At 49.5% G+C, this 57671-nt stretch carries 55 protein-coding genes and 1 riboswitch (2 of these 56 cut by a window edge); of the genes, 13 read left to right on the forward strand and 42 right to left on the reverse strand.

Annotated features, from left to right (window positions below):
• Positions 1-33: riboswitch (Lysine riboswitch) on the forward strand; it begins 175 nt to the left of the window's first position.
• 181 nt (positions 34-214) lie between these two features.
• Complete coding sequence (locus L6442_RS29145; RefSeq protein WP_212979030.1) at positions 215-1675, forward strand: amino acid permease; 1461 nt, start codon at positions 215-217, stop codon at positions 1673-1675.
• A gap of 59 nt (positions 1676-1734) precedes the next feature.
• Here L6442_RS29145 and L6442_RS29150 read toward each other — a convergent pair whose 3' ends face one another.
• Entirely contained in the window at positions 1735-2877 is a 1143-nt protein-coding gene (locus L6442_RS29150) for a transglutaminase domain-containing protein (RefSeq protein WP_212979031.1), read from the reverse strand.
• 299 nt (positions 2878-3176) lie between these two features.
• Positions 3177-3818: a bifunctional 4-hydroxy-2-oxoglutarate aldolase/2-dehydro-3-deoxy-phosphogluconate aldolase gene (locus L6442_RS29155; protein ID WP_212979032.1), complete on the reverse strand. Its 642-nt coding sequence runs from the start codon at positions 3816-3818 to the stop codon at positions 3177-3179.
• A 230-nt stretch (positions 3819-4048) separates the two neighbouring features.
• Here L6442_RS29155 and L6442_RS29160 point away from each other — a divergent pair, with 230 nt between their 5' ends.
• The gene (locus tag L6442_RS29160; RefSeq protein ID WP_194232504.1) at positions 4049-4246 is read left to right on the forward strand and encodes a hypothetical protein; all 198 of its coding nucleotides are present in this window, start codon (positions 4049-4051) and stop codon (positions 4244-4246) included.
• Positions 4247-4399: 153 nt separating this feature from the next.
• Here the strand turns inward: L6442_RS29160 and L6442_RS29165 are convergent, their stop codons facing one another.
• The 4 genes from L6442_RS29165 to L6442_RS29180 form a co-directional block, all read right to left on the reverse strand.
• Positions 4400-4636 carry a glutaredoxin family protein gene (locus L6442_RS29165; protein WP_212979033.1) on the reverse strand — a complete coding sequence of 79 codons (237 nt, stop codon included), beginning with the start codon at positions 4634-4636 and terminating at the stop codon, positions 4400-4402.
• 54 nt (positions 4637-4690) lie between these two features.
• Entirely contained in the window at positions 4691-5632 is a 942-nt protein-coding gene (gene trxB / locus L6442_RS29170; protein ID WP_194232506.1) for a thioredoxin-disulfide reductase, read from the reverse strand.
• A gap of 296 nt (positions 5633-5928) precedes the next feature.
• A complete protein-coding gene (locus L6442_RS29175) occupies positions 5929-7896 on the reverse strand; it encodes a heavy metal translocating P-type ATPase (RefSeq protein WP_373871820.1) in 1968 nt (655 codons plus the stop codon).
• A gap of 942 nt (positions 7897-8838) precedes the next feature.
• Complete coding sequence (locus L6442_RS29180) at positions 8839-10014, reverse strand: aldolase/citrate lyase/malate synthase family protein (RefSeq protein WP_212979035.1); 1176 nt, start codon at positions 10012-10014, stop codon at positions 8839-8841.
• 186 nt (positions 10015-10200) lie between these two features.
• On the opposite strand from L6442_RS29180, the gene L6442_RS29185 reads away from it, so the two are divergent.
• Together L6442_RS29185 and L6442_RS29190 are read left to right on the forward strand one after the other, a co-directional pair.
• On the forward strand, positions 10201-10410 hold the full coding sequence (locus L6442_RS29185) for a helix-turn-helix transcriptional regulator (RefSeq protein WP_194232510.1): 210 nt from the start codon (positions 10201-10203) through the stop codon (positions 10408-10410).
• Positions 10403-10717 carry a DUF2178 domain-containing protein gene (locus tag L6442_RS29190; protein WP_212979036.1) on the forward strand — a complete coding sequence of 105 codons (315 nt, stop codon included), beginning with the start codon at positions 10403-10405 and terminating at the stop codon, positions 10715-10717. Before L6442_RS29185 ends, L6442_RS29190 begins: the two co-directional genes overlap by 8 nt.
• A 157-nt stretch (positions 10718-10874) precedes the next feature.
• Here the strand turns inward: L6442_RS29190 and L6442_RS29195 are convergent, their stop codons facing one another.
• Positions 10875-12167, reverse strand: coding sequence for a homocysteine synthase (locus L6442_RS29195; RefSeq protein ID WP_212979037.1), 1293 nt, complete (start codon positions 12165-12167; stop codon positions 10875-10877).
• 129 nt (positions 12168-12296) lie between these two features.
• A complete protein-coding gene (locus L6442_RS29200) occupies positions 12297-12590 on the reverse strand; it encodes a hypothetical protein (RefSeq protein WP_212979038.1) in 294 nt (97 codons plus the stop codon).
• Between the two features lie 474 nt (positions 12591-13064).
• Between L6442_RS29200 and L6442_RS29205 the strand changes: the two genes are divergently transcribed.
• Positions 13065-13514, forward strand: coding sequence for a MarR family winged helix-turn-helix transcriptional regulator (locus L6442_RS29205; protein ID WP_212979039.1), 450 nt, complete (start codon positions 13065-13067; stop codon positions 13512-13514).
• 145 nt (positions 13515-13659) lie between these two features.
• Here L6442_RS29205 and rocF read toward each other — a convergent pair whose 3' ends face one another.
• The 9 genes from rocF to L6442_RS29250 form a co-directional block, all read right to left on the reverse strand.
• Positions 13660-14559, reverse strand: coding sequence for an arginase (gene rocF / locus L6442_RS29210; RefSeq protein ID WP_194232515.1), 900 nt, complete (start codon positions 14557-14559; stop codon positions 13660-13662).
• A gap of 6 nt (positions 14560-14565) precedes the next feature.
• Positions 14566-15771 (reverse strand): ornithine--oxo-acid transaminase, encoded by a 1206-nt coding sequence (locus tag L6442_RS29215; protein WP_212979040.1) that lies wholly within the window; start codon positions 15769-15771, stop codon positions 14566-14568.
• 192 nt (positions 15772-15963) lie between these two features.
• Positions 15964-16290 (reverse strand): thioredoxin family protein, encoded by a 327-nt coding sequence (locus L6442_RS29220; protein ID WP_194232517.1) that lies wholly within the window; start codon positions 16288-16290, stop codon positions 15964-15966.
• 137 nt (positions 16291-16427) lie between these two features.
• The gene (locus L6442_RS29225) at positions 16428-17045 is read right to left on the reverse strand and encodes a hypothetical protein (RefSeq protein WP_212979041.1); all 618 of its coding nucleotides are present in this window, start codon (positions 17043-17045) and stop codon (positions 16428-16430) included.
• 241 nt (positions 17046-17286) lie between these two features.
• A complete protein-coding gene (locus tag L6442_RS29230) occupies positions 17287-17979 on the reverse strand; it encodes a YqeB family protein (RefSeq protein ID WP_212979042.1) in 693 nt (230 codons plus the stop codon).
• The gene (locus tag L6442_RS29235) at positions 17972-18571 is read right to left on the reverse strand and encodes a TetR/AcrR family transcriptional regulator (protein ID WP_212979043.1); all 600 of its coding nucleotides are present in this window, start codon (positions 18569-18571) and stop codon (positions 17972-17974) included. The genes L6442_RS29230 and L6442_RS29235 overlap by 8 nt, the downstream gene beginning before the upstream one ends.
• A gap of 144 nt (positions 18572-18715) precedes the next feature.
• A complete protein-coding gene (locus tag L6442_RS29240; RefSeq protein WP_212979044.1) occupies positions 18716-19306 on the reverse strand; it encodes a YdeI/OmpD-associated family protein in 591 nt (196 codons plus the stop codon).
• 60 nt (positions 19307-19366) lie between these two features.
• On the reverse strand, positions 19367-21127 hold the full coding sequence (locus tag L6442_RS29245) for a sensor histidine kinase (protein WP_212979045.1): 1761 nt from the start codon (positions 21125-21127) through the stop codon (positions 19367-19369).
• Complete coding sequence (locus L6442_RS29250; RefSeq protein ID WP_212979046.1) at positions 21124-21837, reverse strand: response regulator transcription factor; 714 nt, start codon at positions 21835-21837, stop codon at positions 21124-21126. The genes L6442_RS29245 and L6442_RS29250 overlap by 4 nt, the downstream gene beginning before the upstream one ends.
• A 130-nt stretch (positions 21838-21967) precedes the next feature.
• Between L6442_RS29250 and L6442_RS29255 the strand changes: the two genes are divergently transcribed.
• The gene (locus L6442_RS29255; protein ID WP_237100432.1) at positions 21968-23173 is read left to right on the forward strand and encodes a DUF418 domain-containing protein; all 1206 of its coding nucleotides are present in this window, start codon (positions 21968-21970) and stop codon (positions 23171-23173) included.
• Between the two features lie 341 nt (positions 23174-23514).
• On the opposite strand, the gene L6442_RS29260 is transcribed toward L6442_RS29255, so the two are convergent.
• From L6442_RS29260 to L6442_RS29270, 3 genes are all read right to left on the reverse strand, one after another.
• Complete coding sequence (locus tag L6442_RS29260; protein ID WP_194232524.1) at positions 23515-23679, reverse strand: DUF1328 domain-containing protein; 165 nt, start codon at positions 23677-23679, stop codon at positions 23515-23517.
• A 106-nt stretch (positions 23680-23785) separates the two neighbouring features.
• Positions 23786-24526 carry an SDR family NAD(P)-dependent oxidoreductase gene (locus tag L6442_RS29265; protein WP_212979112.1) on the reverse strand — a complete coding sequence of 247 codons (741 nt, stop codon included), beginning with the start codon at positions 24524-24526 and terminating at the stop codon, positions 23786-23788.
• Between the two features lie 53 nt (positions 24527-24579).
• Entirely contained in the window at positions 24580-24969 is a 390-nt protein-coding gene (locus L6442_RS29270; protein WP_212979047.1) for a tautomerase family protein, read from the reverse strand.
• 120 nt (positions 24970-25089) lie between these two features.
• Here L6442_RS29270 and L6442_RS29275 point away from each other — a divergent pair, with 120 nt between their 5' ends.
• Positions 25090-26004, forward strand: coding sequence for a LysR family transcriptional regulator (locus tag L6442_RS29275; protein ID WP_212979048.1), 915 nt, complete (start codon positions 25090-25092; stop codon positions 26002-26004).
• 83 nt (positions 26005-26087) lie between these two features.
• Here the strand turns inward: L6442_RS29275 and L6442_RS29280 are convergent, their stop codons facing one another.
• The gene (locus L6442_RS29280; RefSeq protein WP_212979049.1) at positions 26088-29540 is read right to left on the reverse strand and encodes a fibronectin type III domain-containing protein; all 3453 of its coding nucleotides are present in this window, start codon (positions 29538-29540) and stop codon (positions 26088-26090) included.
• A 460-nt stretch (positions 29541-30000) separates the two neighbouring features.
• Between L6442_RS29280 and L6442_RS29285 the strand changes: the two genes are divergently transcribed.
• Positions 30001-30939 (forward strand): DMT family transporter, encoded by a 939-nt coding sequence (locus L6442_RS29285; RefSeq protein WP_212979050.1) that lies wholly within the window; start codon positions 30001-30003, stop codon positions 30937-30939.
• A 515-nt stretch (positions 30940-31454) separates the two neighbouring features.
• Here L6442_RS29285 and L6442_RS29290 read toward each other — a convergent pair.
• From L6442_RS29290 to L6442_RS29345, 12 genes are all read right to left on the reverse strand, one after another.
• Positions 31455-34433 carry a DEAD/DEAH box helicase gene (locus L6442_RS29290; RefSeq protein WP_212979051.1) on the reverse strand — a complete coding sequence of 993 codons (2979 nt, stop codon included), beginning with the start codon at positions 34431-34433 and terminating at the stop codon, positions 31455-31457.
• The gene (locus tag L6442_RS29295) at positions 34430-36064 is read right to left on the reverse strand and encodes an SWIM zinc finger family protein (RefSeq protein WP_212979052.1); all 1635 of its coding nucleotides are present in this window, start codon (positions 36062-36064) and stop codon (positions 34430-34432) included. Before L6442_RS29295 ends, L6442_RS29290 begins: the two co-directional genes overlap by 4 nt.
• A 21-nt stretch (positions 36065-36085) precedes the next feature.
• Positions 36086-36514, reverse strand: coding sequence for a DnaJ family domain-containing protein (locus L6442_RS29300; protein ID WP_212979053.1), 429 nt, complete (start codon positions 36512-36514; stop codon positions 36086-36088).
• A 147-nt stretch (positions 36515-36661) separates the two neighbouring features.
• Positions 36662-37048, reverse strand: coding sequence for a VOC family protein (locus L6442_RS29305; RefSeq protein WP_212979054.1), 387 nt, complete (start codon positions 37046-37048; stop codon positions 36662-36664).
• A 163-nt stretch (positions 37049-37211) separates the two neighbouring features.
• Positions 37212-37877: a carboxylesterase family protein gene (locus L6442_RS29310; protein WP_212979055.1), complete on the reverse strand. Its 666-nt coding sequence runs from the start codon at positions 37875-37877 to the stop codon at positions 37212-37214.
• A 185-nt stretch (positions 37878-38062) separates the two neighbouring features.
• On the reverse strand, positions 38063-39808 hold the full coding sequence (locus L6442_RS29315; RefSeq protein WP_212979056.1) for a methyl-accepting chemotaxis protein: 1746 nt from the start codon (positions 39806-39808) through the stop codon (positions 38063-38065).
• Positions 39809-40030: 222 nt separating this feature from the next.
• Complete coding sequence (locus L6442_RS29320; RefSeq protein WP_212979057.1) at positions 40031-40579, reverse strand: GNAT family N-acetyltransferase; 549 nt, start codon at positions 40577-40579, stop codon at positions 40031-40033.
• A 257-nt stretch (positions 40580-40836) separates the two neighbouring features.
• Complete coding sequence (locus tag L6442_RS29325; protein WP_194232535.1) at positions 40837-41103, reverse strand: CD3324 family protein; 267 nt, start codon at positions 41101-41103, stop codon at positions 40837-40839.
• A gap of 540 nt (positions 41104-41643) precedes the next feature.
• Positions 41644-42030 carry a DUF5684 domain-containing protein gene (locus L6442_RS29330; RefSeq protein WP_212979058.1) on the reverse strand — a complete coding sequence of 129 codons (387 nt, stop codon included), beginning with the start codon at positions 42028-42030 and terminating at the stop codon, positions 41644-41646.
• A 202-nt stretch (positions 42031-42232) separates the two neighbouring features.
• A complete protein-coding gene (locus L6442_RS29335) occupies positions 42233-42793 on the reverse strand; it encodes an NADPH-dependent FMN reductase (protein ID WP_194232536.1) in 561 nt (186 codons plus the stop codon).
• Positions 42794-42817: 24 nt separating this feature from the next.
• Positions 42818-43282, reverse strand: coding sequence for a MarR family winged helix-turn-helix transcriptional regulator (locus L6442_RS29340; RefSeq protein ID WP_194232537.1), 465 nt, complete (start codon positions 43280-43282; stop codon positions 42818-42820).
• Between the two features lie 147 nt (positions 43283-43429).
• Positions 43430-43858, reverse strand: coding sequence for an Lrp/AsnC family transcriptional regulator (locus L6442_RS29345; RefSeq protein ID WP_373871819.1), 429 nt, complete (start codon positions 43856-43858; stop codon positions 43430-43432).
• Positions 43859-43986: 128 nt separating this feature from the next.
• Here L6442_RS29345 and L6442_RS29350 point away from each other — a divergent pair, with 128 nt between their 5' ends.
• On the forward strand, positions 43987-44733 hold the full coding sequence (locus tag L6442_RS29350) for an MBL fold metallo-hydrolase (protein WP_212979059.1): 747 nt from the start codon (positions 43987-43989) through the stop codon (positions 44731-44733).
• Positions 44734-44817: 84 nt separating this feature from the next.
• Here L6442_RS29350 and L6442_RS29355 read toward each other — a convergent pair whose 3' ends face one another.
• The 4 genes from L6442_RS29355 to L6442_RS29370 form a co-directional block, all read right to left on the reverse strand.
• Positions 44818-45300: a GNAT family N-acetyltransferase gene (locus L6442_RS29355; protein ID WP_237100126.1), complete on the reverse strand. Its 483-nt coding sequence runs from the start codon at positions 45298-45300 to the stop codon at positions 44818-44820.
• A 15-nt stretch (positions 45301-45315) separates the two neighbouring features.
• Positions 45316-45765: a DinB family protein gene (locus L6442_RS29360; protein ID WP_212979060.1), complete on the reverse strand. Its 450-nt coding sequence runs from the start codon at positions 45763-45765 to the stop codon at positions 45316-45318.
• 168 nt (positions 45766-45933) lie between these two features.
• Positions 45934-46770, reverse strand: a complete 837-nt coding sequence (gene mle / locus L6442_RS29365) for an alpha/beta fold macrolide esterase (protein ID WP_212979061.1) — start codon at positions 46768-46770, stop codon at positions 45934-45936.
• A 334-nt stretch (positions 46771-47104) separates the two neighbouring features.
• A complete protein-coding gene (locus L6442_RS29370; protein WP_212979062.1) occupies positions 47105-47884 on the reverse strand; it encodes a DeoR/GlpR family DNA-binding transcription regulator in 780 nt (259 codons plus the stop codon).
• A 273-nt stretch (positions 47885-48157) separates the two neighbouring features.
• Between L6442_RS29370 and L6442_RS29375 the strand changes: the two genes are divergently transcribed.
• Together L6442_RS29375 and L6442_RS29380 are read left to right on the forward strand one after the other, a co-directional pair.
• Complete coding sequence (locus tag L6442_RS29375; RefSeq protein ID WP_212979063.1) at positions 48158-49117, forward strand: metallophosphoesterase family protein; 960 nt, start codon at positions 48158-48160, stop codon at positions 49115-49117.
• A gap of 22 nt (positions 49118-49139) precedes the next feature.
• On the forward strand, positions 49140-49997 hold the full coding sequence (locus tag L6442_RS29380) for a DMT family transporter (RefSeq protein ID WP_212979064.1): 858 nt from the start codon (positions 49140-49142) through the stop codon (positions 49995-49997).
• A 155-nt stretch (positions 49998-50152) separates the two neighbouring features.
• Here L6442_RS29380 and L6442_RS29385 read toward each other — a convergent pair whose 3' ends face one another.
• The 5 genes from L6442_RS29385 to L6442_RS29405 form a co-directional block, all read right to left on the reverse strand.
• Positions 50153-51826, reverse strand: coding sequence for a glycoside hydrolase family 13 protein (locus L6442_RS29385; RefSeq protein ID WP_212979065.1), 1674 nt, complete (start codon positions 51824-51826; stop codon positions 50153-50155).
• Positions 51827-51883: 57 nt separating this feature from the next.
• Entirely contained in the window at positions 51884-52711 is an 828-nt protein-coding gene (locus L6442_RS29390) for a carbohydrate ABC transporter permease (protein ID WP_212979066.1), read from the reverse strand.
• Positions 52711-53577, reverse strand: coding sequence for a carbohydrate ABC transporter permease (locus tag L6442_RS29395; protein ID WP_212979067.1), 867 nt, complete (start codon positions 53575-53577; stop codon positions 52711-52713). Before L6442_RS29395 ends, L6442_RS29390 begins: the two co-directional genes overlap by 1 nt.
• Positions 53578-53783: 206 nt before the next feature.
• Positions 53784-55025, reverse strand: a complete 1242-nt coding sequence (locus L6442_RS29400) for an ABC transporter substrate-binding protein (RefSeq protein WP_212979068.1) — start codon at positions 55023-55025, stop codon at positions 53784-53786.
• A gap of 327 nt (positions 55026-55352) precedes the next feature.
• On the reverse strand, positions 55353-56360 hold the full coding sequence (locus L6442_RS29405; RefSeq protein WP_212979069.1) for a LacI family DNA-binding transcriptional regulator: 1008 nt from the start codon (positions 56358-56360) through the stop codon (positions 55353-55355).
• Positions 56361-56713: 353 nt separating this feature from the next.
• Here L6442_RS29405 and L6442_RS29410 point away from each other — a divergent pair, with 353 nt between their 5' ends.
• Positions 56714-57601, forward strand: a complete 888-nt coding sequence (locus tag L6442_RS29410; RefSeq protein ID WP_212979070.1) for a YwqG family protein — start codon at positions 56714-56716, stop codon at positions 57599-57601.
• Between the two features lie 61 nt (positions 57602-57662).
• Positions 57663-57671 carry the 5' portion of a DUF4261 domain-containing protein gene (locus L6442_RS29415; RefSeq protein WP_212979071.1) on the forward strand. 882 nt of this gene lie beyond the right edge of the window, so the window shows 9 of its 891 coding nt (coding positions 1-9); it begins with the start codon at positions 57663-57665; the stop codon falls past the right edge of the window.

The following is a 57671-nucleotide window of genomic DNA, read 5'->3' on the forward strand; positions in this document are numbered from 1 at the left end:
AAATTTGCCGAGCCGTGATGAGCTATCTTTCATGGATGCACGGATGCGGCTAACCAGAGGACTATAGATCAAGCCCGCAGGTACTCCATGCCTGCGGGCTTTTTTAGCTGGTAAATCCCCTTCCATGACAAGCTTTAAATCATTTAGAAGAGGTTGTTTCTCGGTGCTGAAAACCGACCTTTTTGAACACGACTTAGAAGGGAAGTTTTATAGTATGTCTAGCAAAACACCCGCGAACTCTTTGCGGCAAACTCTGAAAGCCCGTCACATGTCAATGATTGCCCTTGGCGGCTCTATCGGTACCGGGCTTTTCCTTGCAAGCGGGAGCGCGATATCCTCCGCGGGTCCGGGCGGGGCCATTCTGGCTTATTCCGCAATCGGACTTATGGTATATTTCCTCATGACGAGTCTGGGGGAACTCGCAACCTACCTGCCTGATTCCGGCTCGTTCAGCACGTACGGCAGCCGGTTCGTCAGTCCGGCTTTCGGTTTTGCGGTCGGCTGGAACTTCTGGTATAACTGGGCCATCACGATTGCCGCCGAACTGTCTGCCGCAACGGTGATCATTAAATATTGGTTCCCGGATTCCCCTTCGCTTTTGTGGAGCTTCCTGTTCCTGGCTTTGATGTTTGGCCTTAACGCACTTTCCGCCAAGGGATACGGCGAATCGGAATACTGGTTTGCGATTATCAAAATCGTAACGGTTATCATATTTTTGGTTCTTGGCACGCTGATGATTTTCGGTATTTTTAACGGTAAACCTGTCGGCTTCAGCAATTTCAATCTGGGTGGCAGTTCGTTCCACGGCGGCTTCTTCGCTTTCATCGGCGTATTTATGGCGGCCGGCTTCTCTTTCCAGGGAACCGAATTGATTGGTGTTGCTGCCGGGGAAAGCGAAAATCCGCGCGAAAACGTGCCGCGTGCCATCCGGCAGGTGTTCTGGCGGATTCTGCTTTTTTACATTTTGGCGATTGTAGTCATCGGCTTTTTGATCCCTTATACCAATCCGAATTTGCTTAAAACGGAACTGAACAACATCGGCGTCAGCCCTTTTACGCTTGTATTCGAAAAGGCCGGGCTCGCATTTTCCGCTTCCGTCATGAATGCGGTCATCCTAAGCTCCGTGCTGTCTGCCGGCAACTCCGGCATGTATTCATCGACTCGCGTGCTGTACGCCATGGCCAAAAACGGGCTTGCTCCCAAAATGCTCGGCAAGCTGAACAGCCGCGGCGTTCCGATCAATGCGCTGATCATGACGACCATGATCGGCATGCTGGCCTTCCTCGCCTCACTGTTCGGAGACGGCGTGGTCTACAATTGGCTGTTGAACGCTTCGGGAATGTGCGGTTTTATTAACTGGCTTGGCATCGCCGTCTGCCATTACCGGTTCCGCCGCGCATTTATCGCCCAAGGGCACTCGCTCGATGAGCTGCCGTACCGCGCCAAATGGTTCCCGTTCGGCCCGATATTTGCCTTTTTCTTATGTATGATCGCTATTGCCGGCCAAAATACCGGCGCCTTTACCGGAGCAAGCATCGACTGGTACGGCTTGATGGTATCTTACGCCAGCATCCCGCTTTTCCTTGTCATCTGGTTCGGTTATAAATGGGTCAAAGGCAGCAAGCTGATTCCGCTAGACCAATGCGACTTGACGACGCATAACCGGGAGAATTAAAAGAAGGTCCCTTCTGACTGCCAAGCAGTTTTTGAGGGGACCTTGCTTATTTCGCGGGATTATTTCCATGTAACGTAAACCCGCAAATCCTGCGTATCATCAAGCTCGCTTTCTACATAGGAGATGGAATTCACCCCAAGCCGGTATAAATCCTGCAGATCGTCCATCAGATCCTCATGGCTGCCATGGTAGCGCAGCAGCAAGGAATTGCCGCCCTGCTTGATCTCCGCCTTGACCTTGGCCCTTAGCTTCGAACTAGAACTCACGATCTCCGCCGGATCGTACAGCTGGTATTCCAGCACGCGCTCCAGCTTTTTGTAAAAGTTTTGCCGCCCGTCATTCTGGTTGATCAATTTCTTGAGCGTATCCCGGTAAGGCGTATGGGCAGCCGGGTAGCTTTTCGTCCAGCTATGGTCTTTTCTCATCTGCGCGTCGGTGCGGAGGTAATAGCCGATGCCGATTTCGCCGGCCTTGTCCGGAGCCGGGTCGTCCCAGGTTGTGTCAAGATGGTACCACTTGCCGTCCAAAAGCACCAGATTCCATGCATGAAGCTGGCTGATTTGCGTATCCCGCGGCGTTGCCGTTCCTTCTACGATCCGGTTCGTAATCCCTGCATCCGTGAGCATTTTATACGCCAGCAGCGAATATCCCTGGCACACGGCGCTGCCGGAGATTAAACCGTCATAAGCCGTATACTTTCGAAGCGTATCGTCATATTTCAAGTTGAGTACGATCCAGTCATGGATAGCCTTGACCTTCTCATGGTCATTCATTCCGGGTTTTATGATGTCGGCCAGAATGCTTTGAACACGCTTGGAGACGTAAGCCGTCTGCTCCACCGTTTCCCGGTAGCTAAGCTGAACGCTCACATTAGCCGACTTCGAGTTGCCGCTGTAGGAATATCCGTAACTTTCGATGATGTAGTTCATGTACGGGTCGCTTTCAAGCGCATGTTCCAGTGCATTTTTGAGCTGGGCCTTCAACTGACTCGTCTTTCCCTGGTAAGTGAACTGAACCTGACCGAGCCTTTTGCTCATGGCGTCCCGCAGCGTCGTTTGAAGTTCCTGTTCATTCTTGACCACATCCGCACCGGATGTCGCTGAAGCATAGACCATCTCCCAATCAATAGCTGGGGATATTGATGCCGTGATAAGCGTACCGGCGAGCATAACCTTGGCCACTGATCTGCGCCTCCATTTCATATCGTACCCTCCCCTCAACTTCAACATATCCGCTTTTGATAAGAAAAACGTTTATTGATGTACCTCACAGCAGCTATATAAGTTGAACCAATGATTTGCACGGATGTAGGCAGCCGGGTGAAATGTTCTTTCGATCGCTGCCCGCTCCCAGATTTCTTTGATTTATACTAAATTCATGGTTGAAATCCGATCACAAAATCTTGAATTAGACAAATGTTCTTTAAACAGCATGCAGCGCATTTACTCCTTCGTAAAGACTTTATTCCAGGGCTTCAACATCTATGACTTAATACGCAAAATCACCCAAAATGACTCGGGCAACCGGCCGCTTTTACAAAAGACGCCGCATATTCGGCAATTCTTTCCCGATTTCCGGCCTTAAGCGCCTCCTTTGGCAGCAGGCTGCTCCCAATCCCGACCGCGCATGCTCCTGCCTCGAAATATTGCCCGATGTTCCCAAGCGTCACCCCGCCGGTTGCCATCAACGGGATATGATTCAACGGTCCCCGAATTTCCCGCAAATACCCAAGCCCCAGGCTGGCCATAGGGAAAAGTTTGACGACCTCGGCACCGGCGTGAAACGCCATTGCGATTTCGGTCGGCGTCATCGCGCCCGGCCATATATCGATGCCACGCTCAAGGGCATATGAAATGACGTTCAAATCCACATTCGGGGAAATCAGAAATTGTGCACCGGCAGAAACCGCCTCCTCGGCCATTTTTACATTCAATACCGTCCCTGCTCCGACATAGGCCTGTCCATCAAACGCCAAGCGCCAGTCATGAATCATATCCGTGGCACCGGCCGTATTCATGGTTACTTCCATAAATTTGATGCCGCCCGCAACAAGTCCCGCTCCCGCAATGCGGGCCTCTTCCCGCGTAATCCCTCTTACGATGGCGACCAGGCGGGATTGAATCAGTTCGTTGGTTAATTTCATCGTTTTACATTCCCCCGTTCCGCTTTTCTATATAAAAATAATTCGTATGTGCTCAGTCTTTTCCCTGCTGTATCTCGCTAAAATTCTTCTTCATTCATTCTGTTATGGAAAAGGGAACTTTTTTTGAATTCTATATAATTTACGGAAATTATCAATGCATTGCGATATAATAAAAATACTTTGCATGTGATTTCCGTCATATCCATACTCATGAAATGGAGCGAATGTCCGTGACCTACGTGGATGTCAGCGATATATCTGCAGAAATGTTCATTACCGTGCTGTTGTTTCTGGTGATTATCGCTCCCCTTATCAGCCTGGCGATTCTCCGTTTTTTTCAAGGCAAGAAAAAAGCGGGACTCATGTTGATCTTGTCTGGCGTAGCTGCCTACGTCGTTTTTCAATTGATTATGAAACTGATTTTTTGATTCACAGCCAGTCATCGGCTGCCATGATTCGGCTGGATGACAGAAGAGGCAGCGTCCAATGGACGCTGCCTCTTCTTGATTGTCGCAGGCGGTATTCCACCGCTCCAGCCGATATTAATCCATGATAACGGCAAAGCATCTCTTCGGCAACACTTAAGCCTGCTCGCCCAAATATTTCTCGAATTGCAGCTTGTTCATGCCAAGAATGCGATGATCGCCAATGACGGTTACGGGAACAGCGCGCATTCCCATATTCCATACTTGCTGGGCATATTCATCGTTTTGCCCGATGTTGCGCTCTTCGAACGCTACGCCTTTTCCGGTCAAATATTCTTTAACTTGACGGCAATGAGGACAGTTGGTGTTGGTATATACAATGACTTTTTCCATACCGAATCCACCCCGGTTTAAAATGCTGAGTCATTTATGAATTAATTAATTGGATTAATGTACGGCTGCGTGATGCTCCAAGCTTTCAATGTATTTTTCGCAGTCCATCGCTGCCATACATCCGCTTCCTGCCGCCGTAATCGCTTGTCTGTAGCGGGTATCCTGAACGTCGCCGCAAGCAAAAACGCCTGGAATATTCGTCTCCGAAGTTCCCGGCTGCACCATAATATATCCGTTTGCATCCGTGGTGATTTGTCCACCCAGGAAGCTTGTGTTCGGATGATGGCCGATCGCTACGAATACGCCGCTGGCTTCGATCAATTCCTCTTCTCCGGTTTCGTTGTTGCGCACTTTCAGGCCTTTCACGCCGCGGTCATCGGCAACGACTTCAATCGGTGTGCGGTCAAGCGCCCATTCGACCTTCTCATTGCTGCGTACGCGGTCCTGCATAATTTTCGAGCCGCGCAATTCCGTACGGCGGTGCACCAATGTCACCTTCGATGCAAAGCGGGTCAAGAAACCTGCTTCCTCAAGCGCGGAATCGCCGCCGCCAACAACGACAATTTCCTTGCCGCGGAAAAAGAAGCCGTCGCAGGTAGCGCAAGTGCTGACCCCCCGTCCGACATTTTCCTGTTCGCCCGGAATGCCGAGGTATTTGGCAGTGGCGCCTGTGGAAATGATCAGGGTTTCAGTTTCAAACTCCCCAATGCCTTCCACGTCCAGTTTAAATGGACGGCCGCTCAATTCAACGCTGTTAACCCAGCCGGTACGGAATTCCGCACCAAAACGTTCCGCCTGTTTGCGCATATTATCCATCAATTCGGGTCCCATGATTCCTTCGGGAAAACCAGGGAAATTTTCTACCTCTGTCGTGGTCGTAAGTTGTCCGCCAGGCTGCGGCCCTTCGATCACGAGCGGATTCAAATTGGCGCGTGCCAAATAAATAGCTGCGGTCAAGCCCGCAGGACCAGTACCGATAATTACGGATTTATACATATGATTCCCTCCAAGCTTCCAGTGCCCGGAAAGTCGCCCATATAAGCCGGACATACCCAGGATCACTATATTATTTATACTAATTATTATTTGATAATAATTATCATATAAACTGACGCTTCTGTCAATAGAACCAGTATACATGGGATCAGGTCAATTGTGAACAATTAAATTTATATAAATTCGTGATTAAAGTCCATTTTGGCGCATCAATCCATTGCTTGATTTCCCGCATGTTGTCCTAAAAAAAGAGAATTCCCGGACACATGGTCCGAAAATCCTCTTGAGGCAGGCATTTATCTCAGCAGCCGCAGCGCGTTCAAAATAACCAGGATGGTGCTTCCTTCATGCCCTACCACGCCAAACGGCAAGGCAATTCCCGTCAGGAAGTTGCTGGTCATCAACAGAAGGATGACCGTAACCGCAAATGTCATATTTTGCTTGATAATCCGACGGGCGCGGCGGGCCAGCTTGATGGTGCCGGCGATTTCCTCGATATTGTCGTTCATCAGCACGACATCCGCGACTTCAAGCGCCGTACCGCTGCCGCTCATCCCCATGCCCATGCCGACGGTAGCGGTGGCAAGCGCAGGCGCATCATTGACCCCGTCGCCGACCATCACGACATGACCATGTTCATCGCGCAGCTGTTTCACATACTGCACTTTTTCTTCCGGAAGCAGGTCGGAATAGATATAATCGACACCAATCTGCCGTCCGATCACCTGTGCCGTTTCGCTCCGGTCCCCGGTCAGCATCGCTACCTTGACGCCAATGGCTTGCAGCTTTTGCACCGCCGCCGCAGCTTGCGGACGTATAACATCCTGCAGGCCGATAAGCCCGGCTACCCGCTCGCCTTCCAAAATCAACGATACGGTTTTTCCTTCTCCGCCCAGGCGGCTGCGCTGCTCTTTCCAATAAGCCGTATCCTCGCTTTCTTCCATCTGATCGAGCACATCCGTTTTACCGATCCGCCACTTTCTTGCGCCTACCGTACCTTCCATCCCCCAGCCGGTAACAGAAATGACCGATTCGGCGGGGAGCAGTTCCAGGTTCTCATCTTCGGCTTTACCGACAATCGCCTTTGCGAGCGGATGTTCCGACAACTGTTCGATAGAAGCGATGGTAGCAAGCAGTTCTTGGCGGTCGTAACCATCTGCAGCGATCAGATCCGTTACTACCGGTTCTCCGGCGGTCAGCGTCCCTGTTTTATCAAAAGCAACCACAGAGGTCAAGGCCATATTCTCCATATGGGCCCCGCCTTTAAACAGGATACCGTGGCGGGCGCGGTTGGAAATCGCCGACAGCAAAGCCGGCATAATCGAAGCCACAAGCGCACAAGGCGAAGCTACAACCAGAAATACCATCGCTTTATAAAAGGATGTGCCAAAGCTCCAGCCAAGCACAAACGGAGAAGCAAAAATGATCACCAAGGTGACCGCAACGACGATCAGGGCATAAATCGCTTCGAAACGCTTCATGAAGCGTTCGGACTGCGGAACCTCATTTTCCGCTTCTTCCACCAAGCGGATAATTTTCGCAAATACGGTGGCGTCCGAAGTTTGCGTCACTTCGATATACAGCACGCCTTCTCCATTCAGCGTACCGGCAAATACCTCATCGCCTTGGACTTTATCTACAGGAACGGACTCGCCGGTAATGGAGGCTTGGTTGACTGCCGAAAAGCCTTTTTGGATCACGCCGTCGGCAGGAATCAATTCGCCGGGTTTAACGAGGATCAGGTCCTTGATCTTCAGTTCATCAATGGAGACCAGCGTCATTTTGCCGTCATCGACCCGAAGCGCAAGCTCCGGCTTCAATGCCATCAATGAGGAGATATCTTTCTTGCTTCGCTCCATGGTGTAGCTTTCAAGCGCACCGCTCAAAGCGAAAATAAAGATCAGCATCGCACCTTCATTCCAGTATCCGATGCTTGCGGCACCCATTGCTGCCGCGACCATAAGCAGGTTGACGTCCAGCTCCCGCTCCTTTATCAGAGTCTCTACACCTTCCTTTGCCTTGAGCCAGCCCCCGGCTGCATAAGACAAAATGTACAAGATAATCGAGACTGTAGTCGATGCATAACCTACGGCCCACCCGCCAAGCATTAATACCCCGCTGAGAATTGCAGCCTGCATTTCGCGGTTCCGCAGCATACTTCGGAAATCCATCCGTCTCTTGCGGTGAGGGTTTGGTGTTTTTGAACTGCCGGATATAGAAGCTTCTTTTGCAATTTTTGCCGTCATCTTTTGAGCATTTTCCATCATGTACACCTTCCTTAATTGAGAATGAAAAACATTATTATTACCCTTAAAACAGCACATGCTGCTTCGGACTAAGCCGAAGCAGCATGTTTAACTCTTGGACGCGTAATGTCCAATTGAGAATGATAATCATTTTTGTATTAATGCAATTGTTTTTCCCTTGTGCAAATTTTACACTTTTATTATATGCCGAATCTAAAAAAATGTAAACCCGTTGCAAGCTAAAATATGTAAAATTGAATATAAAAAAATGAACTTTCCACGTTTCTTCATAACTCGGGGATTCTGAATCCTCTTTCACGAAGGCGCTATTAGTATCCATCCGAATTTATACGAAAATGAGCTTTTGCGTTTTTGAGATAAAACCCATAACATTTTCTTCATTGGTGGTGACCGTGAGGTTATGCGGGTTTCTAACGGACATAACAGCCGCTAAGAGGCTAAAAATAGCCATTATTAAATTATTAACGGACACCACGGCGCTTAATTGCTCCAAAACACTGCCCCAAAGGGACTTTTTGAATAAATAGCGGCGACTGTGTCCGTTAAAAATCAAAATGGTCGAAATTTTCCTCGATAGCGGCCGCTGTGTCCGTTAGAATCAAATATGGTGACAGCCACCGCTATATTTGATTCTAACAAAACTACGTATCGCTATTCAGCTCAACAAAGGTTCTTTTCGGCGTTTTTCCTCCAAATAACGTTCTGTAGTTTTGTTAGATTTTGATCGGTATCGTATTAGCGGCAATAACACTTCCCTGTTTCGTTAGATCATTCAGATCAACTAAACATCCGCATAGAATCCAGGGTGCTCTTCCGCCCTTCATTTTCATTAATAAAATGAAATAAAGCCACTCTAATGAGCGGCTCTATGATTGACTTTATGATTGGCTTCACGATTGACTTTATGATTGGCTTCACGATTTCCCGCATCTTTTCCTTTTAATATGCCTTCTCTTGTTTTCGCGCCTTCCTATTCAGTTCAAACTGCGCAGCCGCCAAGCGAAATGCGGGTATGAGGTTTGATGCAGCGCCGATCCCTTCGATCCCTGCCCGATATATGGCCGGCAAATCAGCCGTATTCCGCAAACCCGATACACGCAATGAAAGACGGGAATTGCTTTTTCTTATTTGTCTGGCCAGCGTTTCTATTCGACCGGAAACATTTTGCGACCATGTATGAGCGTTTTCACTGCTATCCATTACAATCAAATCGGCGCCTTTCGCCAGATCGGCGGCAAGCCGTACGTCAATGTCAACTTCAACCAAAGCGCCAATGCTGCATGATACAACGCGGCGCTGATAGCAATATGTTTCTTCCGCAACCCGCTCGATCAAGTCGTGGGCGAAATTCCATTCCTCTGTGCAAGTCGGGTACGGGACAAGAATCTCAAGTTTGTGCGCAAGTCCCTGACGCTCGCAGGCGAGCACGGCCCTGAATAACGCTTCAAGCTGAATATCCCGCAGATCGGAAAGACTTTCCGCCTCACGCGCGTGTCCACGCAGCCTGTCGATGCCGGTTACCAGAGCCACGCTCAGAACCCCATCGTCTAAATGATGAAGCACCGTTTCCAAGTGTCCCTTCCACCGATACAGCAGACGTTCTCTGAGTGTCATGTCCGGGCATTGTTGTCCGCCGGGGCGATCATCAGCATACTGCAAAGTCCACTCCTCAAAGAGCTCCTTCAAATGGCCACCCGCAAGCCAGTCAGCTTCACGCAGCAGCAGCAAACCTGCCATCCCCTCTGCCTGCTGCGGCAGATCGGCGGCGTCTTCGGCCAAGATCTCCAACTCGCGTACGTTATCGCACCATTCAAGCAGACATTTGGGTGCGGCGAGATCTTTATCTTTGGTTGAAAAAGGTTCGGCTTCACGCAAAATACTCCCGATCGAATCCGGATCAGCTGCGAGAATCGCCTCCTCTGTCGTCATCGATCCGATTCTTGCCAGTTCCACCAGCGAAGCAATTTCCGGCAATGAGCATGCCCGCGCCTGCCCCCGATCTTGTAAAAGCATACCGTCATTTCGCTTCTCCACCGGATAAACCGCTTCCACAAACGCAGACATGGAGCAAGAGCCTTTTTGGCAGCAGTTATTCTGACATCGATCACTCTTCATGATTGGACGTCCACCCTCTTTTCCGGATAAATGAGCCTGGTTGCAGCGGCCCTACCCTACAGAATATTAGTGGCAGCCGGCAAATATACGGTATTTGCGCATCTGTTACCTATATTGACAAACAACTCGCATGTAAAGTACACTTTACGTAAAGTTAACTTTACATTTAGATTGGCGGGGACGGATTTGAAAACGCGAATTCGGGAAAAACGGACAGCCTGGAACATGACACAGGAAGAGCTTGCCGCACGGCTGCATGTATCCAGACAAACTGTCATCTCATTGGAAAACAACAAGTATAAACCTTCTTTGGTACTGGCTCATAAGCTTGCCCAGATCTTCGAATGCCAAATGGAGGATATATTTATTTTTGAAGGAGATGAAAACATTGAGTAATCAGCTGTTAAATGTACTGTATGGATTAGGCGGGCTTTTCTTCGGTGTTGTAGTGCATATCATTTTGCAAATCGTATCAAAGCGGAAAGGAATAAAAGAGCATCGGTTCGATGAACGCCACCAATATATCACAAGCCATGCGAAAGCGGTGGCGTGGAACTCTACATCTATTGCTATCATTGTCGCCTGGGCGCTCATTATTGTGTTCGACGGAATTTCCCTGCCTTTCTTCCTGATGACCGGAGTGTACGTTCTGCATAATCTAACTTATCTTTGTTCCAGCGTTTATTATACCAATCGGAATTAGCCGTTTAATTGACGCTCTCTTTCTAAAAAGACATGTTCAATTCCCTGCGCGCGGTGTGGCGTTGCATGGCGGAGATCCACCACAATTTACTTTTCTGAATCTTCAAAAAGAAAGAAACCGCTCCATTCGGAACGGTTCCTTTTACATATATGAATAATTACTGCTGGCTGGCGGTAATCGCCTGTTCCAGATCATGCAAAATGTCCGCAATCGCTTCTGTGCCGATAGACAAACGCAGCATTTCCGGATTGACGCCTGCAGCAATTTGCTCTTCTTCGGACAATTGCTGATGCGTTGTGCTGGCAGGATGAATGATCAGCGACTTCGAATCGCCCACATTGGCCAGATGGGAGAACAACTTCACATTTTCGATTACTTTGCGTCCCGCCTCTTTTCCGCCTTTGATGCCAAACGTCAAAATCGCGCCCTGTCCTTTCGGCAGATATTTCTGCGCCAGCTCATACGAAGGATGGCTTGGAAGACCGGCATAGCTCACCCACTCTACCGCATCATGGTTTTCCAGGAACTGCGCTACTTTAAGCGCATTTTCACTGTGGCGTTCCATGCGCAAATGCAGTGTTTCAAGCCCCTGCAGCAGCATCCATGAATTGAACGGCGAAATCGTGGAGCCAAGGTCGCGGAGCAGCTGCACGCGCGCTTTGATAATATACGCAATCGGTCCGACGGCATCCGTGTATACCACGCCATGGTAACTTGGATCCGGTTCGGTCAGACCCGGGAATTTCCCGCTTGCCGCCCAGTCGAAATTACCGCTGTCTACGATGATGCCGCCGATGGAGGTTCCATGGCCGCCGATGAACTTCGTTGCCGAATGAACGACCACATCCGCATCATGCTCGATCGGACGCAGCAAATAGGGGCTTGGGAAGGTATTGTCCACAATGAGAGGAATGCCATTTTCGTGAGCGATCTGCGCAACGGCCTCGATGTCGAGCACATCCCCTTTCGGGTTGCCGATCGTTTCCGCATACAGCGCTTTGGTTTTATCCGTAATCGCTGCGCGGAAGTTTTCCGGATTGCTGGCATCGACAAAATGCACTTTAATGCCAAGCTTCGCCAGCGTCGTCGAAAACAGATTATACGTACCGCCATACAGCGTCGAGGAAGATACGATTTCATCCCCGGCTCCGGCAATATTCAATACGGAAAAAGTGATCGCCGCTTGCCCCGAGGAAGTCGCCAGCGCGCCCGCCCCGCCTTCCAGCGCAGCCACGCGCTGCTCGAACACATCGGTGGTCGGGTTCATCAGGCGTGTATAGATATTGCCAAATTCCTTCAGCGCAAACAGATTGGCCGCATGGTCGCTGTCTTTGAAGCCGTAGGAAGTGGTTTGATACAGCGGTACGGCACGCGAAAGCGTCGTAGGGTCAATCTCCTGGCCTGCATGAACTGCTAAAGTTTCAATAGATAACGGACGTTCGTTGGACATGGGTAAATCCTCCCTTTTCTCGCACGAAATAGTCGTTTCAGCGTGATTTTTTTCATATTCTCTCACACTTCACAGCGTTTGAAAAGGTAAAAAATGATAATTCCCATTAAAATAATGTGATTTATCGGATTATCCAATTCCCATCCAATCGGACACCAGCGCCAGAACCAGCAATCCTGCCATCATTATGCCAGTCCAGAGAGCCCGTCCCGAAAGGGATGGTACGGATTTTCTCTCCCCGCTTTGTGACATCTGCCGTGCCCGGGACCGCAGCGAAAGATAATACATGATCGAACCCACGGCAATCAGCGCAGCTTCAAGCAGCATGCTAATCCAAGGCTGGCTCCAGAGGCCGAAGCCCCTCTCGTTAAAATCAATGATCCCGATTGATCTTTTCTCGAAAGCCCAGCAGCAGAACTTCAATCACCTCGTTAAAAAGTTTCCGCAAGCCCCAGCAGCAGCTCTCTGCCGATTCGCCCGAATATTGATAAGTTCCGGCCATAGGTTTTTATCCTTCATTTTTACGCAAAAAAAAGCAGCCCGTTATACGGCTGCCACAAAAGAACCCTGAGAGTATTGAGAGAGTTGTCAAATCAGAATCATAGAATATGAATATATTTCCATAACTCTAACATTTGAAAAGTTGTAGCTTATTTTATATAAACTAACCTTTCATTAGTATAAAAAGCATAGCGCTTTTTTCCCGGGCTTGTCAAGGCGAGGCACGGTGCAGGTAAAACGTATGTCTTATTTTTCGCTAATCGCAACGAATCCGGAAGTTTAACGTATCTAATATTGACTGGTGGTTATTTAGGAACTACCATGACACTATACGGGGCTGCTCAGGGTCGGCTTCTGGTCTACAATTATTTCCTTATATGCAGGAGGGTGATTAGCTTGCATTCCTCATCTAAAGATTTGGCTGACCGATATTGTGAACTTATGGACAGGTTACCGCGTCTTATTGACTATACAGGGATCGTCCGGCAGATGAAGCTAAGCACCACGGAGGCATTTATTCTGCAATATCTCCATAGCAAAGGCAGCCAGCGCGGCACGGATATCGTCAAGGTGACAGGCCTGACGACAAGTGCCATTACTCAAATTTGCGACAAGCTGGTCCAGGAAGAACTGATCGAACGAAACCGGTCTGAAACAGACCGGCGTTACGTCAACATTACCATCACTGATAAGGGTTTGAAGGTGCTGCGGCAATTATCTGACATGAGCTCAGAACGTATTGTCGAGACGGTGAAGAACTTTACGAACGAAGAAACGGATGAGCTATTGAATATCATCCACCAGCTCGGGGAGTTGATTGAATATCAGCGGAGCGTTCGGAAGTAGCCGCATCCCGCTGCTGCGGCATGACGCCGCATTTTGTTCTTCGCTACGCCCCTCTGCAGTGGATCATGATCAAATTTACGAACCAAAGCACCATTGCACGAACCCCTAACGGGGAGGCGCAAATGGTGCTTTATCGTTGTTGCTGCTATAAAATCCGGCTGCCGAATAAGGAGCCGATGAATTCAACGGCCAGCTTCGATGTCTGATTGTTACGGTCAAGAAGCGGGTTGACCTCCACGAAATCGGCTGAAGTGATACGTCCCGATTCACTCATAAGCTCGAGCAAAAGATGCGCTTCGCGGTAGCTGAGTCCCCCGCGGACCGGCGTTCCGGTTCCGGGAGCCTCGATGGGATCTACGCTGTCGATGTCAAAACTGAGATGGACTCCATCCGTGCCATTCCCGGCAATGCGAAGCGCCTCCTGCACTACCTTCTCGATACCGAGGCGATCGATCTCATGCATCGTATAACAGGTCATTCCGGAGGAACGGATCATTGCTTTTTCATCGCGGTCGAGATCACGCGCTCCAATGATCACGCAGTTCTCCGCCTTTAAAGGTACAGCCCCTTCAGCGATCTGCTTTAGTTTGATATGGGAGAGCCCTAACCCGACCGCCAGCGATATGCCATGCATATTCCCTGAAGGGCTGGTCAATTCCGTATTCAGATCTGAATGTGCATCGACCCAGATCACGCCCATATTGCTGTAATGCCGGTTCAAACCGGCCAGCGAACCCATCGCGATGCTGTGATCTCCCCCCAATACAAGCGGGATATGGCCATCTTCCACTGATTCATAGACAGCCTCGCCAAGCAGGGCGGCTATCGCCAAAACTTCCTCGATATGTTTCATTTTGGAGCCGGGAGGCGATTTGATGCCTTCCGGAAGGCGGATGTTATAATCCGCCCTGACATCATACCCTAACCCTTCCAATTTTTTGACCAAGCCGAATTTCATCATACTGTCCGGACCGTTTTCGCTTCCGGGGCGGCCTGCGCCAAGCCCAAACGGCACCCGGATGATGGAAATGGATTGTTGTACCATCCTTATTTACGCCCTCCCTTGGCCGGCAAACACCTCTTGCAGGCGGATCAGAGCGAAATCCAGCTCTTCTTCCGTAATGACCAGAGGCGGCGCCAGCCGAATGGTCGTCTCATGCGTTTCCTTGCACAGCAGCCCGATCCGGGCCAAGGCTTCGCAATACGGTCTTGCCGGCACCGCCAGCTGAATCCCGATCAGCAGCCCCCGCCCCCGAATCTGAACAATATCTGGATGTTTAATCGATGTAAGCTTTTTCATAAAATCGCGTCCAAGCTCCTCGGAGCGCTCCGCCAGCCTTTCCTCTTCCAAGACATCAAGGGCCGCGAGCGCGACGGCGCATGCCAGCGGATTCCCGCCGAATGTCGAGCCATGGGAGCCGGGTTCAAATACACTCATGACTTCGTCGTCCGCAGCAACCGCCGAAACCGGAATCACTCCGCCGCCAAGCGCTTTGCCCAAAATGTAAACATCCGGCGCCACCGCTTCCCAGTCGCAGGCGAATTTTTTGCCGGTTCGGCCGAAACCCGTCTGAATTTCGTCGGCAATAAACAACACACGCTGCTGGCGGCAAAGCTCATACGATTCCGATAAAAATCCGGCGGGAGGGATGATAATTCCGGCTTCCCCCTGCACAGGTTCCACCAGAAATGCAGCGGTATTCGGCGTGATCGCCGCACGCAGCGCATCCAAATCGCCGTATGGCACCCGCTTAAAGCCCGGCGTGAACGGACCGAAATCCTGCTTGTATTCCTCCTCCGAGGAAAAAGACGTAATGGTTAACGTCCGCCCATGAAAATTACCGTCGCAAACGATGATCTCTGCCTGGTTTTCCGGTACTCCCTTTACCCGGTAAGCCCACCGCCTTGCCATTTTGAGCGCGGTTTCCACCGCCTCGGCTCCGGTGTTCATCGCAAGGATCTTGTCTTTCCCGGCAAAATCCGCCAGTTTTTGCGCAAACTTCGCCAGTTTTTCGCTGTGAAAAGCTCTTGAAACCAGCGTTACTTGATCCGCCTGTTCTTTCAGCGCCTGGATGATTTTCGGGTGGCGGTGACCGTGATTCAGGGCGGAATAGGCGCTCAGCATATCGAGGTACCTGCGGCCGCTTGCATCCTCCACCCATACCCCTTCCGCTTTTTCGATGACGATCGGCAGCGGAAGATAGTTGCTTGCACTGTAATGATCCATCATATGCAGAACTTGCTCCGTTGTGGCCATGGCTGCACATCCTATCATGTAATCTTTTCACATTGCTACGTTCCTATCTTATTGGGGAAATCCTCATTTCATGATTTGTGAATTATTACACATATAAAAACAACAAAAGCACCGTCTTCTTTCGCATACCGCAAAGGAAGATCAGTGCTCGCAATTTGCCTGCATGAACGGGCATTTCCCGCCGTCACAGAATTATTTCTTGGATTCCAGCGTCTCCAGATACTCGGAAATTTCACCTGGCGTTTTTGCGTACTTGCTGTGCAGATGAGCCAGCTTTTCGCCGTTTTTATACACCAGCAGGCTCGGAATGCCGCGCACGTCATTTTTATCGGTAATCTCTTCGAACTGTTCCACATCTAAGGCATAAAATTCTTTGTCCGGATGCTTGGCGATGATATCAGGCAGGAATTTATCCAGCGTCTTGCAGTCCGGACACCAAGTGGCATCATATTTAATCACGGTCAGTCCGTCGCGGTTAATGAGGTCTTCGTATTGCTTTTCCGTTTGGATACGTTCCATCTCGCTTGTGTCCCCTTTACTTTAGCGTCTATTAGCGGCTTTCACGAAAAGAGCTCGCACGGTCGGTGTCAATGATTTACATCACACTTTGAGCCGTCCTTCTATTCTAGCCGTTTATAGCACGCTTTGCAAAAGGGCTACATGGAATGCATCTCATGACCTGGAGCAGGGTTATCCCCCGCCGCGGGGCTGTGCCCCAGCCAGGCTGCAGCGCATAATATGGCAACTGGGAGTACGATATAGATCATCCAGAAGGAGGTCCGTACAGGCGCAGCCGCAACATCGCTGCCTCCCTTCTTCACCGCACTCACTGCGGCAACCGGCTCTTCCTGCCGATGCTTGCGGTCATGGATCAAATAAATGACAAGCGCGGTAACCGCGATAAACATGGCATCCATAATGAACAGCATGACATCCCACTGCCGTTTCGGGATCATTTCGCCCAGCATCGCCCCGTGCACGCCGCCCATGATCCCTCCGCCGATTCCCTCCACAATGGCCAACAGACTGAGAGGCCTGCCGATCAGGTAACCGATCAGAAAACAAAACACAATCGAAATTCCGGTTGATAATACCAGGTTCTGGGCAAACAGCATGCCAAGAATGACGCCTATCGTCAAATTCGACATCAGCCCTGTAGTCATCGCAACCACGGTCCCCGTCATATTCGCCAAAACATGCCGGTTCATCTGAACGTACATAATGCATAAAACCGTATAAACAAAGACAATCAGCATGCTCATGTTCAACAGCATATGTATGGCTCCTTTCGCCAAGGTGCTGCGGCCCGGGCCGCCGAAGCAGCCGTTAACCGTATCCGCCGCGGGCCTAGGCTGCCTTACCTTCCGCTCTATGACAAAGCTTATTCAGCCGATGCTATCTTTATGCTGATAACCCGTAAAAGCGCAAAAGGAAAAACGGACAATCATGCTGAATTTCCGCATGGCGCTTCTTTCCTTATTCAGGGCCGAACCGGACAAACAAGAAGCCGAAGACTTAAGGCCTTCGTCCATGCTTGCGCCAATACTGCCGTTTTCCTTCGTCGCGCACCGTAACGCCTAGCTTGGATAGCTCCCGGCGCAAATCCTCCGCATCCTCTTTTTCATCTTTACCGATGGCCTTATCCCTTGCTAAAAATAATACGTTCACGCCCGGAGAAAGCTCGGGACAATCGGCTACCCACCGGACATATTCATGAGTGAACGGGTCTTGTTCCCGCCAATCATACCCATGCCGGATAAATGCCTCGGCCAGATGCTCGCGCTTCGCCTCGGGCTTTTCCCGGTAAAGCTCCCGTCCATCCACGCCCAGCAGGACCAACTGCTTGTTGTCCGGAAATACGGCGGCCACTTCCTCTTTCTTGAAGGCTCGCTCCTCATTGCGAATCTGCAGCCTGACCTCTTGATCGGAAAGATCAATCCGCAAGCTTTCCCTCATCACCGCCATCGAAAGCCATCCCCCGGCAAGGACGCCGAGCGAGGCTGTGGCGATCATCACCCATGCCCCGTGAAGGGAGGAGATCAGTTTGAGCGGCCCCTGAAAAGGAACCCACGGCAATTCCGACGTCCATTTGGCGAGTGCTGGAATAAACCAGCCAACCACGGCCCCGACGACCGGCAGCACCGTCCAAATCATTATTTTATCCGTCCTGGACACCCCGAGTTCCGTCCATTCCAACCTGTTATTCAATGGGATCCCCCCCTTTCCTGAACGTACCGTTCACCGCTTCTTTCCATATTTTTTTGTAGTCCAATTTGATTCCCATCATCATGTAGCTCGTGATGTTGTCGATAACGAGCGCCAGTAAATATGCCCTCGAATCCACGCTTTCCTCCTCAATCACTCCAAGTTTTGCCCCATGCTGCAGCAGTTGGCGGAACCCGTCCAGAAACTCCTGCTGCATCATGATCACGCGTTCGCCGTAATGGCCGCCGCGGCCTGCAGTGAGCATGAATTCATTTGTTAACCGCATGATTGGATACAAGTGCTCTTCATCCTCCGGAAACATGCGAAGCCCTCCTTGAAAGAGCTGTTCCGCAAAATTTTGTTCGTTAAAATCGGAAACGGAGAAATAGAGTTCAAAATGATAGTCGCTAAACATATAGTCGAAAACTTTCTCGACCAGCTCGTCTTTTGATGCGAAATGATAATATATCGACGGTTTCGTTATGCCTACTTCAGCGGCGATCATGGCAAGGCTGGTTTTCTCGATGCCGCGATGCGCAAACAGCAGCGTGGCTGCCTCAATCAGCTGCTGCGAGGTCAGTTCTCTTTTTTTCATGGTCAAATCAACTCCTTTTTTTACCTATCGTTAGGTAAATTTTAATCAAAAAAGAGGGCCTGCGTCAATAATCTTGTGTCTATAAATTTAGCGCACAAAAAAGAAGCTCCGGTTCCAACCGCAGCTCCTCCCTCGCACTCATGATTAAGGATATATCTTCTCCCCGTTTTCCAGCATGCGGATAAATTCCTCCGCTTTTTTCCTGCGGGTCTCGGGTTTCTTCGCATTATGGATCCGGAAGGCAAAAGCATATTTGTTCTGGCTGTCCAGCGTGTCGTAGAATTCCCGGGCGCGGGGATGTTCGGCAAAGGCGGCTTCGAGTTCTGCGGGCAGTGAGCTGCGGCTCTGCGGTTCGTAAGCAGCCTCCCAGCGCCCGTTTTGCTTGGCGGTTTCGATTGCTTGAAGCCCGGCAGGTTTCATCCGGCCCTCCAGGGTCAGCCGCTCCACCTTTTCCTTGTTCACCTGTGACCAAATGCTATTCTTCCCTCTTGGGCCGAAGCGCTGAACCCAACTTTGATCATCCAGCTTCTCCTTCCGGCTGTCAATCCATCCATAGCAGAGCGCGCTATCCAGCGCTTCAGCATAGCTGACGGAGGTCAGGCCCGTATTTTTCTTGGCGATCTGCAGCCTGACTCCCCGTGATTGAAAATGATTTTCCTCCAGCCATGCTTCCCATTCCTGCTGATTTGCGCACAGCAGCAACGGCCATTCCGGTTGTCCTTCGGATTTTGCCATCAACCATGCTCCTCTCACATCAAAACATTCTTCAAGTTGACAACATTCTAGCATTTCCCATCAAGCGGAAGCAATCAGCGGAAACTCCATATGCACTTTAGTCCCTTGCTGCGGCTTCGAATCCACCCGGATCCGTCCCTGATGGGCTATCACAATCGCATGGGCAATGCTCATGCCTAGCCCGGCACCGTCTGTCGTTTCATCCGTACTTGTGCCTCGGTAGTACCGCTCGAATAGATTGCTCTGCGTCTCCTCATCCATTCCTTGGCCGTTGTCTGAAACGGTAATCCACGCGCTTTTCCCTTCTTTTCCGGTGCGCACCGTAATCTCCGTGCCATCAGGATTATGTTTGACCGCATTGGTGATGATATTGTCCAGCATGCGCTGGAACCATTTCGGATTGGCCATAACGGTTAAATCCTCGTCCCACTCCTCGTAGGAAAACGAAGCCTTGTCGATCGTAGCGTCATTGACATACCGGAGAACCGAGCGGCGGACGAATTCATTTAGCTCAATCGGCTGCAGCGGGATCCGGACGGCATTATTTTTAAGCTGAAACGTTAGAGAGAAATCCTGAAGGAGCTCCAGCATAAAATCTCCCTTTTCCCGGATGACCTTCCCCATCTCTTTCAGCTCGGCTTCATCCCAGGTAAACTGTCCGCTTTCCAGCAGATGGCCGTAACCTTGTATCGACGAAAGCGGTGTCCGCAAATCATGGGAAATGCCTGTCATCCATTCCTCACGGGTCTGTTCCAGCAGTTTCCGTTCGCGCTGGGAGGCGTCGAGTTTGGTTGCCATCTCGTAAAAGCCGGCGATCACTTCCTTATAAAGCCTGTAACGCAGCCGGATTTTGCCGTTGCGCCGGAATACCTTCTTCCGTTCCTTTTCGGTCAGCGCCTCGCTGTACCTGCCTTCGCTCATCCGTTCAAACCAGCTGGCGAAAAGTATCAGCGGCTGCCCATACCGGTATCCGTGCCAAATCGATACTCCCAGTGTCAATGCCATGACGCTGACTCCGATGATCATGAGTGCAATGATGGCATCATGAAAAAGCGACTGCTTCTCTACGGCATGCCCTAGTTTCCCCTCATGCAGCAGCCATGTATAACCGGATTTCCCGTCATACTGCACCGATAGTTCCATTGGGTAGCTGCCTGGCTCTGCGCGCATAGACACTAAATCGAGAGGCCTGTATTTCTTATCCGTTTTACTTTTGCCGGTTCGGCCCAGGGATTGCAGAATCTTCCCATCTTCATCCACAACTTGCAAATAATTTTCTTTCCCATCAAGCTGCCGCCTAAGCTCCGCTATAGCATCCTTCCTGACGAGGCCTTCCTGGTTATACTTCTGAAACCATTCCTTCAGTTGTTTCGTGCCCAGATCCTGCTTTCCCATCAAATAAAAAACGGGTTTTGACCCATCAGAGTCCTTTTCGAGCACCGATATGACGTGGTAAAAACCAAGTCTGCGCGTCTCCTGAATGTTCAGCAATTCCGCCGCTCCGTATGAGGTTTTCAAATCTCCCGGCGCATTGGCGGAATAGATGACGCGACCCGAATCATTGACGATTTGCAGCCAATATCCCTGTTCCTTCAGCAGCTTGTCCCAACGTCGGTTGATTTTCACCTTATCATTTTCGATGTAGGTTTCGGTCTTAATCGCATCCACCGCCCCCGTAGAAAAGGTGCGCTTCAAATCCTGGTTCGCCATATAGCTAAAAAGCGAAAGCATCAAAATCATCACGGCCAACGTAATCATGACCCACTGCATCAACAACTGATAAGTAAAATGCAGCGTCAGACGGGTTCTGATCCTTTTCATGCGTCTACCTTCACCAGCTTATAACCAAGGCCGCGGACCGTCAGCAAATACTCCGGATTACCGGGGTCCACCTCAATCCGCTCACGGATTTTACGGATATGCACCATCACCGTGTTGTCGTCCCCAAACCCGTCGATTCCCCATACTTCTTCATAAAGCTGAGCTTTCGAAAACACGATGCCGGGATGCTTGCACAGAAACAGCAGCAGCTGATAGGCCTGGGCTGGACAAGGTACCTCCTCCCCGTTCACAAGCAGCATTCCTGCAAATTCATCCAGCACGAAACGGCCGAAGTCATAGCGGCTGCGGCTGTCCTCCAGTCTTGCTGGAGCTGGCGCGGCCACGCTTCTACGAAGCCTTGCCTTCACCCGGGCGGCAATCTCAAGCGGATTAAACGGTTTGGTCACGTAATCGTCTCCGCCGGTCGCAAACCCTGTCAGCACATCGAGGTCCGAGGTACGGGCCGTCAAGTAAATGATGTGAGCATCGGAAGCTCTGCGGATTTGGGGACATAAATCGAATCCCGTCTGGTCCGGCAGCATCACGTCCAGCAAAATGATATCTAACGAATGCCGCTTAACCAGCTCAAGCGCTTCTTTTCCGTTATACGCAGTATAAATATGGCGAAAACCTTCCTTGCGGAGAACCATTTCTATTAATTGGACAATTGCCTTTTCATCATCGACCAATAAAATTTTGGCATTATACATCCTGAAACCACCTCAGATGCATTGTACCAAATCCATCTTAATTCGAGCTAAACATATCTCCGGCCGTTTAGTAAATGTTAAGCTGGGCTTTATTTCCGGTTTAATGCCAATTGCTACACTTTTTGCTGAGGTGATAACGTTGAAAAGCAAAAGAATACGTTTGATTGATTGTTTACGGGGGTTTAGCCTGCTTGGCATTTTGCTTGCCAATATGCTTATTTTTCAGTACGGAATGTATGGAAAAGAATTTCTGAATCTATTTCACGTACCCGCAGCGGAATTGACGGCGCATAACATTGTGGTGTTGCTGGTCGAGGGCAGCTTTATGCCGATTTTCACCTTTGTCTTCGGGTTTGGCATGATCATGATGAAGGAGGGTCTGAACGCGAAAAGCAGAAAAGCCGGATGGCCTTTGCTGCGCCGATTCGCCTTGCTGATGGTTCTTGGCATTCTTCACAGCACCTTTTTGTGGGATGGCGATATTCTGCTTTATTACGGTTTGGTCGGAATCCTGCTCCTCATTTTCATGAACCGCAAGCCTAAAACGCTGCTCGTATGGTGCTGCATCTTGCTGACGTTGACGGGACTCATGGGGCTGGTTCCGGAAAACAAAAACGATAAAACGGCACAGGCGACGAATCAGCGGATGGAGGCATACGTCCAAAAAACAGTTACGCTTTATGCCGAGGGAACTTATGGGGAAATCAAGCACGACCGGAACACGGCCAATCCAATGGGAGACCGTCCTTCACTCGTACTCGTTGCGTTAATGCTGGCTCCCATTTTGCATATGCCTTTATTCCTGCTCGGAATGTATGCGGCCAAAAAGCAATGGTTTGTCGACCCTGAACTGAAACGCGGCATGTACCGCAAAGGGATGCTGATTTTCCTGCCGCTTGGACTCTTATTAAAATCATACAAACTTCTGTTTCCGGAAATGATCGGTGCAGGAACCGGAGTAATGCTCGGCGGATCCCTGCTGTCCATTGGCTATATCATGGCTTTTGCCCTGATCTATTCCAAATACGCCCCTTCGCGGCTGTTGGAGCGTTTTGAAGCCGTAGGGAAGCTGTCGCTGACCAATTATCTGATGCAGACCGTCATCTGCACGACGATATTTTATGGATACGGTCTGGGCTGGTTCGGCAAAATCGGCGTCATCGCCGGCTGCGGGTTGGCGCTTCTAATCTACATGATGCAGATGTTTGTCAGCAGCTGGTATATTACGCGCTTCAAATCCGGACCGATTGAACGCGTCATGCGCATGTGGACCTATTTCTCGCTGAGCGGCAAGGCCAAACGGAAAAAGGCCCCGGCTGCGGCGGCTGAGATGTAAAACCGTCCAGAGGGACCAGAATTGCAGCGACCCCGGAATTCAAACGGGATGATGCCCCGGATCTTCGCGCTCCTTCAAACACTCAAAGCATTCGAGCGTCTGATCCTCCAGCACCGTCCCGTTCAAAAATCCGTTTTCGTAGGCGCGATCAAAAAAATAATAGACCCATTCGATTTGCCGAAAGTAGCGTAATGACGGGCATTTCCCGTGCAAATCCGATTCACAATTTTTTTGATCGCGCCTCAATAGATCGCTTTGCCGCAGCTGCGGCAGTTCCCGATAAACTCCTGCATGACGCTAACCTCCCGTTCGGGTATGAATGATTGGTTGATCCAAGTGGCTTATCGTCCTCTAACCCGCCCGAAAACAAGGGATATAACAAATAATATCAGGAAAATATAGAACAACACCTTCGCAATGCCGACCGCGGCGGATACGATGCCGAAAAAACCGAAAATCCCCGCCACAACAGCGATAATCAGAAATAACAATGCCCATCCTAACATAATTTCTCACCCTTTTCTGTTTGAGGTATGGTTCGATACTTTCTTGTAACCGATCTTTTGGTAGTTGAATCCGAAAGAAAAAACAAAAAGACCGCAAATGCGGTCCTTACATGGACTGTCCGGCGTCTACCGTGATGATCTGTCCTGTTAGAGCCTCCTGCTCCAGTATGGCGCAGATCATGCGGGCAATATCCTCTGGCTGTGCAACTTTCCCCAGCAAAAGACTGCCTGCAAGCTGCTGCATTTGCCCTTCGCGGCCTTCCCACCATCTGGTCAGCACCGCTCCCGGTGCAACGCAGTTAACGCGGATATCCGGAGCAAGCGCCTTGGCTAAGGAACGCGTAAGACCATGGACAGCCGCTTTGGAGACGGCATAAGGCAGCGACGAGCCCGTGCCCGTGATTCCGGCAATGCTGCCCAAGTTGACGATGGCTCCCTGCTTTTGCCGCTTCATATAAACCGATGCAGCACGCGTACAGTAAAACATGCCTTTTACGTTGGTCTGCAGCAGCGCATCCCATGCCTGCTCGTCCACGGACTCCAGATCATCCATCGGAATATGACGGGTAATGCTTGCGTTATTGACCAGAAGATCAAGCGATCCCCACTTATGGACAACGGCGTCCACCATGGCTTTGACCTCTTGTTCACGCGACACATCCGCCCGAATGGCCAGCGCACGGCCGCCCAGGCTTTCTATAAGCTGCACCGTTTCCCCGGCTTCAGCGGCCGACCGCGAATAATTGACGGCAACCGCGGCTCCGCGTTCGGCCAGCGCAAGCGATGCAGCCCGTCCAATGCCAGTTCCTCCGCCTGTAACAAGCGCGACTTTATTTTTGAGTTCCATCATGTTCTCTCCCCATTCATTCGTGTCTTATTTGTTAAAGGTTCCGTATGAACTCATCGCTCCGAAGCAAATTGTGCAATCCCGTTGCCGAACGACCAATTTTCCAGCGTGTTTTCCGTCACAACCACCATGACATCCTGCGGTCTGGCACCGGTATCGGCTTGCAGCAAATCGGCAATCCGGGCGTACAATGCCTGCTTCTGGCGCCGGGAACGCCCCTCCCTCATAGTGATCTGGATAAAGATTTGCTGCTCGGATCTAGGGATCCCCAAATAACCCCTATCGTATAACAGCTCCCCCGGAGCATGCGCAGTGATGACCTGAAAATAATCATCCTCCGGAACATCAATGGTTTCGACCATCGCCCGGTGAACAGAACGGCTGATCATGGACAGCTCTTCCTGTGATTTTCCTTGCTGCAAATCAATTCGTACAAATGGCATTTGAATCCAGCTCCTTCTTGCCTGTTTTGCCGGCAAAGCCATTGTATCTAATTCACTCTTATCTGTATAATTGAATTAACTGAATTCAAAATTCATTTTCATTGAACCATAGGAGGGTCCATGGATCTTAAAGCAATCAAAACCTTCCACCGCATTGTCGCCCTCGGCGGCTTCAATCGGGCGGCGGAAGAGCTTCATTATGCCCAGTCCACGGTGACCATGCAGATCCAGAAGCTTGAAGCCGAACTTGGCATGCGCCTGATGGAACGGGGGAAAACCTTTGAACTAACGGAAGCCGGCCGTCTTTTCTTGGAACAAAGCGCACATATCGTCAGGGATATGGACCAGCTTACAAATATGATGACAGGGCTGGTATCCGGCGAGGCCGGGCATGTCCGGCTTGGAGTCGTCGAACCAGTCGCCAGCTATCGCATGCCGGCGATCCTGGCAGACTTCCTCCGTGATTATCCCAACATCCGCGTATCCATTACCATTGCCGGTTCCGCCGTATTATGCGAGCAGCTGCAGCATGGCGGGCTGGATCTGGCGATTTGCTCCCCGCCCTTGCTGAAAACGGCTTTGTATTTTGAACCGCTGCTCACGGAACATTTTGTTGTTTTGCTGCCTGAACGGCATCCGCTGACGGACAAGGATGTGGTTTCCATCCAGGATTTGCGGGAGCACCGGCTGCTGATCACCTCGGCGGATTGCCCGTACCGGCGCAAGCTGGAATTGATTATGCAGCAGCCGGGAGGACATCCCCCGGATACCCTTGAAATCGGCAGCATGTCCGCGTTGAAATTTTATGTCCAAAGCGGGCTCGGCGCAGCGCTCGTGCCATTGTCCGTCCTGCGTCCCGAACCTCTTGGAACGGTGATCCGGCCGTTAAGAGGCAATGAAGTCGATATGACCTGCGGCTTGTTGTGCAAAACGGCGGACTATCCGCTGCAGTTGGCCGCCGGCCGGCTGTACCGGTTTTTGCAAACCGCACTACGGGCCTGCGATAACCATTCATATACTGCTTTAGGTATGTAGGATGCCGAATATCGTCAAATCCCACATCCATGCAGATCACCCGGGACCACACGGCCCCGGGGATTTTTTTATAGACGATGACCCTAATTCAAATTCACTTCCACCGGATCGGAATTGATGCGGCTGCCCACTGCCCGGATCACGAATTGGTATTTATCCGAGGCGTTGATATTATTTACCGTAAAGCTGTACTCTGTTTTGCCCGGCTCGGCGGCAATATACGTATTCCAATACGTTTTGATTTTGCCGCTTTTTTCGTATATGCGGAAGCCCCTCACAGGTTCGCTGCTCGAAACCGGCGCCTTCCAAGAGATGACGGCTTTGCCGCCGCTCGACTGAATTTTGGCGTTTTCGACTTTAGACGGCTTGGTATCCGTTCGCTTGATGCCGTATTGATCATACAGCTTGACGCCGTCGTCGCCGGATTTTTCATCTTTTTTGGCCGCGGTATATGCTTTGATCTGCAGCACGTCCCCTGAAACGGACACATCCGTAAACATCTTTTTATTCGGCTGGGTATCCACGGCCGCGAAATAATCGTTATACCCGGGATATTTGGTATAAAATTTGTCCCCAAGCGCATTGGACATCAGATAAATTATTCCCTGCGGATTGACGGCATTGCCCTGCGCATCATACGTGATTTGGCTTGTAGGAATCACTTTGTCGTTCAGCATCTGGTAAGATCTCATATACATATGGTCATGCGCTTCGAATACCATGTCGATGCCCATTTCATCAAAAGCGGGCACAAGCACTTTTCTATAAAATTGAACCCTGTCGTCTTCCCATTCCCCCGCATTATCCCCCGCCGAATAAGGACCTTTGTGGAAAGTGACGAATTTCCATTTGGCATCGCTCTTTGCAACAACATATTTCATCCATTCGACTTGGTCGGCAAACTGCTGATCCTGCTTCTTGATGTCTTTGCCGTTGCTCGCGAGTTTCCCTGCATATTGCGAGTTAAAAACAAGGAACAACGCATCGCCGTATTCAAAGGAATACACGGAGCCGTCATGCGTATTGACCACCACTTGCTTCGGTACATTGAAGTGATAATAAAAGTTAGAATTCGGCGTCGTTTCGTCCCCGTCGTAATCCTGAACCTCATGACCGCCTACGACCGGCGCGATCGGAACATTCAGCAGCTGATCCTGCGCAAGACCAAGCATCCACTGCCACTGCTCTTCGAGATCGCCGTTATCCACCAGATCACCCGCATTGATGAGGAATTTCGGGTCGCCGATCGTTTGGACGGCTTTTTTGAATGTATCCGCCCAAGGCTCAAAATCCGATTTACTGGAAGCCTGCGAGTCGGAGCCTACGATAAAGTGAAAAGGCTGAGTGCCAGGCGCATCCGTCGTAAAACTTCCAACCGTGCTCCAACTGTCCGCCTGCCCGCTGCCGACCCGGAATTTATAAGCCGTTCCAGGCGATAATCCGGCTGCCGTTACCTTATGGCTGTAGAACTTCTTTTTCTTATTCGCCTTCCGGTCCGCCTTCGTCATGAAGGTCTGGATCTCTTCGGTCGTCCCTTGGAACATCAAAGCTTCATTTTCGGGAAAACCGCCTCCGGAAGCTTTCGAAGCTTCAACCACCTGTACAACGGATGCGGCCGTTACATCGGTATACCAGGCGAAAGAACGGCTTGTTTTGGCATCCCCGCCCAATGTCATATTGATCAGCTTCGGTACGGAAGGCGTCCCCTGCGTATTCTGTACGGTAAAGCTCCACATAATATCTTGCGTCAGCGGAATATGGTCGTCCCTGCCCTGAATCAGTCCTTTGGGGACTTTGACGGTATAGGTCTGGCCGTTTGCAAAAGACGGGTGTTTGATATTCAGCGTATTGTTATTTACGATTTCGGATGTTACGGACCCGAGCGGTGCATTGTTTTTGTCCACGATGCTCACGCTGTAACCCGAATTCTGTGACACCGGCTTGTTGAACGTTACGGTTACCGGCGCAGACGCAAGCACACTGCTTTCGCCGGGGCTTGGCGTCTTGGACAGCTCAATCGTCGGTTTATCCCCGGGTTCGCCACCCTGCTTCGCCGTTCCCGATAGCCGGATTTCTTTGATCAAGCTGGAACCGGTGCTGCCGATTCCTTGACTGCCTTTGGTATTCGTGTTTGAGCTTACAATCCAGCGGATATACAGCTGATCCTGGTTGTCTGCGGCTGCGGGAAGAGGAGCGTTCACAAGCTTGCATGTGCTGCCTGAGCAGTTAAAGCTGGACAGTGTCATCTTCAGCGAAATACCCGGCACATCTGTCCAGTTCTGATTGTCGCTGCTGATCTGTACTTTGAAATCCCGCGGTCCCGTACCCGAGGATGTCTGCTGTGAGGAGAGGGTGATATTTTCGTAACCTTTGGTGGAAATGCTGGCTAACCAATATTTTTTGCCGCTGCCATTATCCCAGCCCTGATAGCTGATCGAATGCTGGCCGCTGTCATAGTCCTCGAAGTAGCCGCCGACATTGCGGAAGTTTGATGCTGACTTGAACATCCCGCCCGTGGCCGGGAAGGTTCCGTTATTGCCTGAATTCGCAAAAATCCATTCCGCAAGCACGGACGGCTCCGAAGCTGCCGCCGCATCCTTGGTGGTGACCTCTACCGCGGCACTCCGGGCGGATTCCTTCCCTGCTAAGTCATAGGAGGTTACCGCATATTTATAGATCGTGTTGGCGGCCAGGCCGGAATCAGTGTAGGTTAACGCATCCGTACTGCCAATTTTGACGCCATCGCGGTAGATACCGTACCCCGAAACGCCAGCAGCATCCGCCTGAGCCGTCCATATCAATTGGACTCCGTCGGCTGACACCGTTGAGGCAGTAGGCTGGCCCGGAACGGCAGGAAGGTCCTGGCCGGGAGAAGGAGGAGATGTCGTATCCTTGGGTTCTCCCTCCACCTTGATGCCAATCAGTTGGCTGGAACCGAAGTCATCTATCGTAGATCCGTTTGTGCTCTGATCCGATATAACCAGCCATCGGATAAAGAGCTGCGCCCGATCGTCCGCCGCCTGCGGCAGCGCGATGCCGTTTAGAACCGCCGGTTCTTCAGCATGTAGTATGAGATCCGGCAGTTCGGTCCCGTCACCAGTGACATTGATCCAATTTTGTTGATCGGTACTGATCTGTATTCTGAAATCGCGTGGGCTTGCTGTTCCTTTCCCTTGTTGGGATGAAGATAGCGTGATATGCCGATAATCTTTGGTCGAAAGTGAGACCAGCCAATACTTTTCCTGCCCGGCTTCCGAATGCCATCCCTGATAGCGGATTGCCTTGTTGTCGTCATTCCACCCATAATGCTGGCGCGGCGGAACGGGCTGCAGGTTCGATTCATTTTGGTGTATTCCGCCGGTCGCCGGAAAAACGCCCAAATCCCCGGGATTATCGGCGAACTTCCATTCAGCAAGTGTAACGGCAGCCGTTTTCCCCTCCGCAAACGATATTCCCTGAACCGGGAATATGAGCAGCATTACGGCACACAGCAATAAAAGGAATCTCGTTCCGATTTTGTTCGAAAATATACCCATGCGCATCTCCTCTCACATTAAAATTAAAACGCTTTAATTTTTAGTGAAAACCACTTGATGACAGCCGGCCGGCCATTCCCTGTTAAATATACGGATAACCGCAGGCAAACAGAACTGGAAAATGGAATCCGATGGAATCCGTTTCCTGCGAGGATATTCGGCTCCTTCATACATGACACGTCAAACGCAGAATATGATCACTTGCCAATTTGCGTAAAATAACTGAAGATTGCGGAACAAATCCATACTATTACGTAAACGCGGATCGCATCCATACTATTAAGTTAACGCGGAACGCAAGCAGTTTCCTGCCATCTCCCGCCGTAACGGCGGCACAGAAATAATCTGTGCCGGTACAGATGACATTTTATTATATTGTTGCACGGCTGCTCCCGGCTTAGAATAGAAAACATAAGCAGGACCGGTCCTCCACAGCGCGCATAATATTAGGGAGGTCATCATGAAATTTCCAATTCAGCAAAAAGCCATATTGGCAGCGGTTATCAATGCCATCATCATCGGCTTTTCATTCATATTCGTCAAACACTCGCTTTCTTTTGCCGACCCGCTGGATTCGCTGGCGCACCGCTTTACGTTTTCTTTTATCGCGGCCACCCTGTTTGCTTTTCCGGGCTGGTCCCGGCTCAAAGCCATGCGGAAGCAAGCATTCGCCGTTATTCCGCTGGCGCTTCTGAATCCGTCGCTGTTTTTCGCTCTTCAGGCTTTCGGACTGCAGCATGCTTCATCCGCTATCGCAGGCATTGTACAAGCCACGGTGCCGGTGTTTACGATGATCCTTGCCGCCGTATTCCTAAAAGAACGCGCCAGCACGGTTCAACTGCTGTGCACGCTTCTGTCGGTGTCCGGAGTCATCCTTGTTTTCGCCGTTCCGGGCGTTGGCGCTTCTTCCGCCAGTTTCTTGGGCATTACTTTGATCCTGCTGTCGGCATTGGCGCTGGCCGGTTATACAACGATCGCCCGAAAGCTGACACAGACGCTGCGCCCGAAAGATTTGACTTATATGATGATCCTGTTCGGATTCATCGTTTTCAACCTGATCGCTCTTGTCAAACACGGAGCTGCGGGCACCATAGGAACATATTTCATGCCGCTTCGTAAACCGGGTTTTATCGTCGATATGGCATATTTGGGCGTGTTATCCTTCCTTGTGACTTCATTTTTGTCCAATTTTGCGCTTTCGGTTCTCGAAGCGTCCAAAGTCAGTGTGTTTGCCGGCTTGTCCACAGTCGTGACCATCGCCGGCGGGGTACTGCTGCTGCATGAACAGCTCGGCTGGTATCATTGGGTCGGAGCGATCATGATTGTGTCGGGAGTCACAGGCGTGAACCTTGCCAAGAAAAAGCTCCCACCTGCACAAAAGTCTGCAGAAACTAGTTAATAACTTGAATTATGAATCCATTTCATAATGAATAATATTACAGGTATTTGAACAGCGGCATTATGAAGTGGTGATTTAGAAAAATAATACAATTATTACAAATTCGACTATTTCGCAGGAGGCGGCACAAAAAATGACGGGCTGTTCCATCTGAAAAGTTGCAAAAGCGCATCTATTTTAACGTTCCAGGCAACTATGGCTAGAAAGCTTGCAAAAGTGCATCTTTTCCCCGGTTTATAGGCATAAGCAGACGATTCATGGTCAAATGGATGTACTTTCGCAACAATTTTGCATTTCACGCTATAAAATGCCTGAAAAGGATGCACTTTCGCAACATTTTCTATTTCACATGATCAACTGTCTGCAAAAGCTTGCGCCCTGAATCCATTTCATAATGGATTCATATCGAGTATTTGAACCTGGATATCGAATGTTACAGTTGCGCCCCCCCAAAATCTTCAACATGAAGCTGCATGACCGAGGTCAACATATATCCATTCACATACACGTAATCACTACCCGTTCCAGTCACTCCGCAAAGTAAACAGGTCTTTCAGCGCTTCCGTCGATAGTTCGGTAATCCAGCTTTCCGTGCTGGAGATCACGTTATCGCTCAGCTGCTGCTTGCTTTCCAGCATTTCATCAATGCGTTCTTCAAGCGTACCGAGAGAGATAAACTTGTGCACCTGCACATCCTTGGTCTGACCCATCCTGTAGGCCCGGTCTGTCGCCTGGTTTTCCACGGCAGGATTCCACCAGCGGTCAAAGTGGAAAACATGGTTGGCGGCCGTAAGGTTGAGACCAACGCCCCCGGCTTTGATCGACAGGATAAACACGCTAGGCTGCTCCTCAGGCGGCAGCGTTTGCGATTGAAACTGTTCGATCATCCGGTCGCGGGCGGACTTGGACGTGCTTCCGTTCAGGTAAAGCACTGGCTCCTTAAGTTCTTGCTGCAGTACACGCTGCAGCATCTCTCCCATGCCAATATACTGGGTAAAAATAAGGCAGCGATCCCCCTCTTCGCGCAGTTCCCTTACCATGTCCAGCAGCCGCTCAAGCTTGGCTGATCGGCTTAATAGGGCCTCAGTGTTCATAGATTGATCCTCATCCTTCGGATATTCAAAGGATTCCCCTGTCAGCAAAAGCGGATGATCACAGATCTGCTTCAAATGGGTCAGAGCCGATAAGATCGCTCCCTTCCGCTGAATGCCTTCCAGCTTTTGCACACGGTTCATAAGATCGTTTACTGTCTGGTCATAAAGGGCTCCCTGCTCGGAGGTCAGATGAATATAGGTTTTCATTTCGTTTTTTTCAGGCAAAGCAAGCTGAATAGCCGGGTCTTTCTTCTTACGGCGCAGCATAAACGGTTTGACCAGCTTCTGCAGTTGCTGCGTCCGTTCTTCATCCCGTTCCTTTTCAATCGGCTGTATGAACCGGGCGCTGAACGCCCGCAGGTTTCCCAAATACCCCGGGTTCATGAAATCATACAGGGACCAGAGCTCGGATAACCTGTTTTCGATCGGCGTTCCCGTCAGCGCAATGCGATGCCTCGCCGGGAAGCTGCGGACGGCAGATGATTGTTTCGTCTGGGCATTTTTAATGTTTTGGGCTTCATCCAAACATAACGATTCCCAGGCAACCGCTTTGAGAATATCCTGATCCAATGTCGCCGTCGCATATGAGGTCAATACGATATCCGCATGCCGGATTTCCCGGCGGAAGGCTTCCTCATCGGAACGGCGGCTGCCATAGTGCAGCATCACATTCAAAGAAGGAGCGAACCGTCCCAGCTCCTTCTGCCAATTTCCGAGTACGGACGTTGGGCAGATCAACAGAGATGGCAGCTTCTGTTCTTCTTCCCCACCGTTTTCCTTCAGATGCAGTAAATACGTAATAAATTGTACCGTCTTCCCCAGACCCATATCGTCTGCTAAACATGCCCCTAATCCGAACCGCCGCATAAAAGCAAGCCAGGAAAAACCGTCATATTGATAATTGCGCAGCTCGGCTTTGAGTCCTTGCGGCACGGCAAGCCGCGGCCATTCCGAACGCTGCCCAAGCTGATTAAACAGTTCCATGAGATGCTCATTCAGCTCCACCTCAAGTTCAATCCGGGTTGAGTTTTCATTCGTTTCATCTTCCTGCGACTGGTCTTCCTTCCCGCGCTGCGCCCAGTCATCTTTTTTCTGAAGATGCAGCTGCAATACATCCTGAAAGGAAAGGCCCTGCTTCCGGTCCATTCCTTCCATCATCTGCCCGATTTGTTTGATCAAAGCGGGATCAAGAGTCATCCACTCTCCCCGGAAACGAACCAATCGCTCATTGCGCGCCACCAACTCTTGAAACTCGGATTCTGTCAATTGGGTTTCGCCAATGGCAATACGCCAGTCGAATTGAATGATCGAATCAAGTCCAAACAGGGAGTTGCCTCCGCTTTGACGTTTATCATCGCCTTCATCCGCACGTACTTTGGCCCGAAGCTTCGGTTTCTTCCGGCTGGCCGCTTCCCACCATGCAGGCAGCAGCACCTGCCATCCGGACTCCAGCAAACGCCGGCTGTCCACCGTCAAAAACTGCCACGCGGCCCCATCGGACAACGGTTTACCGAGCAAATCATCGCTGTGACCTTGCTCTACAAAGCCCGGCAGGCTTGCTCGCAAATGATCACCCCATCCCGCGGAGCGTTCCTTCACATGGAATGACCATGAATCCGGCCATACGCCCGATACATGCCCATCAGGCCCAAGCCGGACCGGAACAAGCACCGACGGGTCAAACTTATCCTGCAGAACCAGCTTAAGACGCCATGCAGGGCTGTCTTCATCCGGTTCCAGCAGCTGCAAAAGCGGCCGGAATGGGGCCATATCCGCTTTCCAGCCTATTGAAATCAGCCACTCTTTTTCTTGGAGACCGCCAGTCGCGGCTCCTGAGGCAAATAACATCGGATATTCCCTCCGCAAATCGGTAGCCGCGCTTTCCGTCCCATAGCAGCTCTGGAACACCAGCGCCGAAAAAGCCGACTGCAGCCCCTGGGCAAACTCCGGACGGCTGCGGTCGATTCGCTGCCGGATCTGATCTTCCATTAAAGATCGATCCCAAGTCCACTGCAGCTTCCCTTCCCGAAAGGAAGCGAAGCTAGGAATAAACCGTTTCTCGCAAACGCAATCTACAAGCGTCGGAGCAAGCCGGAGCAGAGCTTCCGCATCCTGATCCCACTCCCATGTAATATGATGAAGCAGCGCCCGCTCCGCAAAAAAAGGAAGAACCTGCTCGGCGGGAAGAACGACAAGCTGGACGCCCTGGCCCTGCATCTGGCGAATCTCCAGCTCCGTCCCGTAAAACGACGCTTCATGCCATGCAAACAAACGCTGCTTCAAATCAAGTCCCGGTACGCTGCGATGCGAAGAAGACGATCCGTAAATCAGCGCATCACCATATGCACTTAAACGAACATGGACTGTAATCGCGTCTGCAAATGCCAAATATGAGCTCATGAGATCAGCTTTCCTTTCTGAAGCTCTTCCTGCAAGGCGCGCAGCCTGCTGTGGCGATTGGCGAACATGGCTATATACTGTTCCCACCGCTCTTCCCGCTTCAATTTTTTATACAGCTTGGATAAACGCTTGAGCAGTTTCACCGCAGCTTTGTAGGCTTGTCTGTTTTTCAGGAGAATATATCGTTCAACGGCCTGGTGATAAAAAGGCAGAAGCAGTTCGGGCGCATGCTTTTCAATCGGCTGAAGCACGCTGACGCGAAATTCGAGCGGTTCCTTCCCCGTGCTCAGCTGTATATCCATCCACTGCCGCCATCTACCGTAGGTTAACAAACTATCCTCATAAACCTCTTTTGAGTAAGGCAGCATGCCCGCGAGCGTCTCCCACATCCGGTCTTCACTCTCAGGTAGATGCCGGACAGCCTGTTCCCAATACTCCATGTATTCATGCAGATCGCCCCTTTTGCGGCTGCCCAGCATCGGTCCGGTCTGCACAAGCCATTCCGCAAAACGCGGCCAGTCTTCCGCAGCCGCCAAACCTTTCGGGAAGGAAAGAAGGAATCCATGCGGAATGATAAACTTTTTCCCTGCCTCCTGAAGCCACGTCCAAGCCTGCCGGTCCTCGCCCATCAGAAAATGGATTCTGCTTTGCGCCAGCATCCACGGCAAGCGGGAAAGAGTCTCTTCAAGCTCCTCTTCCGCAGATTGCAGCTTATGCAGCTCTTCCGAACATAACGTCGTATCTTCCAGATTGGGATACAGCCATTTACGCCAAAACTGGTCGTAAACCACAAATAAATAGCTGCAGCTATTCGGCCCCGTCAGCATCTGCCTGCGCAAATAAGCGAGAGTTTTGAGCATACGCGGCCATAGTTCCGGTTCGCTGCGGATCGCAATGTCTTGGTCGAATATATATCCCATTGCCTCCTGCAGATCGTCTGCGGCAACTTGGGTGTGATAGCCCAAATACGTATGGGCATGAACAGGATGCTGAACCGGCTTAGTCAGTTTAATGAGCAAAAACAGATGGGCATGGAGATCAAACAGCTGTTCCAATGCAGGAGGAAGCGCAGGCTTCAAGGCATAAATCGCCTCAATGGCCTTCCTCGCATACTGGACATTCGTACTGCCGAAGTCGAGCGGCGTTATGCATAGTTTGAATAAACCATGCCATTCGGCAAGACTCATATCGGGAATGCGGCTTGCCTTTGCCTGCAAAGCAGAGATGGTATCTCCCTTTCCGGATGCGTCCACCCCGGTTGAGTGTGATGACTGCAAAGGCAGAGGATGCTTTAATGCCGCAGTCGCATGAGCATTCACGATGGCATGAATGGAGCGGCCCATCTGGCTGGCATAATCCAGCAAAACGGCAATCATATGCTTGCAAAACCCTGAATCCGGACAAGAGCAGCGGCTTGCGGATAACCTATGGGTATCGAGTTCGACCTTGTGTTGGTCATCCTCTTCGACAAGGGCCGCCACATGCCCGGTATCCGCAATACCGGTTAGACGAACACCCCCCTGTTTATAACATTGAAATCCGCGTTTGATCGTGAGGTCGCTGAATTGCTCCCCTACCGACTGAATAAGTTTCTGCCACGTTATATCATCTATGGTTTCATTTGAATTCATTATGATATCGTCTCCCAGGTGCTAAACCCATTTTTCATAGGCCGTATGGACGTTTTCGATGGAAATCAGCCCTTTTTGCAGCAACGGGTTCGGAACGATCCGGTTAAATTTGCGAATCTTCTGATTAACCCCTTCTAGGCCGGTTTCCAGGTCTTTAATATGACCCGCCTGCTTCTGATCGGCCAGATGTTTGATATCCGCAGCGATTTCTTTCCGCAGTTCGATCCAAGGCGGCTGATAATTGGCATTTCTCATCACGCTGGTCAGGACATCTCCCTGTTCGATTTTTAGAGGTTTGCCTTTGCCGGGCAAATCGTCAAAACCCCCGTTTTTCGCAAATTCGTCCACAGCCGATTCGACAAGACTTCCCCTCCCGGACATATCCCGGCAGTTTTCTCCGGCGTTCCCTTCTTCTTCCTGCCTTCCGGCCTTCTTATGATTAAAATCCATACTTCCACCTCTCCTTTGAAAAACGGATGATCAATCATGAATGAAAAATGGTTGCGCAAGTTATAAGCTCATTGTAGCATATGGATTTAACCAGACCGAAAAAAGAACCCCATCTCATGCCCTTCCAAGGCGGGGTTCTTCTGCAGCTTAATCGATATAATTGGACACTTCAACCAAATTCCCATCCGGGTCCCGCACATACACCGAAATGATTCTGCCTACGGCTCCCGTGCGCAGCACCGGTCCTTCCTCGATCGGGACGCCAATCCCTTCAAAATGCCGAACGACTTGTTCAATGGGCGCCTTTGTAATTAAACAAAAGTCCGCCGATCCGGGAACCGGCTTCCTGGCCTTCGGCTCAAATTCCTTTCCGACTTCATGTAAGTTGAATTTTTGCCGTCCGAACAAAAGCGCCTTCCGGTTGTCGCCAAATTCAACCACTTCCATATTCAATGCCTTTCGATAAAAATCAATGGTCTTATCTATGCTTTTCACCGTAAGGACAAGATGATCCAAGGATTCGATTGTAATCATCGTTTCACTCCTCCCGCGTTTATTCCGGCTGCTTCCCCGCTGACTTGACTTCATACCATGCCGTGACTAATTCACGCCTATAACCAGCAGTTCCTCGCCAAAAGCTTTATAGGGATTGCCTTGCAGCATTTTTTCCTTTTCGGTGATAGGTCTGACGCCTTGACTATGGACGTGTCAATAATTGATGCCGCAGCAACCATTCGTACAACTCAGGGTTATCATAGGTTTCGCTCCAGGAGTCATGATTGGCTTCCGGATAAACCGTCAGCTTCGCATCGCCGCCTATCGATTGAAGCGCCTGCACCATCTCTTCCGATGCAGCCAAAGGGACCACATCATCCTTGGCCCCGTGAAAAGCCCAGACTGGCGTATCTTTGAGCTTCCCGGCCATCTTCGGAATACCGCCGCCGCAGATGGGAACCGCTGCTGCAAACCGCCCCGGATTCTCGGCAGCCAGCTGCCAGGTTCCGTAGCCGCCCATGCTGAGTCCCGTTACATAAACCCGTGCCGGGTCCGTGCCGTAATTGGCCATGACCTCATCAAGCACCTGCATCACGGCATCTTTTTCGGCATTCCAATCGGAGCCTTCCGGGCATTGCGGCGATATGGAGATAAAAGGAAATTCCGGATCCCGTTCGGCAATGAGTGGTATGCCGTGAATTTTCACCAGCTCTATATCGCTGCCACGCTCTCCCGCTCCATGAAGGAATAGAATGACCGGCCATTTTTGCCCACTATTCGGGTCATAACTTTGAGGGATATGCAGCAAATAATCCAGCATCAGCTTCTTGGTTATTTCTTTTTCCAGCCTACAGACTTGTTGACTCATCGGTTCATCCCCGCTTTCTTGATCTATTTCGTGCAATCAACCATCTCAAGCTTTGCATGTTAATCCTTCCTCATTATTACGCCATCCATAGGCCATATCCTTCTTGCTTTCAGCAGGTGCCTGCCCATAGAAAACAAAAACCACCCTTTTGGGTGGCTTTGGAAAAGCTTAAAAATTTTTGTATCTTATCCCTTGAGCTTAAATACGCGGACTTCCTTCTCCAAATCATCAGCCATTTTTTGCAGCATCGTCGCCGAGCCGGCAATTTCCTGCATCGATGCCATCTGCTCCTCAGATGAAGCGGCAACGCTTTGCGAATGCTCCGATGCGTTTTTACCGATTCGGGCAAGCTCTTCAAGCGAAGCGGCAACTTGCTCGCTGCCTGCGGACATTTGCTGGGCGGAGGCGGATACCTCATGCACTTGTTCATTGACGTTTTGCAAGGAATTCACGATTTGATCAAATGTTTTGCCTGCCTGTTTGACCGATTCGGAACCGCTGGCCACCTGATCCATGCTGGCATTCATGGCTGTAGAAGCCCGATTTACATATTCGACAATTTCATTCAGCATGCCGGAAATCTTCTCGGAAGACTCCCCTGACAGCTCTGCCAGCTTCCGGACTTCCTGGGCTACCACCGCAAAACCTTTGCCGTGCTCGCCTACTCTGGCCGCTTCAATGGAGGCATTCAGCGCCAGCAGATTGGTCTGGCCGGCAATATTGGAAATAATAGCAACGATCTGCTCGATCTCATAAGACCGCTCCTTCAATTCATCCAAAATTTGCACCGTATCCGAAACCGTTGTTTGAATGCTCTCCATCCCTTGCACGGACTGCCGCACAACCTGATTGCCTGTTTCCGCGTTTCTGGCAACCTCCTGGGCATGTTCCGACAAACGCGATGAATATTCCGCGATCCGCTGGATCCCCACCGTCATCTCTTCCATTGCGATCTGGCTTTCGATGGACGACTGCATTTGCGTCTCCGAACCTTTGGCAACTTCCTGAATCGAACGGGTAATTTCCTCTGTTGCCAGCGAGGTCTGATCGGCACTGGCGGCCAGCGTTTTGGAAGACTGGGTCACCTTTTCCGAAGTCTGCTGAACGTTGTCGATCAGATGGCGGATATTGCCGATCATCGTATTGAAATTAGCCGATAAAACGCCCACTTCATCCTTGCTCTTAACCGAAGCCTCTACCGACAGATCCCCTTCCGCAACCCGGATGCTCAGTTGGGACAGCCGGGCAATAGGCCGCAGCGCGTATCTTACCATAAAGATCGTAAAGATAATAAACACGACCGCAACCGCTATGCCGACAACGAGGGTTTTGAAGGCTATGCTGCGCTGTTTATCGGCAATCATTGAATAATCGAAATCAACGCCAAAGACACCAATCTTCTTGCCGCTGGCATCTTCGATCGCGCTGACGACACTAACCCATTTGCCGAACTCAGTGGTATACACTGCGGAAGTGGCGTAGCCCACCTTGTCCATCTCATCGAGAGCCGCCTTCATTGCCCCTTTGGCTTCATATTTGTCTCCTGGCTTTACTCCCTTATCATATAACTCTTGGTTGGCTAAAATGAGCGTCATGTTTCTAACGTCACCTTTGGACTCGCCGTCATCCATATAGATGTAGCTGTTGGAAATTTTCTCGTTTTTTTTCATGCTGTCCAGCTGCCTCTGAACCTGCCGAATATGTTCATCTTTCATCAGTTCATCCGAACCAAGCAGCGTTTTCGCCTTTTCTATATACGGAATGTCCTCAACAATAATGTTGTAAAGCGTCCACTCCATATTGGAGAGTTCCTCCATCTGCTGGTTTCTCAGCTGCACATTAGCTGACGTGGATAGAATGCTTTCCAGCAAAAAAAACAGTACTGATAAAACAATGATCGACTTGAACACCAAGCTGCTTCTTCTTTTCATAATCCATAACCACCCACTCTATGAAGTCCATTGCATATTCCAGACCGCTGTTTTGTTGTTCACATAATGTTCATTGACAAAACCGCGTTTCCGAAGCATAGCACCATGATGATTGTTATATCGTCATTTGGGTGGCCATAAATGAAGAGCATCTCATCTATTTCAATAAAAAAATGAAAACTTATGAAATAATTTGGAATTACGCTGATCCCACTAGAAAATTCATTCTAGAATAAGGTTGTTTTCAAACCGAAATACCTTCGATATGCCAAAATGAGGGAGATCCTCGTCACTTTCCGTGTACCGGTTCGAAGTCAAATTCGAAATTGTTTTTCTCCAGAAATTTTGGGTGCGGACATTGTTCTCCCCTTCGGTCGTAAAAAGCATCCATTTACCAGGAAACAGGTTAAAAATACTTACTGCCGCCTGCTCGCCCACGCCTTTACTCCGATAGGGCCTCATTATAAAAAATTCATTCATCATAAACTCGCTTTCATCCACCAAATAAGGCGGCGTGGCCACCAGCCCAAACCCTGCCGGGAGTCCGTCCACCCGGATCAGGTATGGGAATAAAATATTTTCCTTCTGCCACCAAATATCAAAAACCGGGATCTGCTCCTGCAGTGTTTTGTAATCATCGCTATCTTCAAACACGCCATATGCATTTGGCATTGTTTTCCTGATTTCGGCCAGGTCATGTAAATAAAGCGGGTATAGATTATTAATAATGAATTTGTCATCCAACGTGCTTAATTCAACGGTTACATTCATCGCAATTCCTCCTTCATAAGTCCGATTATATATGCCTTAGGAAGCGATAAATATACCGAAAACACTGCCTAACCGAACACATCACAACAAAATAACCCCACAAAGCGGCCGATGCTTCGATACAAAATAACCCCACAAAGTGGAGCCTATGCTTCGATGCTTATTCCAAATACTTTGCGGGGACCCCCAAAAAAACTTATAAATTCTATACTGCCAAAAAAACCGTACAATCCGAGGATTGTACGGGCTAAACTGCATTACGATTTGGAATATATGATTTTTTTGACCGTGTCATAGGCTAAACCAAACTGGGATGAAAGCTGTTCGATGGACCGCCCCCGCGTATATGCAAGGCGGATTTCCTCATTTCTCAGGCGTAAAGCTTCCCTGCTCCCGGAACGTTCCCCCCAAGCTTTTCGGGCGCCTTTCATAGCAGGGATATAAATCCAGTCCCCTTGTACATACTGCTGCAGCTCATCCAACAGCCGCTTGGGAAAAACGGCTTCGGCATTGATATATTTCATTAGCTCTGCTCCTTAATATCTTTATTTTGACGTTAAGGCAGCAAAGTCTCTATGACGGTATGAATCCTTATTTTTTTAGACCGGAAGGGGCGGTTCCTGATCTGCGCTGCTCCATGCAATTAACCGCCGCGGCAACGTCATACAGACTTTGCATGGAGCTTTCCCTGAAACTGTTCGCGTATCTCACGCTATAATCCCTCCTGTTTACCGATGTTACTCCCGAGTGTACAACAAAATTCAGGTTCGATCCAGTTTACATTGCCGTTTCTAAAACCCTGCCATCTGAAATCCTTTGTCTAAGAAATGCGAAATTCACCCCACAAAGTGACGTGTAGCCTTTGAAGCTTATTCCGATTACTTTGCGGGGACCCTGGAAGTTTATACTTGATATGTTAAAAAAGCCGTCCCCATCCGCTGTTTGGAGACGGCTTTTCTCATGATCTGTGCATCTTTAACGATAAATCGAATCATCAAGGCTGATGCATCAAAATTGCTTCAAGTTTCATTTACTTATGTAAGATTGATGCCTGCACCCTCTGCTTAGAAAGAAGCAAATGTTCCCGGGGGAGCCGGGGGTGCGTCAAGCACGTATTGCGTCTTGCTGGAGTAACCCCAAACTATCCACATAATAATGTAAACCGGAGCCAGGAAAATACAAAAAAGAACATGAGCCGAGTTTTTGCCGAATGCATTCAGCAGCCTTACCTGCCAAATGATCGCAAACACGACGTTCGCAATCGGCACCAGCATGATCAAAATCCACCATGCGTTCTCCTTGATCAGCTTCAATTGCAAGATCGTGTTCAAAATCGGAACGAACGCAAACCAGGCGATATCGTCTCTCCCCGCCTTTTTGGCGAGTTGGAAATACGCGCCGCAAATCACAAGATAAATCGCAACATAAAGTACAATCAGAACTCCTACCAATGAAATACCCCCAAAAATGTAATGACGTTAAAAATGCACCTTTCCTAAATTCGCCATATATTTCGGAATTCCTCCTAAATTGTCCCTATTTAGACATGAAACTACATCTTGGGACGGTTGACTTTTATGGAATACCTTATACGAACATACATAAAACCCCCGCAGCAAAAGCCGCAGGGGTTTCGATCAAACCCGTTTATTTTTATTTTAACGCCATTGCAGACGCTTGTTGGTTATACCATTTCACGAAGTTGTTAATAACGGAATCCAGGAAGATCACTGTTGCTTCATCCGTGATATTGCCTTCTGCATCCATTTTTTCGTGAACGACACCCACATATACTTCATTGCCTGGAAGCAGCGGAGAATTGACCCCCGGCGAGAAGAGAATATCGCGTAGATGCTCTTGGGCGTGGACGCTGCCAAGAAGACCCATGGATGCCCCCATAATGAAGGATGGCTTGCCTACCATTACACGGTCTCCGCGGGACAGCCAGTCAATGACGTTTTTCAGAACGCCGGGAATCGAATAGTTGTACTCAGGCGTTACCCATAAAACGGCATCGGCCGCAGCCACTTTTTGACGAAGTTCCTGGACAGCAGCAGGCGGATCATTTTCGATATCCTGGTCATAAAAAGGAATGTCGCGGAGGTTCAAAATCTCAACGTCCATTTGTTCCTTGTATTTGTTCTTAACATACTCCGCAAGCTTCCGGTTATATGAATCTTTACGGATGCTTCCTACCAGTGCTACTACCTTCATCTCTCTCATTCCTCCTATTGGGATTTATTTATCGGTATTGCAAAAGCCAGGGCAGCCAAACTCCTTCCGTACGTTGTCACGCACCTTCCCAAGCAGCCGCCTGAGTTCGGATGTTTCCTCTTCCGTCAAACCTTTGCTTAACGACTCCCGCGTGGCAATACTGATGGTGTTCACGACCTCTCTAAGCTCCTTGGCTTTATCGGTAAGGTACACCTTAAAGCAGCGCCGGTCATTCGGGCATCCCACTCTCCGAATATATTCTTTGCCTTCAAGGCTGACAATCATTCGGGTAATGCTGGATTTATCCTTCCCGAGCTGCCGGGCGATGCAGTTCTGCGACATCCCTTCCTCTTCAAGCAGCAGAGCCAGGATCAGATACTGTTCCGGGGCTAATTGATAGGGAGCCAGCTGATTTTTCATATACTGCGTGATCTCCAAATCAACGGTATGAATCAGAACCCCAATGTTGTCGAATACCCTTGATACCACCCTATCACCTCGTTGGTTGATATAGCAACTGTTGACGTAAACAATTATCTGATGTCCGCCCAGTTTTGTCAAATACTTCCGATCTTTTGATGTGTTGACAGCAAAAAATCCCCTGTTTGCCATGCTTCGCTCGGGGATTTTCATTCGTTATTTCATCTGCCCGATCGACAGACTTAATTTATAATTTCCGTAATCCAAAATCTTATCCAGCAGCTCATTCAGCTCCTGCGGCGAGCCGATCCGCACGCGCATCCAATAGCAGCCTTCGCCGCTCACGCGATGTGCTTCAACTACCTGCTTATGCTGCTGCACGAAGGACTGAAACTGTTGATGGGCCATGGGAGATTTCAAAAAAACCGTTACAAATGCCTGTACGGACAACCCGATTCTTTCCGGATTCCAGCGCAGCGTATAACCTTCGATTACTCCCGCGTCCTCCATTTTGCGCACCCGTGCGCCTACTGCCTGCCCCGTCAGGTGAACGAGCTCGCCGATTTCCTTAAATGAGCGGGTCGAATCTTCAATCAAATGCTCTAAAATCCGCAAATCCACTTCATCCATCGTAAATTGATTCACTTTTCATAAATTCCTTTCACCGTGAAAGTTTCGGCCGATGTTTCGTTTCACCATGTTATGTGCTCACATGCCAACCGCATTTATAATAATAGCAGATCGACAAATTCCAAGCTAAGGGGTGTCATGACATGAAGATACAACTGATCCGCAACGCTTCATTATGGCTCGAATATGCAGGCCATAACTTTCTTATAGACCCGATGTTCAGCGACCAAGGGGCCAATCCGCCGGTGTTCAATACCGCAAACGACAAACGGAATCCGCTTGCTGCGCTTCCTTTGCCTATAGAAACGTGGGTACAGCCGGATGCCGTATTGTTAAGCCATTTACATCCGGACCATTGGGACCCGGCGGCAGTGGAGGCATTGGATAAGACAGTACCGATTCTGTCTCAACCTGGTGAAGGGGATGCCGTACGTAAAGACGGTTTTACAAACGTGACGGAAATGGGCGAAAGTATTTCTTTTGGAGATATAACAATCTTTCGCACATCGGGCCATCATGGCATCGGCGAAATCGGCAAGTTAATGGGACAGGTATCCGGGTATGTGTTCAAAGCTGTAGGCGAACCAACCCTTTACATCGCCGGTGACACGATTTGGTGCGATGAGGTAAAACAGGCTCTGGATGAACACCGCCCTGACATAACCATCGTTAACGCAGGCGGAGCCCAATTTCTGCAGGGCGGTCCGATCATCATGAACGAAGACGACGTCGTAAGCTTATGCCGCTATGCCCCTTACACAAAGGCGGCTGCCATTCATATGGAAGCGATCAACCACTGTTTTACCACAAGGGCAGACCTGAAGGAACGGCTGCTTGCTGAAGGGCTGGAAGATCAGGTTCAGATTCCTCTGGATGGCGAGTGGTTTTAAAACAGAGATATCGGAGAGCAATAGGGTTATGCTTCGCATAACCCTATTGCTGCAGCGGCTGCATAACTTTTGCGATACTGGCTGTTATACTACGGCTAACTCGTAAATATACTGCTCTCCGATGATTCCTTCCCTTCTTCTTCCGGTATCCCGAAATCCTACTTTTTCATACAGCTTCTGCGCAGGAATATTTTTATGATTTACCGCCAAAATCACCTCATTGTATTCCGGGAACTCGTTTTGGACGAAGTCCTGCAATAAAAGCATCGCTTTTTTGGCATACCCTTTTCCTTGTTCAATATGATTAATCGATAATGCCGTTAACAAAATGGCTTGCGGGTTATCGCTATAATTCTTCACTCTTTCGCTCGTATGAAGCAAAAAAAATCCTACGGGCTTCTGTCCATATGTGATGACAATCGGGTGTTTGCCTTCATCCGCCTCCAGCACTTCAAGCGGCAGGGCCGTAAACCGTGCTTGTTCGTCAGGAAGCCGGAATGCCGCGAGAGTTTCTTTATCCTTTTCCGTATACCTATGCAGGCTGAGCTGATCAATTGTGCACGACACTCGAAGTATCCCCCTTTATTTTGTCCCGAAAATTTGATTCAGATGATGTTCCATGTGATCAACATAGTCGTCGATTAGCCATTGCAAGGTTACCGTTTGCTCCTCGCTTAAAAGAAACCCGTTTGTCAATTGATTTTCTGGAGTTCTCTCCCACACGGCCGCAATCTGCTTGTTTAAGCTCACCCAAAAACTTAAAATATGCTCGAACGGAAGCTCCTGATAATTCATCAATCGCACCCATTGATCCTGATCGTATTTGATGATTGTGTTCGGCTGTTCTTCATATTGGGCCCGTACAAATCTTTGCAGATTGTTCAGCGCGGAGTCGCATAGATGGCCGAGTATTTCTTTTCGGGACCATTTATGCGGCTGCGGCCGTTCGGATATTTCCTGTTCCGACAATCCGCCGAATTTTACAGGAACCTCTGTCATCCAAATGTTCAGACGATCTAAAGCTGTTTGCATAACGTATCCCTCCCCAATGATCAATCCTATATAGTCTGGTTCATATTCCTATTTTACCTGTTTTTTTGCAAGACATGTTATCCGGATCCTTCAAGCCAAAAAAAGACCTGCCTCAGAGTTCTGAAGTGCAGGCCTTTTTCACCAAAGGTATGAATCAAAAAAGTCTTTTTACAATGCCGTATGATCAACAAGTGTCTGAATCATCACATCCCAGTCATCTATGTGAAGCTCATGCCCGGCCCCGTTCAGCGTCACCAGCTTCGAATTAGGGATAACTTCCGACAGATGGACGCCATGGGCATAAGGAATAATCGGGTCTTCCGTGCCATGAATGATCAATGCGGGCACATCGATTTCATGCGTTCGCAAAAGATACGTTTCCCCTCCGGAAACGAGTGCATGGTTTATCATGCTGGCCGGATTGAGAGAGCGTTTCGCTTCCTTTTCCGACAAAAGCGCTACTTTCCGCTCGTCGAAAGCACGCTCGGAACCCCTAAGAATCTTCCATTTTCCTAATGAAAATGCCGTTATCGCCTGCACGTCGGACCAATCCACATCTCCTGAATGCGCAAAAAACTGCTCTACCTTTTCTTCCATCAGAGGAAGTCCAGGCGCAAAATTGGATGACGAGATTAGCGTTACGCTTAGAACCCGCTCCCGATGCCGCAGCGCGAGAATCTGTGTCAGCATCCCGCCCATCGACATGCCGACGATATGCGCTTTTTCGATTCCGTATCCATCCAGAACCCCCATCGCATCATCCGCCAAATCTTCAAACGAATATTCAGGTTCTCCCGGCGTATAAGTGACCGAGCGGCCTACGTCGCGGTTGTCGTAGCGGATGACGAATCTCCCCTCGTCCGCGATCCTTCTGCAAAAGTCATCCTCCCACCAAATCATTGATACAGAAGCACCCATAATCAGCAGCACAGCCGGATTTTGGGGGCTACCGAAGCTTTCCGTACAAATGTCCACGCCGCGTGTTTTTACAAATCGTTCCGTCATTTCATATCCCTCCGTTTACTTCTCATTGATGAAATAAAAAAACACAGGCCTTCGCCTGTGTTGGTATGCAGTAATCGGGAATGAAAGTATCGGACGCGAAACATACTCTATGATCACCAGTCTCAAACGAGCTGACTGCATAGAGCTTCCGGCTGCCGTATGTTGATCCTTTTTCCGATTACTGCGCCAAAAAAGCACAGACTTCAAGCAAAACCCTATTCGCTTAAAGAGAAACCGGAAAAAAAATTAACACACGTAACCCCTCCGTTCGTCTGAATTGCCTTTATATTAACACAATGATAGATGGCTTACAAATATTCCTCTAAAAAATGCACTATCCACTTTTGCTGCTGATCAATACTTCAACATCCAGCTTGTTCAGCGCTTCGATCCATTCCTTGGAGCAGCCGGGATCCGTGACAATCATCGATATTTGCTCAATCGGCGCAATTTGCGCGAATGTCGTAACCCCGAATTTGGAGTGATCCGCAACCAGGATGGCTTCTTCGGTTCGCTGCATCATTTTGCGCGACAGCAGCGCTTCTTCCAGATTGTATTCGGTAATGCCGTCGGCCAGCGAAATTCCTCCCGCTGAAATGAAGGCTTTATTCACTTTAAATTGACCCAGCAGCTGATGGGCGATGGCCCCGGTCGCCGCTTGGCAGCTCATGTTGACCTCGCCGCCGGCAAAAATGACTTTTCCTTGAAACCCGTCGAGCGCACAGGTCAAAATCGGCACGGAATTCGTAATGACGGTCACGTCGGCCCGATCCTTCAGTTCACGCATAATTTCGATCGTTGTCGTTCCATTGTCCAGCAGGATGGTCTCCCCTTCTCTCACGAGAGAAGCCGCAAGTTTTCCGATCGCCCGTTTTTCGCCGCTGTGCATCTGGGATCTCTTGATAAAGGTCGGCTCGATCCGTTCGGAACGGGTCTGTACCGCACCCCCGTATACTTTGCGCAGCCGTCCTTCCTTTTCAAGCCTGTCCAAATCCCTGCGGATCGTCTCCGTTGAGACGTCAAACAGTTCCGCCAGGGCATGAACCTGCACTTTTCCTTCCGTATTCAGCCGGGCGAGAATCGTTTGACGTCGCTCTTCATAGGTTAGGGACATATCAGCATTCCTCCTCACCTGTGCAATTCCAATTGCTTTCGTGTGTTTTTTTGTTGTTTTGTTTCAGTTTATTCGTTTCGAACAATCGTTGTCAAACGACAAAGAGAACGTGTCCTAAAAAATATAGCGAAATCTATGCATGTCCTTCGAGCATGATATCTAAAAAAGAATTGACAACATTTTACGCAGAGCATACAATCAACATGAAAACAACAAATTTAATTATAAAACAACAACATTACAACTTTAGTTTTTACAAGGAGGAAATTTTTCATGAGCCGCCAATTATCTTTCCGGCAGGATGGAACCTTTACGATTGTACAATTCACCGATCTTCATTGGAAAAACGGCGAACCCGAAGATTACCGCACCCGCTCCCTCATGGAGATGGTCTTGGATGAGGAAAAACCGGATATGGTTGTCTTTACGGGCGATGTCATCTATACCGGTCCCGTTTCGCCCGGCTACACCGAATGCCAGAATCCGGAGCAGGCCTTCCGGGATGCGGTCGGCACGGTCGAACAGCGCGGTATCCCATGGGCCGTTGTTTTCGGCAATCATGACACGGAGCAGCACATCACCCGTGAAGAACTGATACAGGTTGTCATGACGCATAAGCACACCTTAGCCGAATCCGGACCAAAGGAAATTACCGGTGAAGGCAATTATACGGTCGAACTTGTCGATGCCGAAGGAAAGCCGGCGGCCAATCTATATTTTCTGGATTCCGGCAGCGTGTCGCCGCTGGAGCATGTTCCCTATTACAACTGGATTCGACGGGATCAGATCGATTGGCTTGTAAAAGAATCGGAGCGGTTGAATCCTGACAACCAGGCGAAACTGCCTGCCCTCGCCTTCTTCCATATACCGATTCCGGAATATCAGGTTGTATGGGATACGCAAACCTGCTATGGCCATAAACATGAACCGGTCTGCTGCGCCCCCGTCAACTCGGGATTGTTCACCGCTCTCCTTGAGATGGGCGATGTTGTCGGCACGTTCTGCGGACATGATCACGTGAATGATTATGAAGGCATGCTGCATGGCATCCGTCTTTGCTACGGTCGGGCAAGCGGTTTTAACACTTACGGCAAAGAAGGATTCGAACGCGGCGCGCGCGTGATCCACCTGAAATCGGGAGAAGCCGGTTTCTCCACTTGGCTGCGCCTGGAGGATGGTTCGGTTGTCAGCAAGCAGCCTGTTCATCAACCCGAAACAGCCAACGAAAAATAAATATTAAGGAGTATTAGCATCCATGCTTTTACCTATTCTGCTTGTTCTTGCTTCCGGCATGGCGCATGCCGTATGGAGCATGTTCACCAAACGGAGCGTGAACAAAGGCGTTTTTTTATGGTCGATCATGATGATTCCTTCCGTTCTGCTGCTTCCGGTTCTGGTAGCCGAACTATGGCGTCATCCTTTGTCGTGGGGCGCGTACGGGCTTCTCCTGCTGTCGGTTATCCTGCAAGGATTGTATTCATGGCTGCTGTCCAAAACGTATGAGCTTGGAGATCTGTCGCAAATTTATCCGATTATGCGCGGGACCAGCACGCTTTTGGTTCCGCTGATCGGCGTCGCTTTCCTTCATGAAACGCTGACTGCCTTCGGATGGCTCGGAATTTTATGTATGATTGCAGGCTTTTTCCTGCTAAGCGGTATGGGCCGAGGCGGCAGCAAGAAAGACGCCCGGCCCCAAAACCTTAAGCCGTTTCTGCTGGCGCTTTGCGTCGGCCTTTGCACCACCTGTTATGTATTCGTGGATAAATTAAACCTGGAAAATGTTTCGCCCTTGGCTCTGCTCGAAGTAACGAACATCGGGTTTGTGGCCGGTTTGACACCGCTTGTGCTCACTTCCGGCGCGTTGCGGCAGGAATGGAGAACAAATCGTTCCACCATTTTCCTGGGAGCCATATTGAACCCCGGTTCATACCTGCTTTTCCTGTTCGCGATGCAGCAGGCGCCTATGGCCCATATCAGTCCATTGCGGGAGATCGGCACCGTGTTCGCCACCTTCCTTGGCGTCCTCATTCTAAAGGAGCAGCAGGGACTCAAACGGATTTTATCTTCCATTGTGGTTTTTTCCGGCATTCTGTTGATCGGGATGCTCGGATAGATACAAAAACAACCCCACAAAGCGGAGCCCATGCTTCGAATCTTATTCCAAATCCTTTGCGGGCACCCCAAAAAACTTATCCATCCTGCAATCACCAAAAAACGGGCAAGCCGAAAAGGCTTCCCGTTTTTTAATGGCTTAAAATGCACAATGCATTATTTTAATTTCAGCACTTGGGCTTCGTAAGGGCGTAGCTCCAATCCGCGGAGATTCGCTTCAGCCGGCCATTCATAGTTGCCGATGAGCTGCTCTGCCCCATTATATTGCACGTTGTCCGGAAGATGAAAGGTTACCGGCTCCGCGAAGAAGTTGAGGATGATGAGCAGCCGTTCTTCCCCCAGAGTCCGGGTATACGCATAGATACGATCATTTTCCTCCAAGAGAAGATCATATTTACCGTAAACGATCACTTCATGCTGTTTCCGAAGTTCAATCAGACGGCGGTAATAATGGAAAATGGAATCCGGATCTTCGAGCGATTCCTTGGCGTTGATATGCACATAATTCGGATTCATTTTCAGCCAAGGCGTCCCTGTCGTAAAACCGCCGTTAGGCGAGTCATCCCACTGCATCGGCGTACGGGCGTTATCCCGCCCTTTGTAGTAGATCGACTCCATGATTTGCGCTTCGGAACGTCCTGCTTCGCGATACTCGCGGAACATGTTGAGCGTTTCAATATCCTTGTACTCTTCAAGCGTGTCGAAACGGACATTGGTCATTCCGAGTTCTTCGCCTTGATAAATATAAGGCGTTCCTTGCAAGGTATGCAGCAGAGTGGCCAGCATTTTGGCCGATTCCTTGCGATATTTGCCGTCATCCCCGAAGCGGGACACCATGCGCGGCTGATCATGGTTGTTCAGGAACAGACTGTTCCAGCCCTTGCCTTCAAGCTCGTACTGCCATTTGCTCATGATTTGCTTGAAACCTGCGAGCTTCCAAGGTATCACATTCCATTTTGCTTCAGGACCCGAGTCGATATCCATCAGCTCAAACTGGAAGACCATGTTCAATTCGCCCCGGTCCTCACCGACAAAAAACGAAGCCTCGTCAGGGGATACCCCTGGTGTTTCCCCGACAGTCATCACATCGTATTTGGACATGACTTCCCGGTTCATTTCCTGTAAAAATTCATGAATGCGCGGACCGTTCATGAAATATTTGCCACCGTCGTTGTATTTGCCTTCGCCCGCTGCATCCGGCAATCCCTCAACCTTGCTGATCATATTAATGACATCCATCCGGAAGCCGTCAATGCCTTTATCCAGCCACCAAGTCATCATGTCATAGACTTCGCGGCGGACCTTCTCATTTTCCCAGTTCAGGTCCGGCTGCTTCGAAGAAAAGAGATGCAGGTAATATTGTCCCGTCGTTTCATCGAGCTTCCATGCGGATCCGCTGAAGATGGAAGCCCAGTTATTCGGTTCCTTCCCGTCTTTGCCGTCACGCCAGATATAGTAATCACGATAAGCGTTATCTTTGGATTTGCGGGATTCCAGGAACCAGGCATGTTCATCGGAGGTATGGTTTACAACCAGGTCCATAATCAGCTTCATGCCCCGGCTGTGCAGACCTTCCAGAAGCCGGTCCCAATCCGCCATCGTGCCGAATTCATTCATAATCCCTTGGTAGTTGCTGATATCGTATCCGTTGTCGTCATTTGGAGATTCATACACCGGGCTCAGCCAGATGACATCCACGCCCAGCTTCTGCAAATAATCCAGCCGGGAGATGATTCCCGGAATATCGCCGATCCCGTCCCCGTTGCTATCCTGGAAACTTCGCGGATAAATCTGATACACTACGCTTTCTTTCCACCATGTTTTTTTCATCTCTTTTTCTCCTATCCATTTGATCTTTAATGACATACGAGCCATATCCAGGTCCGCTTATGATTTCACCGCGCCTTGCGTTATGCCGTTAATGATCCATTTCTGGGCTACCAGATATACGATGACCATCGGCGCCAGCGCAAGCAGGTACGAAGCAAACGCAAGGTTGTAATCCGTGCTGAACTGCCCTTGGAAAACGTACTGTACCAGAGGCAGCGTATAAGAGTCCGGTTCGCTCAAAATGATGAGCGGCAGCATAAAGTCATTCCAGGTCGACAGACAGCTCAGAATGGCTACCGTCGCATTAATCGGTGCGAGGAGCGGGAAAATAATGCGCCAGAAGGTTCCATACGTCGTTGCTCCATCCACCGTCGCCGCTTCTTCCAGTTCAACCGGAATGGAGCGGATATAACCCACATACACGAAAATGTTAAAGGCAAGCCCGTACACAATATATAAAATAATGATGCCCGGAATATTGTTCATATGCAGATCCGTCGTCAATTTTACGACCGGGAGCATAATGATTTGAAACGGGATGAACATGGCGCTGATAAAGTATAAATACAGGCCTTTAAAAAATTTCTGCTTAATATTCCGTGCCACCGCGTAGGAAACAAGCGAATTGGTCAGCAGAATGAAACTAACGGAAATAAACGTGATCAGCGCGCTGTTTTTAAAAGCGCCGAAGAAATTCGTTGCTTCGATCGCCCGTGCGAAGTTATCGAAATGCAGCCCTGTCGGCAGCGAAAAAATCGACTTTGCCATTTCTTCCGGATTTTTCAGCGCAATCGAAACCGTCATATAAAGAGGGAATAAAATAAGCAGAGACCCAAGAGTGATCAGGATTGTGACGACCCAATTCGTTGAGCTGCGTTTTTTCATTAGGCATCCATCTCCCTCTTCTGTAAAAAGTTAAGCTGTACCACGGAAATGATCACAATTACGATAAAGTAAATGACGGCATTGGCCGATTGATAGGCAAATTCCCCGCCTTGAAACCCGCCTTGATAAATCAGCATGGCAATGGACTGCGTAGCCCGCCCCGGACCGCCCCCGGTAAGCGCCACGATCTGGTCGAACACCATAAGCGAATTTTTCATGGCAAGCACCATGTTGATCGTAAAGAACGAAGCCAGCATAGGAAAAGTAATGGACCGGAATGTTTCCCATTTGCCGGCTCCATCGATGTCGGATGCTTCATACAGATCACGAGGGATCGTTTGCAGGCCGGCCAGATACAATATGGTGTTAAAAGCGATGCCCTGCCATACGGCCACGATCACGATGCCGACCCAGGCCCATTTTTCGCTTCCCAAAATATTGATGGCGAGCGTCTCGCTCCCCAGTGCCTCCCCGATCGTCGGTATGGCGTTCGCAAAAATATAGTTGAAAATATAACCTACGATCAAAACGCCGAGGACGTTGGGCAGGAAATACACTCCGCGGAAGAAATTGCGGAATTTAATCTTTGAATTCAGACCCAACGCGATCAACAAGCTGATGACATTAATCAAGACCGTCACGACGATCGCGTATTTAAAGGTAAACAAGTAAGCATTCAGTACGTTTTCATCCGTAAAAAGCGCCTTGAAGTTCTTGAAGCCTACGAAATCATAACCGTCGCTGTAACCGTCCCAGTTGGTAAAGGAATAAAAGATCCCTTGCAGCGTGGGAAAGGTATGGAATGTGAAGAACAACAGCAAAGCCGGTATCGTCATGCTGTAAAACGCTGCTTTTCTTTTTGACATAGGGCTCCTCCTTTTTCATAGCGAAAACAACCCCACAAAGAGTATCGGAAAGAAGTAAGGGCGCCTCTCACAGAGGGGCGCTTTTGCGGAGCAAAAGTACGGAGTGACATGTGGCCTTCGAAGCTTATTCCGATTACTTTGCGGGGACCCCTTAACTTTCTAATATAGAAGAGAGCGCACAGGCCGCGCCCTCCCCCTCAAAAACTCTACTTGCGGGCCGCCACTTTATCCCATTCCGTATCGAACTGCTTCACGTATGCGTCGATATCTTTCTTTTGCATGAAGCCTTGAATGATCGTGTCGGCTTTGACCGCGCTAGGGATATAGTGATCGGAGAAGTCTTCGATCGCTCCGCTTTCGAATGCTTCATTAAATCCTTGAACGCTGGCATCGGATTGGTTCACGCCTTTGACTGCGGAAAATGCCTTTTGCTGATCGATGAAAGTCTGCACATTCTCGGACTTCAGCAAAAATTCGATAAATTTCTTCGCTTCTTCCGGATGTTTCGTGTTTTTGGAAACCGTCAAAAGCGTATCGACGCCGGAGATGACCTTGTTCCGGCCCGCATCATTTGTGCCAGGGAACGGGAATACGCCAACCGAGGCATCCGGATTCGCTTTCAAAATTTCCGGAATCGCCCACACGCCTTGCAGATACATTGCAGCTTCGCCTTTGGCAAATGCCGCATTGCCGTCGTTGTATCCCTTGCCGTACATATCCTTTTCCGCGAAATCCATGAGCTTCAATTGCTTTTCGGCTACTTCGCGGAATTCGGGGCTGTCGAATTTGGTTTTCCCTTCGGCACGCTCCCCGTAGAAATCAATGCCCATAATTTCCGTTGACAAGGAGTTAAATGGGACCAGCGTCGTCCAGGAATCCTTGATGGTCAAATAGAAGGGCGTTTTGCCTGCATCTTTGACCTTTTGCGCTGTCGCTATCAGTTCGTCCCAGGTTTTCGGAATTGAAAGCCCAAGCTCTTCAAACATTTTTTTGTTATAAATGACTCCGCTCGCATTCGCCGTAAACGGAATGCCGTTTACCTTTTCGGAACCGGTCAGCTTGTTCATCATGTTCAGATATGCGGGCTGGATATTCCCGGTTAATCCGCTATCCGAAAAGTCGGCAAACACTCCGCTTTTCGCCAACTGCGCATAGGTGTCGGTCGCGCCGATGCCGATAATGTCCGGTACGTCTTTTTTGGCTACGCGGGTTTTAAGGACGGTTTCGGCATCCGGAGGATTCACCTGGGTCACTGTGATATTGGGATTGGCATCGTTAAACTTTTTGACCAACTCATCAAAGGAAGCTTTGGCTTCGGTTTTATTCTGAAAAAATTCCAGCTTGATCTTTCCGTCGTCTGCAGCATCTTTTTTGCCTCCGCAGCCAGCCAGAGCCATCGCAAATAATGCGCTTACAAGTACAATTGAAATCATCTTTTTCTTTTTCATCGTTTTGACCCTCCAATGATTTTATCGTTAAATGAAAGAGTAAACGTTTACTGTATGGTTAAAAAAAATGATGTCTTCAGAACTTCTACTGACCACCCCCTATTTAAAATTCACTTTTTTGATCATGAAATTATATAATTTAAACTAATGATTGAGCAGATAAAGGCAGCCGGGTGAAATGTATGGATAAGATTTTGAATAGTAAACGTTTACTCAATTATTGAAAAAATGAGCCTTTGAATCAATTTCATAATGGATTACGGAACTTGAAAACATCTACATCCAGTTGAATTCAGGCATCCGGCGACATGATGAAATTGATGATCTTCAAGGCAATTTTCGAACGGTTTGTCTTTCAACGATGTAATGACTAACGATGCTGCTGGACACCTGCGACGTGTTTTCTATTAATGCTATCAGTTTTTCCGTGGCAAGCCGGCCCATATCTGCAAGCGGTTGATGAACCGTCGTCAGCGGCGGGTAAATCATTCTGGAAATGTTTAAATCATCATAGCCGATGATCGATAGATCATCTGGGATCTTCAGCCCTTTCTCAAACGCAGCTCCCATGGCCCCGACGGCCATTTCATCACTTGCGGCAAACACGGCCGTGAATGATGGAGCTTCCGCCAGCAGCTTATGCATGGCCTGCCTTCCGCTCTCATAGCCAAAATTCCCGTAAGCGATCCTGTCTTCATCAACTTCTATTCCGTGATCGGCAAGCGCCTGTTTATAGCCCTCCACACGCGGTGTTCCGGCGATCGGATCGGTTAACGTGCCACTGATCATGGCGATTTCGCGATGTCCGTTCCGAATAAGATAATCCGTTGCCTGATATGCGGCTTGGCGGTCATCGACCTTGACGTAGGGAATCATATGCTTATGAGTCTGCGTGTTGACCAGTACCACCGGTACCCTCATGTCATTGAGCGCCTCATAATACTCATCCTTCAAAAACTCGCTTGTGAACACGATTCCGTCGATCTGTTTTTCCCGCAGCACCTGCAAATATTTCATCGTTCTTTTGCCGTCTTCGGCCGTGTTGCACACGATCACGCTAAACCCCTTTTCATGTGCCGCATCCTCAACGCCATGCAAAATATCCGATGAAAAGTTGCTTGAAACATCGGGAAACAATACCCCGATCGTTTGCGTCCGTTTATTGATGAGTCCACGGGCAATCGCATTGGGTTGATAACCAAGCTCCTCTACCGCCTGCAGCACCTTTTGCTTTGTTTTGTCCGAAAAGCCTGTAAGGTTATGAAGCACGCGGGACACGGTGGCAACGGATACATTCGCTGCTTTGGCCACATCTTTGATTGTCGGGGGATTCATTCACATTACCTTCTTTATGCTGCAAATTAGAAAAAATGAGTAAACGTTTAACTTGTTACCGAGTATAATGTTCTACGTAGCGTTTGTCAATGATTTTACGTTTTCGCAAACGCGAAATAAAATTGTTAACATTATAAAATTTTACCCTGCCCTGTTGGGTACAAGGGATTATGGATGCGTATAACAGTATCATATAGAATATTGTTAACCACGAAGCAATTTCATAATGGATTTATATCGAGTTTGTGGACCTTGATACAAGAGCATCAAATACATATGATCTATATCCAACTTGATTTCAAACAGCAAGCGGCATTATGAAATTGACTCACGTGAAAATAATGGAGGACATCATGAACCTGAATGAAGGCAATCGCAAAAAACTCGAGAAACTGATCTCCGAACATCAATGTGACCATATCTCGGAATATCTCCTTGAGAATACCCGCCAAGGAATCCGGTACAGCAAATCGGAGGTTGAAAACTACGAAGCTGCCGGTCATTCCAGAATCGGAGGAGATCCCGATCTTCCTTCCCACACCGAATGGCCCGCGACTACCGACGGGATACCGATGACTTTTGTGGCGCAGCTGAACCTGAACGATTTGGCCGGACAGGCCGATACTCCGCTGCTTCCCAAAAGCGGCATGCTTTATTTCTTCGTGGGTGTGGATGAACCGGCTTACAATATCGAACACCATGTCATCCATGTACAGGCGAATGAGCTTGCTTCCGTCAAACGCCGCATGGCACCGGAAACGACAGCCTTGGAAGAACAATTTAACGGGTATCGCATTGAAGCCCGAACGTCGCTTGAACCGCCGAACTATGCCTATGCCGATTATGACGTGATTGAGAGCGATACGTTTGATTATGACGATTATGAAGATCTAACCTTTGCGATTAGTGAACATCAAAACGAGGATATCGCCACGATGTTTGGTTATCCGACGGATCAGCATGGAGACTGCGAACATGAAGCCGCCTTGATGATTTTAACCGGCCAAGATTATGATTATCATCCGGAGCAGGCGCTGCGGCAAATAACTGATCATTTTGCGGGAAATCGGGACAAGGCTGAGGAGGAAATACAGGATACGCTCATGCTTTTGGAAATCGAAAGCGATAACGATGTCGGATTCTGCTGGTGGGATGCCGGCGTGCTGCATTTTTTTATCCGCAAGGAGGATTTGCTGGCAGGCCGCTTTGACCGCACCTATTGTTCACTTTATTCAAGCTGAGAAAGAGCAATATCAGTAATAGCCAATAAATTAGGAGGCGTTAAAACTGGATACGAATGAAATGCTTGAA

This window comes from Paenibacillus azoreducens (genome assembly GCF_021654775.1).
Lineage (GTDB): Bacteria > Bacillota > Bacilli > Paenibacillales > Paenibacillaceae > Paenibacillus_AQ > Paenibacillus_AQ azoreducens.

Bases quoted from the DNA above. Each gene is read 5' to 3' on its own strand.
- L6442_RS29145 (WP_212979030.1), top strand. From the start codon at position 215: ATGTCTAGCAAAACACCCGCGAACTCTTTGCGGCAAACTCTGAAAGCC.
- L6442_RS29150 (WP_212979031.1), bottom strand. From the start codon at position 2,877: ATGAAATGGAGGCGCAGATCAGTGGCCAAGGTTATGCTCGCCGGTACG.
- L6442_RS29155 (WP_212979032.1), bottom strand. From the start codon at position 3,818: ATGAAATTAACCAACGAACTGATTCAATCCCGCCTGGTCGCCATCGTA.
- L6442_RS29165 (WP_212979033.1), bottom strand. From the start codon at position 4,636: ATGGAAAAAGTCATTGTATATACCAACACCAACTGTCCTCATTGCCGT.
- trxB (WP_194232506.1), bottom strand. From the start codon at position 5,632: ATGTATAAATCCGTAATTATCGGTACTGGTCCTGCGGGCTTGACCGCA.
- L6442_RS29175 (WP_373871820.1), bottom strand. From the start codon at position 7,896: ATGGAAAATGCTCAAAAGATGACGGCAAAAATTGCAAAAGAAGCTTCT.
- L6442_RS29180 (WP_212979035.1), bottom strand. From the start codon at position 10,014: ATGAAGAGTGATCGATGTCAGAATAACTGCTGCCAAAAAGGCTCTTGC.
- L6442_RS29195 (WP_212979037.1), bottom strand. From the start codon at position 12,167: ATGTCCAACGAACGTCCGTTATCTATTGAAACTTTAGCAGTTCATGCA.
- rocF (WP_194232515.1), bottom strand. From the start codon at position 14,559: ATGGTACAACAATCCATTTCCATCATCCGGGTGCCGTTTGGGCTTGGC.
- L6442_RS29215 (WP_212979040.1), bottom strand. From the start codon at position 15,771: ATGGCCACAACGGAGCAAGTTCTGCATATGATGGATCATTACAGTGCA.
- L6442_RS29220 (WP_194232517.1), bottom strand. From the start codon at position 16,290: ATGGAACGTATCCAAACGGAAAAGCAATACGAAGACCTCATTAACCGC.
- L6442_RS29225 (WP_212979041.1), bottom strand. From the start codon at position 17,045: ATGCTGTTGAACATGAGCATGCTGATTGTCTTTGTTTATACGGTTTTA.
- L6442_RS29235 (WP_212979043.1), bottom strand. From the start codon at position 18,571: ATGAAAAAAAGAGAACTGACCTCGCAGCAGCTGATTGAGGCAGCCACG.
- L6442_RS29240 (WP_212979044.1), bottom strand. From the start codon at position 19,306: ATGGCAAAATCCGAAGGACAACCGGAATGGCCGTTGCTGCTGTGCGCA.
- L6442_RS29245 (WP_212979045.1), bottom strand. From the start codon at position 21,127: ATGAAAAGGATCAGAACCCGTCTGACGCTGCATTTTACTTATCAGTTG.
- L6442_RS29250 (WP_212979046.1), bottom strand. From the start codon at position 21,837: ATGTATAATGCCAAAATTTTATTGGTCGATGATGAAAAGGCAATTGTC.
- L6442_RS29260 (WP_194232524.1), bottom strand. From the start codon at position 23,679: ATGTTAGGATGGGCATTGTTATTTCTGATTATCGCTGTTGTGGCGGGG.
- L6442_RS29265 (WP_212979112.1), bottom strand. From the start codon at position 24,526: ATGGAACTCAAAAATAAAGTCGCGCTTGTTACAGGCGGAGGAACTGGC.
- L6442_RS29270 (WP_212979047.1), bottom strand. From the start codon at position 24,969: ATGCCATTTGTACGAATTGATTTGCAGCAAGGAAAATCACAGGAAGAG.
- L6442_RS29275 (WP_212979048.1), top strand. From the start codon at position 25,090: ATGGATCTTAAAGCAATCAAAACCTTCCACCGCATTGTCGCCCTCGGC.
- L6442_RS29280 (WP_212979049.1), bottom strand. From the start codon at position 29,540: ATGGGTATATTTTCGAACAAAATCGGAACGAGATTCCTTTTATTGCTG.
- L6442_RS29285 (WP_212979050.1), top strand. From the start codon at position 30,001: ATGAAATTTCCAATTCAGCAAAAAGCCATATTGGCAGCGGTTATCAAT.
- L6442_RS29290 (WP_212979051.1), bottom strand. From the start codon at position 34,433: ATGAGCTCATATTTGGCATTTGCAGACGCGATTACAGTCCATGTTCGT.
- L6442_RS29295 (WP_212979052.1), bottom strand. From the start codon at position 36,064: ATGAATTCAAATGAAACCATAGATGATATAACGTGGCAGAAACTTATT.
- L6442_RS29300 (WP_212979053.1), bottom strand. From the start codon at position 36,514: ATGGATTTTAATCATAAGAAGGCCGGAAGGCAGGAAGAAGAAGGGAAC.
- L6442_RS29305 (WP_212979054.1), bottom strand. From the start codon at position 37,048: ATGATTACAATCGAATCCTTGGATCATCTTGTCCTTACGGTGAAAAGC.
- L6442_RS29310 (WP_212979055.1), bottom strand. From the start codon at position 37,877: ATGAGTCAACAAGTCTGTAGGCTGGAAAAAGAAATAACCAAGAAGCTG.
- L6442_RS29315 (WP_212979056.1), bottom strand. From the start codon at position 39,808: ATGAAAAGAAGAAGCAGCTTGGTGTTCAAGTCGATCATTGTTTTATCA.
- L6442_RS29320 (WP_212979057.1), bottom strand. From the start codon at position 40,579: ATGAATGTAACCGTTGAATTAAGCACGTTGGATGACAAATTCATTATT.
- L6442_RS29325 (WP_194232535.1), bottom strand. From the start codon at position 41,103: ATGAAATATATCAATGCCGAAGCCGTTTTTCCCAAGCGGCTGTTGGAT.
- L6442_RS29335 (WP_194232536.1), bottom strand. From the start codon at position 42,793: ATGAAGGTAGTAGCACTGGTAGGAAGCATCCGTAAAGATTCATATAAC.
- L6442_RS29350 (WP_212979059.1), top strand. From the start codon at position 43,987: ATGAAGATACAACTGATCCGCAACGCTTCATTATGGCTCGAATATGCA.
- L6442_RS29360 (WP_212979060.1), bottom strand. From the start codon at position 45,765: ATGCAAACAGCTTTAGATCGTCTGAACATTTGGATGACAGAGGTTCCT.
- mle (WP_212979061.1), bottom strand. From the start codon at position 46,770: ATGACGGAACGATTTGTAAAAACACGCGGCGTGGACATTTGTACGGAA.
- L6442_RS29370 (WP_212979062.1), bottom strand. From the start codon at position 47,884: ATGTCCCTAACCTATGAAGAGCGACGTCAAACGATTCTCGCCCGGCTG.
- L6442_RS29375 (WP_212979063.1), top strand. From the start codon at position 48,158: ATGAGCCGCCAATTATCTTTCCGGCAGGATGGAACCTTTACGATTGTA.
- L6442_RS29380 (WP_212979064.1), top strand. From the start codon at position 49,140: ATGCTTTTACCTATTCTGCTTGTTCTTGCTTCCGGCATGGCGCATGCC.
- L6442_RS29385 (WP_212979065.1), bottom strand. From the start codon at position 51,826: ATGAAAAAAACATGGTGGAAAGAAAGCGTAGTGTATCAGATTTATCCG.
- L6442_RS29390 (WP_212979066.1), bottom strand. From the start codon at position 52,711: ATGAAAAAACGCAGCTCAACGAATTGGGTCGTCACAATCCTGATCACT.
- L6442_RS29395 (WP_212979067.1), bottom strand. From the start codon at position 53,577: ATGTCAAAAAGAAAAGCAGCGTTTTACAGCATGACGATACCGGCTTTG.
- L6442_RS29400 (WP_212979068.1), bottom strand. From the start codon at position 55,025: ATGAAAAAGAAAAAGATGATTTCAATTGTACTTGTAAGCGCATTATTT.
- L6442_RS29405 (WP_212979069.1), bottom strand. From the start codon at position 56,360: ATGAATCCCCCGACAATCAAAGATGTGGCCAAAGCAGCGAATGTATCC.
- L6442_RS29410 (WP_212979070.1), top strand. From the start codon at position 56,714: ATGAACCTGAATGAAGGCAATCGCAAAAAACTCGAGAAACTGATCTCC.